This is a genomic window from Allosphingosinicella sp., from assembly GCF_036402135.1.
GTDB lineage: Bacteria > Pseudomonadota > Alphaproteobacteria > Sphingomonadales > Sphingomonadaceae > Allosphingosinicella.
This window is the reverse complement of record NZ_DASWTN010000029.1, coordinates 1-51,468: the sequence shown is the minus strand read 5'-3', so window position 1 is coordinate 51,468 and position 51,468 is coordinate 1. Positions and strand designations below refer to the sequence as shown.

At 64.8% G+C, this 51,468-nt stretch carries 71 protein-coding genes, 1 tRNA gene and 1 pseudogene (1 of these 73 only partly in view); 14 read left to right on the top strand and 59 right to left on the bottom strand.

All coding sequences use genetic code 11. The features are described 5' to 3' along the window. Window positions 1-126 carry the 3' portion of a ubiquinol-cytochrome C chaperone family protein gene (locus VGD10_RS08415; protein ID WP_331040368.1) on the top strand. The gene continues 399 nt to the left of window position 1, outside the view, so only the last 126 of its 525 coding nucleotides appear in the window; its start codon lies beyond the left edge, outside the window; the stop codon is at window positions 124-126. Further along, window positions 123-659 carry a DUF177 domain-containing protein gene (locus VGD10_RS08410; RefSeq protein WP_331040367.1) on the top strand — a complete coding sequence of 179 codons (537 nt, stop codon included), beginning with the start codon at window positions 123-125 and terminating at the stop codon, window positions 657-659. The genes VGD10_RS08415 and VGD10_RS08410 overlap by 4 nt, the downstream gene beginning before the upstream one ends. On the opposite strand, the gene ssb is transcribed toward VGD10_RS08410, so the two are convergent. The 3 genes from ssb to VGD10_RS08395 are packed head-to-tail and all read right to left on the bottom strand — an operon-like array spanning window position 656 to window position 3,255. Beyond that, window positions 656-1,144 carry a single-stranded DNA-binding protein gene (gene ssb / locus VGD10_RS08405; RefSeq protein ID WP_331040366.1) on the bottom strand — a complete coding sequence of 163 codons (489 nt, stop codon included), beginning with the start codon at window positions 1,142-1,144 and terminating at the stop codon, window positions 656-658. The genes VGD10_RS08410 and ssb overlap by 4 nt on opposite strands. A gap of 9 nt (window positions 1,145-1,153) precedes the next feature. Beyond that, the gene (gene feoB, locus VGD10_RS08400; RefSeq protein WP_331040365.1) at window positions 1,154-2,995 is read right to left on the bottom strand and encodes a ferrous iron transporter B; all 1,842 of its coding nucleotides are present in this window, start codon (window positions 2,993-2,995) and stop codon (window positions 1,154-1,156) included. Next, entirely contained in the window at window positions 2,992-3,255 is a 264-nt protein-coding gene (locus VGD10_RS08395) for a FeoA family protein (RefSeq protein ID WP_331040364.1), read from the bottom strand. The genes feoB and VGD10_RS08395 overlap by 4 nt, the downstream gene beginning before the upstream one ends. 184 nt (window positions 3,256-3,439) lie before the next feature. Here VGD10_RS08395 and VGD10_RS08390 point away from each other — a divergent pair, with 184 nt between their 5' ends. After that, window positions 3,440-4,576: a hypothetical protein gene (locus tag VGD10_RS08390; protein WP_331040363.1), complete on the top strand. Its 1,137-nt coding sequence runs from the start codon at window positions 3,440-3,442 to the stop codon at window positions 4,574-4,576. On the opposite strand, the gene VGD10_RS08385 is transcribed toward VGD10_RS08390, so the two are convergent. The 3 genes from VGD10_RS08385 to VGD10_RS08375 are packed head-to-tail and all read right to left on the bottom strand — an operon-like array spanning window position 4,573 to window position 6,874. Then, a complete protein-coding gene (locus VGD10_RS08385; protein ID WP_331040362.1) occupies window positions 4,573-5,244 on the bottom strand; it encodes a COQ9 family protein in 672 nt (223 codons plus the stop codon). The genes VGD10_RS08390 and VGD10_RS08385 overlap by 4 nt on opposite strands. Window positions 5,245-5,281: 37 nt before the next feature. Next, window positions 5,282-6,172 (bottom strand): DMT family transporter, encoded by an 891-nt coding sequence (locus VGD10_RS08380; protein ID WP_331040361.1) that lies wholly within the window; start codon window positions 6,170-6,172, stop codon window positions 5,282-5,284. A gap of 33 nt (window positions 6,173-6,205) precedes the next feature. Further along, a complete protein-coding gene (locus tag VGD10_RS08375; protein ID WP_331040360.1) occupies window positions 6,206-6,874 on the bottom strand; it encodes a glutathione S-transferase family protein in 669 nt (222 codons plus the stop codon). Window positions 6,875-7,194: 320 nt separating this feature from the next. Between VGD10_RS08375 and VGD10_RS08370 the strand changes: the two genes are divergently transcribed. The 7 genes and pseudogenes from VGD10_RS08370 to VGD10_RS08340 all read left to right on the top strand — a co-directional run bounded on the left by VGD10_RS08370 (window position 7,195) and on the right by VGD10_RS08340 (window position 13,694). Next, window positions 7,195-9,096 carry a ribonucleoside-diphosphate reductase subunit alpha gene (locus tag VGD10_RS08370; protein WP_331040359.1) on the top strand — a complete coding sequence of 634 codons (1,902 nt, stop codon included), beginning with the start codon at window positions 7,195-7,197 and terminating at the stop codon, window positions 9,094-9,096. Between the two features lie 173 nt (window positions 9,097-9,269). Next, window positions 9,270-9,689 (top strand): hypothetical protein, encoded by a 420-nt coding sequence (locus VGD10_RS08365; RefSeq protein WP_331040358.1) that lies wholly within the window; start codon window positions 9,270-9,272, stop codon window positions 9,687-9,689. Between the two features lie 47 nt (window positions 9,690-9,736). Continuing rightward, the gene (locus VGD10_RS08360) at window positions 9,737-10,789 is read left to right on the top strand and encodes a ribonucleotide-diphosphate reductase subunit beta (RefSeq protein ID WP_331040357.1); all 1,053 of its coding nucleotides are present in this window, start codon (window positions 9,737-9,739) and stop codon (window positions 10,787-10,789) included. Window positions 10,790-10,793: 4 nt separating this feature from the next. Further along, window positions 10,794-11,252: a hypothetical protein gene (locus VGD10_RS08355; RefSeq protein WP_331040356.1), complete on the top strand. Its 459-nt coding sequence runs from the start codon at window positions 10,794-10,796 to the stop codon at window positions 11,250-11,252. A gap of 86 nt (window positions 11,253-11,338) precedes the next feature. Next, complete coding sequence (locus VGD10_RS08350) at window positions 11,339-12,559, top strand: ATP-binding protein (protein WP_331040355.1); 1,221 nt, start codon at window positions 11,339-11,341, stop codon at window positions 12,557-12,559. A 210-nt stretch (window positions 12,560-12,769) separates the two neighbouring features. Further along, window positions 12,770-13,110, top strand: a pseudogene (locus tag VGD10_RS13390) (YjhX family toxin). Window positions 13,111-13,253: 143 nt separating this feature from the next. After that, entirely contained in the window at window positions 13,254-13,694 is a 441-nt protein-coding gene (locus VGD10_RS08340; protein WP_331040353.1) for a hypothetical protein, read from the top strand. Window positions 13,695-13,768: 74 nt separating this feature from the next. Here the strand turns inward: VGD10_RS08340 and VGD10_RS08335 are convergent, their stop codons facing one another. After that, window positions 13,769-14,815 (bottom strand): PHB depolymerase family esterase, encoded by a 1,047-nt coding sequence (locus VGD10_RS08335; protein ID WP_331040352.1) that lies wholly within the window; start codon window positions 14,813-14,815, stop codon window positions 13,769-13,771. A 182-nt stretch (window positions 14,816-14,997) separates the two neighbouring features. On the opposite strand from VGD10_RS08335, the gene VGD10_RS08330 reads away from it, so the two are divergent. Together VGD10_RS08330 and VGD10_RS08325 are read left to right on the top strand one after the other, a co-directional pair. Further along, window positions 14,998-15,210, top strand: coding sequence for a hypothetical protein (locus tag VGD10_RS08330; protein WP_331040351.1), 213 nt, complete (start codon window positions 14,998-15,000; stop codon window positions 15,208-15,210). Window positions 15,211-15,626: 416 nt separating this feature from the next. After that, the gene (locus VGD10_RS08325) at window positions 15,627-15,980 is read left to right on the top strand and encodes a cupin domain-containing protein (RefSeq protein WP_331040350.1); all 354 of its coding nucleotides are present in this window, start codon (window positions 15,627-15,629) and stop codon (window positions 15,978-15,980) included. 16 nt (window positions 15,981-15,996) lie between these two features. On the opposite strand, the gene VGD10_RS08320 is transcribed toward VGD10_RS08325, so the two are convergent. The 25 genes from VGD10_RS08320 to VGD10_RS13315 all read right to left on the bottom strand — a co-directional run bounded on the left by VGD10_RS08320 (window position 15,997) and on the right by VGD10_RS13315 (window position 28,983). Beyond that, window positions 15,997-16,251 (bottom strand): TfoX/Sxy family DNA transformation protein, encoded by a 255-nt coding sequence (locus tag VGD10_RS08320; RefSeq protein WP_331040349.1) that lies wholly within the window; start codon window positions 16,249-16,251, stop codon window positions 15,997-15,999. A gap of 84 nt (window positions 16,252-16,335) precedes the next feature. After that, complete coding sequence (locus VGD10_RS08315) at window positions 16,336-16,770, bottom strand: hypothetical protein (protein ID WP_331040348.1); 435 nt, start codon at window positions 16,768-16,770, stop codon at window positions 16,336-16,338. Further along, complete coding sequence (locus tag VGD10_RS08310; protein ID WP_331040347.1) at window positions 16,763-17,095, bottom strand: hypothetical protein; 333 nt, start codon at window positions 17,093-17,095, stop codon at window positions 16,763-16,765. Before VGD10_RS08310 ends, VGD10_RS08315 begins: the two co-directional genes overlap by 8 nt. After that, a complete protein-coding gene (locus VGD10_RS08305) occupies window positions 17,092-17,793 on the bottom strand; it encodes a hypothetical protein (protein ID WP_331040346.1) in 702 nt (233 codons plus the stop codon). Before VGD10_RS08305 ends, VGD10_RS08310 begins: the two co-directional genes overlap by 4 nt. A 320-nt stretch (window positions 17,794-18,113) precedes the next feature. Next, window positions 18,114-18,752: a thermonuclease family protein gene (locus tag VGD10_RS08300; RefSeq protein ID WP_331040345.1), complete on the bottom strand. Its 639-nt coding sequence runs from the start codon at window positions 18,750-18,752 to the stop codon at window positions 18,114-18,116. A 103-nt stretch (window positions 18,753-18,855) separates the two neighbouring features. Further along, entirely contained in the window at window positions 18,856-19,290 is a 435-nt protein-coding gene (locus tag VGD10_RS08295) for a biopolymer transporter ExbD (RefSeq protein WP_331040344.1), read from the bottom strand. A 93-nt stretch (window positions 19,291-19,383) separates the two neighbouring features. After that, window positions 19,384-19,457: transfer RNA gene (locus tag VGD10_RS08290), tRNA-Gly, on the bottom strand. Window positions 19,458-19,525: 68 nt separating this feature from the next. Further along, window positions 19,526-19,969: a CBS domain-containing protein gene (locus tag VGD10_RS08285; RefSeq protein ID WP_331040343.1), complete on the bottom strand. Its 444-nt coding sequence runs from the start codon at window positions 19,967-19,969 to the stop codon at window positions 19,526-19,528. Window positions 19,970-20,167: 198 nt separating this feature from the next. Further along, window positions 20,168-20,425 carry a helix-turn-helix transcriptional regulator gene (locus VGD10_RS08280; RefSeq protein WP_331040342.1) on the bottom strand — a complete coding sequence of 86 codons (258 nt, stop codon included), beginning with the start codon at window positions 20,423-20,425 and terminating at the stop codon, window positions 20,168-20,170. After that, complete coding sequence (locus tag VGD10_RS08275; RefSeq protein ID WP_331040341.1) at window positions 20,422-20,790, bottom strand: hypothetical protein; 369 nt, start codon at window positions 20,788-20,790, stop codon at window positions 20,422-20,424. The genes VGD10_RS08280 and VGD10_RS08275 overlap by 4 nt, the downstream gene beginning before the upstream one ends. Further along, window positions 20,787-20,996 carry a hypothetical protein gene (locus tag VGD10_RS08270; protein ID WP_331040340.1) on the bottom strand — a complete coding sequence of 70 codons (210 nt, stop codon included), beginning with the start codon at window positions 20,994-20,996 and terminating at the stop codon, window positions 20,787-20,789. The genes VGD10_RS08275 and VGD10_RS08270 overlap by 4 nt, the downstream gene beginning before the upstream one ends. Window positions 20,997-21,025: 29 nt before the next feature. Continuing rightward, on the bottom strand, window positions 21,026-22,732 hold the full coding sequence (locus VGD10_RS08265; RefSeq protein WP_331040339.1) for a hypothetical protein: 1,707 nt from the start codon (window positions 22,730-22,732) through the stop codon (window positions 21,026-21,028). Then, entirely contained in the window at window positions 22,729-23,268 is a 540-nt protein-coding gene (locus VGD10_RS08260; protein WP_331040338.1) for a hypothetical protein, read from the bottom strand. The genes VGD10_RS08265 and VGD10_RS08260 overlap by 4 nt, the downstream gene beginning before the upstream one ends. Before the next feature lie 282 nt (window positions 23,269-23,550). Next, on the bottom strand, window positions 23,551-23,811 hold the full coding sequence (locus tag VGD10_RS08255) for a hypothetical protein (protein ID WP_331040337.1): 261 nt from the start codon (window positions 23,809-23,811) through the stop codon (window positions 23,551-23,553). Window positions 23,812-23,998: 187 nt separating this feature from the next. Next, window positions 23,999-25,459, bottom strand: a complete 1,461-nt coding sequence (locus VGD10_RS08250) for a ParB/RepB/Spo0J family partition protein (protein ID WP_331040336.1) — start codon at window positions 25,457-25,459, stop codon at window positions 23,999-24,001. After that, window positions 25,438-26,064 (bottom strand): hypothetical protein, encoded by a 627-nt coding sequence (locus VGD10_RS08245; protein WP_331040335.1) that lies wholly within the window; start codon window positions 26,062-26,064, stop codon window positions 25,438-25,440. The genes VGD10_RS08250 and VGD10_RS08245 overlap by 22 nt, the downstream gene beginning before the upstream one ends. Next, on the bottom strand, window positions 26,064-26,306 hold the full coding sequence (locus VGD10_RS08240; protein ID WP_331040334.1) for a DUF2312 domain-containing protein: 243 nt from the start codon (window positions 26,304-26,306) through the stop codon (window positions 26,064-26,066). Before VGD10_RS08240 ends, VGD10_RS08245 begins: the two co-directional genes overlap by 1 nt. Continuing rightward, on the bottom strand, window positions 26,299-26,595 hold the full coding sequence (locus tag VGD10_RS08235; RefSeq protein WP_331040333.1) for a hypothetical protein: 297 nt from the start codon (window positions 26,593-26,595) through the stop codon (window positions 26,299-26,301). The genes VGD10_RS08240 and VGD10_RS08235 overlap by 8 nt, the downstream gene beginning before the upstream one ends. After that, complete coding sequence (locus VGD10_RS08230) at window positions 26,588-26,710, bottom strand: hypothetical protein (protein WP_331040332.1); 123 nt, start codon at window positions 26,708-26,710, stop codon at window positions 26,588-26,590. Before VGD10_RS08230 ends, VGD10_RS08235 begins: the two co-directional genes overlap by 8 nt. Continuing rightward, window positions 26,710-26,907 (bottom strand): hypothetical protein, encoded by a 198-nt coding sequence (locus VGD10_RS08225; protein ID WP_331040331.1) that lies wholly within the window; start codon window positions 26,905-26,907, stop codon window positions 26,710-26,712. The genes VGD10_RS08230 and VGD10_RS08225 overlap by 1 nt, the downstream gene beginning before the upstream one ends. Then, the gene (locus VGD10_RS08220; protein ID WP_331040330.1) at window positions 26,900-27,289 is read right to left on the bottom strand and encodes a hypothetical protein; all 390 of its coding nucleotides are present in this window, start codon (window positions 27,287-27,289) and stop codon (window positions 26,900-26,902) included. The genes VGD10_RS08225 and VGD10_RS08220 overlap by 8 nt, the downstream gene beginning before the upstream one ends. 160 nt (window positions 27,290-27,449) lie before the next feature. Next, window positions 27,450-27,821: an ogr/Delta-like zinc finger family protein gene (locus tag VGD10_RS08215; RefSeq protein ID WP_331040329.1), complete on the bottom strand. Its 372-nt coding sequence runs from the start codon at window positions 27,819-27,821 to the stop codon at window positions 27,450-27,452. Further along, on the bottom strand, window positions 27,822-28,307 hold the full coding sequence (locus VGD10_RS08210) for a hypothetical protein (protein WP_331040328.1): 486 nt from the start codon (window positions 28,305-28,307) through the stop codon (window positions 27,822-27,824). After that, complete coding sequence (locus VGD10_RS08205; RefSeq protein WP_331040327.1) at window positions 28,304-28,645, bottom strand: hypothetical protein; 342 nt, start codon at window positions 28,643-28,645, stop codon at window positions 28,304-28,306. Before VGD10_RS08205 ends, VGD10_RS08210 begins: the two co-directional genes overlap by 4 nt. Beyond that, window positions 28,642-28,983 (bottom strand): YdaS family helix-turn-helix protein, encoded by a 342-nt coding sequence (locus VGD10_RS13315; protein ID WP_349256594.1) that lies wholly within the window; start codon window positions 28,981-28,983, stop codon window positions 28,642-28,644. The genes VGD10_RS08205 and VGD10_RS13315 overlap by 4 nt, the downstream gene beginning before the upstream one ends. 82 nt (window positions 28,984-29,065) lie before the next feature. On the opposite strand from VGD10_RS13315, the gene VGD10_RS08200 reads away from it, so the two are divergent. Then, window positions 29,066-29,530: a hypothetical protein gene (locus VGD10_RS08200; protein WP_331040326.1), complete on the top strand. Its 465-nt coding sequence runs from the start codon at window positions 29,066-29,068 to the stop codon at window positions 29,528-29,530. A gap of 15 nt (window positions 29,531-29,545) precedes the next feature. After that, window positions 29,546-30,010 carry a hypothetical protein gene (locus VGD10_RS08195; protein ID WP_331040325.1) on the top strand — a complete coding sequence of 155 codons (465 nt, stop codon included), beginning with the start codon at window positions 29,546-29,548 and terminating at the stop codon, window positions 30,008-30,010. Here VGD10_RS08195 and VGD10_RS08190 read toward each other — a convergent pair. From VGD10_RS08190 to VGD10_RS08060, 27 genes are all read right to left on the bottom strand, one after another. Continuing rightward, window positions 30,003-31,064, bottom strand: coding sequence for a contractile injection system protein, VgrG/Pvc8 family (locus VGD10_RS08190; protein WP_331040324.1), 1,062 nt, complete (start codon window positions 31,062-31,064; stop codon window positions 30,003-30,005). The two genes, VGD10_RS08195 and VGD10_RS08190, sit on opposite strands and share 8 nt — an antisense overlap. Before the next feature lie 2 nt (window positions 31,065-31,066). Beyond that, window positions 31,067-31,465: a phage tail protein gene (locus VGD10_RS08185; protein ID WP_331040323.1), complete on the bottom strand. Its 399-nt coding sequence runs from the start codon at window positions 31,463-31,465 to the stop codon at window positions 31,067-31,069. Further along, a complete protein-coding gene (locus tag VGD10_RS08180) occupies window positions 31,465-34,017 on the bottom strand; it encodes a phage tail tape measure protein (RefSeq protein WP_331040322.1) in 2,553 nt (850 codons plus the stop codon). The genes VGD10_RS08185 and VGD10_RS08180 overlap by 1 nt, the downstream gene beginning before the upstream one ends. Window positions 34,018-34,021: 4 nt before the next feature. Then, complete coding sequence (locus VGD10_RS08175; RefSeq protein ID WP_331040321.1) at window positions 34,022-34,138, bottom strand: GpE family phage tail protein; 117 nt, start codon at window positions 34,136-34,138, stop codon at window positions 34,022-34,024. Between the two features lie 8 nt (window positions 34,139-34,146). Beyond that, window positions 34,147-34,482 (bottom strand): phage tail assembly protein, encoded by a 336-nt coding sequence (locus VGD10_RS08170; protein WP_331040320.1) that lies wholly within the window; start codon window positions 34,480-34,482, stop codon window positions 34,147-34,149. Between the two features lie 73 nt (window positions 34,483-34,555). After that, window positions 34,556-35,068: a phage major tail tube protein gene (locus tag VGD10_RS08165; RefSeq protein ID WP_331040319.1), complete on the bottom strand. Its 513-nt coding sequence runs from the start codon at window positions 35,066-35,068 to the stop codon at window positions 34,556-34,558. Window positions 35,069-35,111: 43 nt separating this feature from the next. Then, window positions 35,112-36,254, bottom strand: coding sequence for a phage tail sheath subtilisin-like domain-containing protein (locus VGD10_RS08160; RefSeq protein ID WP_331040318.1), 1,143 nt, complete (start codon window positions 36,252-36,254; stop codon window positions 35,112-35,114). Between the two features lie 14 nt (window positions 36,255-36,268). Continuing rightward, window positions 36,269-36,646 carry a GPW/gp25 family protein gene (locus VGD10_RS08155; protein WP_331040317.1) on the bottom strand — a complete coding sequence of 126 codons (378 nt, stop codon included), beginning with the start codon at window positions 36,644-36,646 and terminating at the stop codon, window positions 36,269-36,271. Next, window positions 36,646-37,209 (bottom strand): phage baseplate assembly protein V, encoded by a 564-nt coding sequence (locus VGD10_RS08150; protein WP_331040316.1) that lies wholly within the window; start codon window positions 37,207-37,209, stop codon window positions 36,646-36,648. Before VGD10_RS08150 ends, VGD10_RS08155 begins: the two co-directional genes overlap by 1 nt. Before the next feature lie 93 nt (window positions 37,210-37,302). Next, window positions 37,303-38,148, bottom strand: a complete 846-nt coding sequence (locus VGD10_RS08145; RefSeq protein WP_331040315.1) for a DNA adenine methylase — start codon at window positions 38,146-38,148, stop codon at window positions 37,303-37,305. 151 nt (window positions 38,149-38,299) lie between these two features. Then, the gene (locus VGD10_RS08140) at window positions 38,300-38,500 is read right to left on the bottom strand and encodes a hypothetical protein (RefSeq protein ID WP_331040314.1); all 201 of its coding nucleotides are present in this window, start codon (window positions 38,498-38,500) and stop codon (window positions 38,300-38,302) included. Continuing rightward, the gene (locus tag VGD10_RS08135) at window positions 38,497-38,994 is read right to left on the bottom strand and encodes a hypothetical protein (RefSeq protein WP_331040313.1); all 498 of its coding nucleotides are present in this window, start codon (window positions 38,992-38,994) and stop codon (window positions 38,497-38,499) included. The genes VGD10_RS08140 and VGD10_RS08135 overlap by 4 nt, the downstream gene beginning before the upstream one ends. Before the next feature lie 11 nt (window positions 38,995-39,005). Continuing rightward, window positions 39,006-41,444 (bottom strand): gp53-like domain-containing protein, encoded by a 2,439-nt coding sequence (locus VGD10_RS08130; protein WP_331040312.1) that lies wholly within the window; start codon window positions 41,442-41,444, stop codon window positions 39,006-39,008. Next, a complete protein-coding gene (locus VGD10_RS08125) occupies window positions 41,441-41,740 on the bottom strand; it encodes a hypothetical protein (protein ID WP_331040311.1) in 300 nt (99 codons plus the stop codon). Before VGD10_RS08125 ends, VGD10_RS08130 begins: the two co-directional genes overlap by 4 nt. Next, window positions 41,740-43,506: a phage tail protein I gene (locus VGD10_RS08120; protein ID WP_331040310.1), complete on the bottom strand. Its 1,767-nt coding sequence runs from the start codon at window positions 43,504-43,506 to the stop codon at window positions 41,740-41,742. Before VGD10_RS08120 ends, VGD10_RS08125 begins: the two co-directional genes overlap by 1 nt. After that, window positions 43,503-44,396 carry a baseplate assembly protein gene (locus VGD10_RS08115; RefSeq protein ID WP_331040309.1) on the bottom strand — a complete coding sequence of 298 codons (894 nt, stop codon included), beginning with the start codon at window positions 44,394-44,396 and terminating at the stop codon, window positions 43,503-43,505. The genes VGD10_RS08120 and VGD10_RS08115 overlap by 4 nt, the downstream gene beginning before the upstream one ends. Window positions 44,397-44,471: 75 nt before the next feature. Then, window positions 44,472-45,128, bottom strand: coding sequence for a phage virion morphogenesis protein (locus VGD10_RS08110; protein ID WP_331040308.1), 657 nt, complete (start codon window positions 45,126-45,128; stop codon window positions 44,472-44,474). A 3-nt stretch (window positions 45,129-45,131) separates the two neighbouring features. Beyond that, window positions 45,132-45,644, bottom strand: a complete 513-nt coding sequence (locus tag VGD10_RS08105) for a phage tail protein (RefSeq protein ID WP_331040307.1) — start codon at window positions 45,642-45,644, stop codon at window positions 45,132-45,134. Between the two features lie 37 nt (window positions 45,645-45,681). Next, window positions 45,682-45,960 carry a hypothetical protein gene (locus VGD10_RS08100; RefSeq protein WP_331040306.1) on the bottom strand — a complete coding sequence of 93 codons (279 nt, stop codon included), beginning with the start codon at window positions 45,958-45,960 and terminating at the stop codon, window positions 45,682-45,684. Then, window positions 45,923-46,432, bottom strand: coding sequence for a hypothetical protein (locus tag VGD10_RS08095; protein ID WP_331040305.1), 510 nt, complete (start codon window positions 46,430-46,432; stop codon window positions 45,923-45,925). Before VGD10_RS08095 ends, VGD10_RS08100 begins: the two co-directional genes overlap by 38 nt. Then, the gene (locus tag VGD10_RS08090; RefSeq protein ID WP_331040304.1) at window positions 46,429-47,082 is read right to left on the bottom strand and encodes a glycoside hydrolase family 19 protein; all 654 of its coding nucleotides are present in this window, start codon (window positions 47,080-47,082) and stop codon (window positions 46,429-46,431) included. The genes VGD10_RS08095 and VGD10_RS08090 overlap by 4 nt, the downstream gene beginning before the upstream one ends. Further along, entirely contained in the window at window positions 47,079-47,426 is a 348-nt protein-coding gene (locus tag VGD10_RS08085) for a hypothetical protein (RefSeq protein ID WP_331040303.1), read from the bottom strand. Before VGD10_RS08085 ends, VGD10_RS08090 begins: the two co-directional genes overlap by 4 nt. A gap of 2 nt (window positions 47,427-47,428) precedes the next feature. Continuing rightward, entirely contained in the window at window positions 47,429-47,638 is a 210-nt protein-coding gene (locus tag VGD10_RS08080) for a tail protein X (RefSeq protein WP_331040302.1), read from the bottom strand. Next, window positions 47,638-48,120: a head completion/stabilization protein gene (locus VGD10_RS08075; RefSeq protein WP_331040301.1), complete on the bottom strand. Its 483-nt coding sequence runs from the start codon at window positions 48,118-48,120 to the stop codon at window positions 47,638-47,640. The genes VGD10_RS08080 and VGD10_RS08075 overlap by 1 nt, the downstream gene beginning before the upstream one ends. A 216-nt stretch (window positions 48,121-48,336) precedes the next feature. Beyond that, window positions 48,337-49,077: a phage terminase small subunit gene (gene gpM, locus VGD10_RS08070; RefSeq protein WP_331040300.1), complete on the bottom strand. Its 741-nt coding sequence runs from the start codon at window positions 49,075-49,077 to the stop codon at window positions 48,337-48,339. 194 nt (window positions 49,078-49,271) lie between these two features. After that, window positions 49,272-50,312 carry a phage major capsid protein, P2 family gene (locus VGD10_RS08065; RefSeq protein ID WP_331040299.1) on the bottom strand — a complete coding sequence of 347 codons (1,041 nt, stop codon included), beginning with the start codon at window positions 50,310-50,312 and terminating at the stop codon, window positions 49,272-49,274. 51 nt (window positions 50,313-50,363) lie between these two features. Beyond that, window positions 50,364-51,197 (bottom strand): GPO family capsid scaffolding protein, encoded by an 834-nt coding sequence (locus VGD10_RS08060; protein ID WP_331040298.1) that lies wholly within the window; start codon window positions 51,195-51,197, stop codon window positions 50,364-50,366. Window positions 51,198-51,468: the final 271 nt, after the last annotated feature.

Genomic DNA, 51,468 nt, shown 5'->3' with positions numbered 1-51,468 from the left:
TTCCACGACGCGCCGCCTTCCGAGCACGCGCTCGGCTTCGTCAGCCGCCGGCTGGAACGCTTCCACCAGGGGCTCGTTGCCAGGCCTGCCGAGGAGATCCTTCGAGGGGAGGTGCCGCAGCCATGAGCGCACCCGAATTCAGCCGCACCGTCCGCATCGACACCTTGGGGAACGAGGCCCGGCACATTTCGATCGGTGCCGACGAAGCGGAGCGAACCGCGCTCGCCCATCGCTTCGGGCTCGAGGCGATCGATCACCTCTCCGCCGAAATTGACATCCGCCGTTCGGGCGACGAGGTGCGCGCCTCTGGAACCCTGAAAGCCGAGGTGACCCAGAGCTGCGTCGCCAGCGGGGCCCCGGTGCCGGAAGAGGTGGAAGAGCGGTTCGATATCGTCTTCCGCCCGCAGCCCGCCCGCGCCTCCGAAGAGGATGAGATCGAACTCAGCGGCGAGGAACTGGACGTGGTCTTCTACGATGGCGCGGCCATCGACATTGGTGAAGCTGTGGCTGAAACCATGTCGCTCAGCCTCGAACCCTATCCCCGTGCGCCGGACGCCGACGCGATCCTCAAGGAAGCGGGCGTGAAAAGCGAAGAAGAAGCGAAAGCCGATTCCAGCCCCTTCGCCATGCTCAGGGACAAGCTGAAGCCCGGCTCTTAGAACGGCACGTCGTCATCAAGGTCGCTGTCGAACGCGGGCGCCGGGCGTGACTGCGGACGCGAGCCGCCGCCGCCGAAGCTGCCGGGGCCGCTGTCATAGCCGCCGCCGAAATCGTCGGACGCGCCGCCGCCGCCACCGCGCGAATCGAGCAGCACGAGCTCGCCGCGGAAACGCTGCAGCACCACTTCTGTCGAGTACTTATCTTGGCCCGAATTGTCCTGCCACTTGCGGGTCTGAAGCTGCCCTTCAAGGTACACTTTCGAACCCTTGCGCAGATAGGATTTGGCGACGCGGCCGAGATTCTCGTTGAAGATAACGACGCGGTGCCATTCGGTCCGCTCCTGCCGGTTGCCGTCCTTGTCCTTCCAAGTTTCGGAGGTGGCGACGGAAAGGTTCACGACCTCGCCGCCATTGCCGAGCGAGCGCGACTCCGGATCGTTACCGAGATTGCCGACGAGAATCACTTTGTTGACCGATCCCGCCATGGGGTTCTCCTAAAGACCGAGCGCGGTTGCCGCCCAATATGTTGCGCCTGCGGCGAGGTACGCCAGCGTGAACAGATAGGCTAGCATGAAGGCTGGCCATTTCCAGCCGTTAGTCTCTCTTCGCGTCACCGCAATTGTGGATAAACATTGCGGCGCGAAGACGAACCAGGCGAGGAAGGCGAGGGCGGTCGGCAGCGTCCAGCGGCCGCGAAGCTGCTCGATCAGCGGCTGTTCGGCCGCTGCTTCATCCTCGGCCTCAATCGAATAAGCGGTCGCAAGCGCCGACACCGCCACCTCGCGCGCGGCCATCGCCGGGATCAGCGCAAGCGCGATCTCGTGATTGAAGCCGATCGGCCGCACGACGACTTCGAGACCGGAGGCGATTTTGCCCGCGATCGAACTGTCGAGCGCCGTCTCTCCCTCGTTGGGCTGCGGGAAGGAGAGCAAAGCCCAGAGGATGATTGTCGAAACGAGGATGATCGTGCCGGCGCGCTTCAGGAAGATGATCGCCCGCTGCCAGAGCCCTAGCGCGATGTCGCGCACGTGCGGCAGCTGATATTTCGGCATCTCCAGCATGAAGCCGCGCTGCACGCCGCGCGCCACCGTCTTCCTGAGGATCAACGCCGCGACCAGCGCCCCCGCCACGCCCGCCACATAGAGGCCGAACAGCACGAGGCCTTGAAGGCCGATGCCCCAGCCCACGCTCGCTTCCGGGATGAACGCGCCGATGATGATCGCATAGACCGGAAGCCGCGCCGAACAGGTCATCAGCGGCGCGATCAGGATCGTCGTCAGCCGGTGCTTCGGATCCTCAATCGTCCGCGTCGCCATGATGCCTGGCACGGCGCAGGCGAAGGAGGAGAGCAAGGGAATAAAGGCATGCCCCGAAAGCCCAACCCGCGCCATCAGCCGGTCCATCAGGAACGCCGCGCGCACCATATAGCCGGTTGTCTCGAGCAGCAGGATGAAGAGGAACAGGATCAAAATCTGCGGCAGGAACACGACCACCGCGCCGACGCCCGCAAGCACGCCGTCCACGATCAGCGACCGGAGCAGATTGTCCGGCAATACCGCGGCGACGCCTTCCTGCGCGCTCCCAAGCAGCCCCTCAATCCAGCCGATTGGCGCTTCCGACCAAGCGAAGACCGCCTGGAACATGAAGAACATGATGAGGGCGAAGATGATCGGCCCCGCCACCGGATGAAGCGCGATCCGGTCGATGGCGCTGGTCGAGCGCCGCGTCGCCGTCTCGCTGATGATGGCGGCGCGGGCGATGGTGCGCGCGCGGCGCTGGACGGCGGTGAAATCCTCCGTCTCCCCGCGCGGCCGGCGCTCGGCGGTGACGGCGAGACTCAAAGCCTCCCTCAGGTCGTCGATGCCGCGGCGCCGAACGGCGACCGTCTCGATCACCGGCACACCAAGCTCTTTCGACAGCCGCTCCGGATCGATGGTGAGGCCATCGCGCTTGGCAAGGTCGACCATGTTGAGCGCGACCACCGTCGGCAGCCCGAGCGCGATCAGCTGCAGCGCGAAGCGAAGATGATTGTCGAGATTGGTCGCATCGACGACCAGCAGCAGCGCGTCCGGCAGCCGCTCGCCCTCCTGCCGTCCCATCACCACGTCGCGTGTGACTTCCTCGTCCGGGCTGGTGGCATCGAGACTGTAGGCGCCGGGCAGGTCGACGATCTCGACCGGTCGCCCGTCGGCAAGCGACAGCCGCCCCGACTTCCGCTCCACCGTCACGCCGGGATAATTGCCGACCTTCTGCCGCGCGCCGGTCAGCATGTTGAAGAGGGCGCTCTTGCCGGCATTGGGATTGCCGACGACCGCGACCAGCGGGATGCTCGTCATTCCGCCGCCTGCTCGAATTCCTGCATGGAGACCGACACAGCCCGCGCCTGCGCGCGGCGCATCGCGACCATCATCCGCCCAACGCGGATGGCGAGCGGGTCCTTGCCGAACGGCGCGCCGTGCAGCGCCTCCACCTCTACGCCCTCGTCGAAGCCGAGGTTGCGGAGCCGCCGCGCGTCCGCCTCGCCAAGCGACGACCAGTCGATGCCGGTCACCGTGGCAGGGGTTCGGAACGGAAGCTGGTCGAGGCTGATCTGCATGGCTTGCTGCGAACGATTATCAATAACGGAAGGGAAAAGCCAGAGCCAAGACTTCCCCGAACGCGCCGAGCCTGTTAAGCTGAGGCTCATTCGCAAAGCCGCATCTTCGGGAGACGCGGTGGCGGTGGATTGCCCGCATGCGGATGAGACCCATGATCATGAAATCGGAAGACGCTTCCAGTTGATGCTGAGACTTTATCCGCTTCTTCTCCTTGCTGCTCTCGCCGCGGCTCCGGCTGCCGCGCAGAACACCACTGCGCCCGCGCCCGACGCGACGGTCGGCTCACCCTTGCTGCGCGATTTCCAGCTGAAGGGCACCCGCACCACTCCGCCGGTCGAGGCGCAGCAGCCTGCGGCCCAGCCCGAAACGCCGCCGCCCGCCCGCGAGGCTGCGGCTACAGCCGAGGCCCCGCCGCGCCCGCGCGCCGAAGCGCCCGTTACTCGCGAGGCACAGCAGCGTCCTCAGGAGCAAGCCGCGCCCGCGCCGGCACAGGCCGCGCCCTCGACTGACCTTGCCACGTTCGAGCAGCTCTATCCCGAGCAGACCGCGCCCGCACCGGCAGCGCCCGCAGCCATTGCCCCCTCACCGGTTCAGCAGCCGCTGAGCAATGTCGCCCCGCCGCCCGCTTACAGCATGTGGATCGCGCTTGGCGCCGGGCTCCTGCTTCTCCTTGGGCTCCTCGCCTGGTTCCGAAGCCGCAGGGCCGTGGCGGAGCCTGCGCTTGCCCGCGCCAGGCTCGCCGAGCCTGAAGCCGCGCCAGCGCCGCAGCCCATGCCGCGCCCCGCGCCCGTACCTGTCGCGCCTGTCGTCGACCAAGCGCTCCGCCCCTGGCTCGACATCGAATTCAAGCCGGAAAAGCTGGTCGCCACCGACCAGGATACGAGCGTCCACTTCCAGCTTCTGGTCAAGAACAACGGCCAGAGCGCGGCCCGGAACGTCCGCATCACTGCCAAGATGTTCAATCCCAGTCCCGATCAGAAGGAGGCGATCAAGGCCTTCTTCGCAACGCCGCTTGAGGCGAAGGGCGAGCCCGTCACTATTCCGCCGCAGCTCGCCGCCCGCTTCAAGCCGTCGGTCGTGATGCCGCGCGAAAGCATCCGCGTGCTGGAGGTGCAGGGCCGCCCGATCTTCGTCCCCACCGTAGCGATCAACATCCAGTATGAATGGGGCGAAGGGCAGAAGGGCCAGACCTGCAAGTCGTTCCTGATCGGCACCGAAAAGGAAGGCGCGGACAAAATGGGCGCCTTCCGCCTAGACCTCGGCCCCCGCATCTATCGCCAGGTGGGCGGCAGGCCGCTGGAGCTGGCGCGGGCGGTTTAGACCGCCGGATAACGCAGCCTTCCCAAAAACCGGCTCAGCGACGGAAGCCGTTCGCGGCTGCCTTTCCAGCTGGCCTTGAACTTCTCGAAACGCATCACGTCGTCGATGCGGCGGTCGAGGAAGCCGCGGGTTTCGGTGAGGCCTTCGGTCTGGTCGTCCAGGAAGACCAGCATCGTCGAGGTGTAGAGCGCCGACAGGATGCCGCGCTTCGAATAATGGTTGAAATCGGTCGCGGTGTCGCCGGCGATCCGCCACATGCGGTCGGCCGCGCGCCAGGCGAGCTTCGCGCCGGTCATCGCGTTCTGTGGCTGCGCCATGATGGCGACCGCGCGGCGAAGCGCTTCCTTGTGCGGGTTGATGACCTCGATCCGGTAGAGGACGAGATCGCGGATGCGCTCGCGGATCTTGAGCTTGGATATGCGCTCGAGCGGATAGGCCTTGGCCATGGCAATATCGATCGCATCGAACCAGGCGTCGATCATCTCGATGGCGCCGCCCGGGAAGCAGAGTTTCGCACGCTCCGCCGGCACTCCAAGCTCGGAAGCGGCCATGGCAAGCGCCTTGTCGCTCCAGCCGTCGAAGGCCGCATGGGCGGGAAGCAGCGGCGCCAGCGCGGCCCGAAGCTCGTCGAGCGTCATTTCCAGCGGCGGGACCGGGTGGCTCTCCATGCTGCCTAGATGAGGATGGCGAGGCGGTGTTGCAAGCTCATGCTTCTCTTCTCTCCGGCAGCCGGATCAGCACCAGAGCCGCGCAGATGAGGATGGCGCCGACGCCGTCCAGCGCGCTCAGCCTTTCGTCATAGACGAGCCAGCCGACCAAAGCCGTGACCGCCGGTTGGGTGAGGAGACCCAGGCCGGTGACGAGCGGGCTCAGATGCCCCATCGCATAGACGAGAAGGCCTTGGCCGATCACCTGAGACCCAAGCGACAGCAGGATGAGCGGCGTCCAGTCGACGGGCATCACCTGCTCGCCAAGCGCCAGCGAGAAGAGGAGCAGGGGGCCGGCCCCCGCGATGGTCGCAAGCGCAAGCACCGGCATAGGCTTCAGCGTCTGCCGCGCCCGATCTATGGTGATCAGGTAGAAAGTGTAGAAGAGGCCGGCCAGGATCGCGAGCAGGTCGCCTTTCAGGTGCCGCGCCGACAATTCGTAGCTGCTGCCGAGCAGCAGGGCGGCGCCCGCCATCGCCAGCAGCAGGGCGAGCAATTGATGCTTCTTCGGCAGCATGCGGGCGACGATGAAGCCGTAGATCGGGAAGAGCAGGCTCGACGTGTTGCCGAACAGGGTCGCGTTAGCGAGCTTCGTCAGCTTGATCCCGAAATGCCATGCCGCAAGGTCCGCGGCAAAGAAGAAGCCGCCGAGCGCGATCAGCGCGCCGATGGCGGAGAAGGGGCGGAAGCTTCCGATGCCGCCTCGCCACGCGAATAACAGCAGTAGCGGTATCGCCAGCGCCATGCGCCAGAAGCCCGACGCCACCGGCCCCACATCGGCGAGCCGCACCATCCATGGCCCCATGGCGAGGAAGATGTTGGAAAGGATCAGCGCCGCAAAGGCGTAGCGGCCCGCGCGGGGCGCTGCTCGTGGGGCGGCCTCATCCATGCGGTCGGCGCTAAGCGGCGGGCGTCTGCAACGTCAAGCGTAGCTCGCCGGCCATTCCAGCGGAAAGACGTGCCGGTAGGGCCGCGCCTCGTCCACCGCCCGCGCGAAGGAGGGGCGGGAGGCAAGCCGCGCATAATAAGCGGCGAGGTTTCTGTGCTCCCCAAACGGCACCGCGATATTCGAGTAGAAGAGCGCCGGCGCCGCCGCGCAGTCGGCGAGCGTTAACGCGTCACCCACAGCCCACTCGCCGCCATGCGTCAGCTCGTCGTCGAGCATCTTATAGCTGGTCGCGATCAGTGCTCTGGCCTGCTCCACGCCTTCCGGGTCGCGGCGCCCTTCCGCGCGGAAATGATCGGTGACGATCTTGGTGAGCGGCGTCGCCACATAATTGTCGAACACACGGTCGAGCACATGCGCCCGCATCGCGACTTCCGGGTCCTCCGGTATCAGCCGCACCGGCCCCGGATAATGCCGCTGAAGATAGTCAATGACCACGCTCGATTCCGGCACCGTCACGCTCCGCGCCTCGTCCCGAAGGACCGGGAATTTGGCGAACGGCCACACCTTCTGGAACGCCGCCCGGCTGTCCGGATCGCCGAGATCCACCAGCTCCTTCTCGAACTTTGTGCCGTTCTCATAGAGCGCGATCAGCGCCTTCTGACAGAAGGAAGCGAAGGGATGGTAATAGAGCCTGAGCGTCATGCCTTGAGCCTCTATCCTGGAGCGGTTGGACCACGCCTACAGGAACCCGCGGAAATCCGCCAATGCGACGAATTGAGGTGTGGAAAACGCATTTACCCTCTTGTGTCTGAATCCGGTTCGGGCACTATGGGTTGTGGCGCAGCCAAGGGGGCGACGCTAGACGTTGTAGGCGCCTGCCGCTCTTCCTATATTGGGAGCGGACGGGATGATTGTGCCCTGTGGATATCGGGGACAAGCCGAAATTAGCGCCCCGCTCCCCTGGTTATTGGCGTAGGCTGGGTCTAAACCCACTAGAACGAATGTAGAACAGGGGATAGGATATGGACCTCTCAGGCGGCAACTCGGTGGGGACTGAAGACGTGACCGTGAACGTGACGGAGGCTCCAAAGAAGGAGAAGGCGAAGGCCGACTCCAAATCGGTCGCGCCGCGCAGCTTCGAGGTTCAGACCGATTCGTCCCGCGACTCGCTCCTCACCGAATTCGGCAAGGAGACTTTGCGCGATCGCTACCTGCTTCCGGGCGAAACCTATCAGGACCTGTTCGCCCGCGTCGCCTCGGCCTATGCCGACGATCAGCCGCATGCGCAGCGCGTCTACGACTATATTTCGAAGCTCTGGTTCATGCCGGCGACACCCGTCCTTTCCAACGGCGGCACCGGGCGTGGCCTTCCCATCTCCTGCTATCTGAACAGCGTCTCCGACAGCCTTGAAGGCATTGTCGGCACCTGGAACGAGAATGTGTGGCTGGCCAGCCGCGGCGGCGGCATCGGCACCTATTGGGGCAGCGTCCGCGGCATCGGCGAGCCGGTCGGCCTTAACGGCAAGACCAGCGGCATCATCCCCTTCGTCCGCGTCATGGATAGCCTGACGCTGGCGATCAGCCAGGGTTCGCTCCGCCGCGGTTCGGCCGCCTGCTATCTCGACATCTCGCATCCCGAGATCGAGGAGTTCCTCGAAATCCGGAAGCCGTCGGGCGACTTCAACCGCAAGGCGCTCAACCTCCACCACGGCGTGCTCGTCACCGACGAATTCATGGAGGCGGTCCGCGACGGCGCCGAATTCATCCTGCGGAGCCCTAAGGACGGGTCGGAGCGCGGCAAGGTCGACGCCCGCTCGCTCTTCCAGAAGCTGGTCGAGACCCGCCTCGCGACCGGCGAGCCCTATATCATCTTCATCGATCAGGTGAACCGGTCGATGCCGAAGCATCACCGCGATCTCGGCCTCAAGGTCTCCACCTCGAACCTGTGCTCGGAAATCACGCTTCCGACCGGCAAGGACCATCTGGGTCAGGACCGCACCGCCGTCTGCTGCCTCTCATCCCTGAACCTCGAGACGTGGGACGAATGGAACGGCGACAAGATGTTCATCGAGGACGTGATGCGCTTCCTCGACAATGTCCTCACCGACTATATCGACCGCGCGCCGGACGAGATGGCGCGCGCCAAATACAGCGCCGAGCGCGAGCGTTCGGTCGGCCTCGGCGTCATGGGCTTCCACTCCTTCCTTCAGGCCCGCGGCCTCGCCTTCGAAGGCGCCATGGCGAAGTCGTGGAACCTCAAGATCTTCAAGCACATCTCGGCCCAGGTTTCCGAAGCCTCGATGATGCTCGCCAAGGAGCGCGGGCCGTGTCCCGACGCCGCCGACATGGGCGTGATGGAGCGCTTCAGCTGCAAGATGGCGATCGCGCCGACCGCGTCGATCTCCATCATCTGCGGAGGCACCTCGGCCTGCATCGAGCCGATCCCCGGCAACGTCTACACGCACAAGACTTTGTCCGGCAGCTTCTCGGTCCGCAACCCGCACCTTGAAAAGCTGCTGATCGAAAAGGCCAAGAATTCGGACGCGGTCTGGAATTCGATCCTCGAACAGGGCGGCTCCGTCCAGCATCTCGACTTCCTGACCCAGGAAGAAAAGGACACGTTCAAGACGTCGTTCGAGATCGACCAGCGCTGGCTGCTCGAACTCGCCGCCGACCGCACGCCCTATATCGACCAGGCCCAGTCGCTGAACCTGTTCATCCCGGCCGACGTCGACAAATGGGACCTGCTGATGCTCCACTTCCGCGCCTGGGAGCTCGGCATCAAGTCGCTCTACTATCTCCGCTCAAAGAGCGTGCAGCGCGCAGGCTTCGCCGGCGGCGTCGAGGCCGACAATACGCCGGACCTCAAGCAGATCGAACTCGCGGCGACGACGGACTACGACGAATGTCTCGCCTGCCAATAAGGGCATCCTCTGTGGTTCCCCGAGCGGGGGGACCAAGCCGCGGCTTACTCCCTTGCCGCGGCTCCGGGCGGGGAAATGGGTTGACGGACGCCGGCCGCATCGGCGCCACGCCCAGTACCATTTCCCCGCTTCCCGCCGATTGTCGTTATCGGTTTGCCCTGTGAGGCGCGCGCATGACCAATCCATTCGTGGTCGTCGGGGTGATCCTCCTGCTCACGGCAGGCCTGCTGGCGGTGCGTTACGACCTCGCCGGCGGCACGGATCCCAGCGGTCCCTATGTCGGCTGGAGGGTTCGGCTCTGGTATTGGCTTTTGCTCGGTGTGTGGGGCGGCTTCGGCGTTCCTATGTTCGTCTTTCTCGGCGCATGGGGCGATCCGACTTACCTGCTTTTTCCCGACATCGAGTGGGGCGGGGATTTCCTCTTCACGCTCGCCTCTTCATTGCTGATGTGGTCGCCGCTTCTCCTGGCGCCCTGGGGCGTCAAATTTGTCTCGGAGGAGGAGCAGCAGGCAGTAGAGCCACGCCGTTTCTTGCCAGTCTACTTCGCTCTGATCCTGATGCTCGTTTTAGGCCCGATTTTATTGCTGTTCTGACGGTCAGCACGACCGCCATTAATTGATTTACGTCCGGAGATACGACCATGTCCCTTCTCGAAGCCCGCAAGCAGTACAAGCCGTTCGAATATCCCTGGGCGTTCGAATTCTGGAAGCGTCAGCAGCAGATCCACTGGATGCCGGAGGAAGTGCCGCTCGGCGAGGATTGCCGCGACTGGGCGCAGAAGCTCACCGATCACGAACGGAACCTGCTGACCCAGATCTTCCGCTTCTTCACCCAGGCCGATGTCGAGGTGCAGGATTGCTACCACGACAAATATGGCCGCGTGTTCAAGCCGACCGAGATCAAGATGATGCTCGCCGCCTTCTCCAATATGGAGACGGTGCACATCGCCGCTTACTCGCACCTCCTCGACACGATCGGCATGCCGGAAAGCGAATATGGCATGTTCCTTCAGTATAAGGAGATGAAGGACAAGCACGACTATCTCGCCACGTTCGGAGTCGACACGGACGAGGATATCGCCCGTACGCTCGCCATGTTCGGCGGCTTTACCGAGGGGCTTCAGCTCTTCGCCTCCTTCGCGATGCTGATGAACTTCCCGCGCTTCAACAAGATGAAGGGCATGGGCCAGATCGTCTCCTGGTCCGTCCGCGACGAAAGCCTCCACTGCGAAGGCATCACCCGCCTGTTCCACGCCTTCACCAAGGAACGGAACTGCCTCACCAAGGCGGTGAAGGACGACATCATGGATGTCTGCCAGAAGACGGTGCGGCTCGAAGACGCCTTCATCGACCTCGCGTTCGAGCAGGGCCCGGTCCCGGGCATGAGCCCGAAGGAGATCAAGAAGTATATCCGCTACATCGCCGACTGGCGGCTTGGGCAATTGGGTTTCCAGCCGATCTACATGATCGACGACCACCCGCTCCCCTGGCTCGCGCCGCTTCTGAACGGCGTCGAGCACGCCAACTTCTTCGAAACCCGCGCCACCGAATATTCAAAGGCCGCGACCCGCGGCAATTGGAACGAGGTCTGGGACAATTTCGACCGCCGCAAGCAGGCCAAAGCGGCGAACGATGTGCCGGAGGCCGATGCGGGCGCGGATATGTTCACGCAGGCTGGGGTGGCCGCGGAGTGATATAATGGCTGAGAGCGATCCGCAGCATCCGATAGCCCATATCGATAAACTGAAATGCTATGAATGGATGCTCGCGGAGTGTGCCTCCCTCAATTCTCACAGACAAGCACGCGAGGATAGCCTTATAGCTACGATCACTCAAATTTCGTCTGCAGCTGTCCTCGCAATTCCGGGTTTGTTCTTTGCCGCGGATGTTCGCCTGCCGCAATTTACTGATTCCCCTTTTTTATACATAGGAGTGGTTGGCTTCCTGCTGGCCTTGGCAGCCTCAATGGCTGAGCAGCATTATTCCGCTGTGGCTCATGCGAAGCAGATCGAAATCGTGCAGGCTTATTACACTAGGCAAAGCGCCGAGATCGAGGATCAGCCATCTCGCCAGCGAGTGAGGTACGCGCGGCGCGCAGCGTACGCTCTTTTCACTTTATCTCTTTTGACGTCGTCCTTGGGTTTGCTCACCATCTGATGGAGAAGAGTTCAAATGGCTAGACCACCCGCTCCACCTTCGCCGCCGTCACCGCCATCACCTCCTACACCAAGACCAGACGGTGATTGGACGCGGCGATCCGATCCCTCAAAGATCCCGCCGCCGCCGCCCAAGAAGTAGGTTTCTGCGAGTTCGCGATGTGGACAGAGGAGAGACTTGCAACCCTCATCGCGGCAGCCAGCCCCGAAACTCGAACGCTCGAGTTCAAAGCACGCCTGCCAGAGCGAAGCGACCGTGACCGTGCCGAGTTCTTAAAAGACGTGTCCGCCATGGCTAACGCAAGTGGCGGCTCCATCTTGTTTGGTGTGGCAGAAGCAGCAGGCGTAGCGTCGAAGCTAGCCAACCTCCGTCTTGGAGATCCAGATGCTGAGATTCGGCGACTCTCTCAGATTTTAGAGGCGGGTGTAGAGCCCCGTTTGAGTGGTGTTCGATTCACTCCCATAAAATCCCCTGAGGGGGACGTTTTGATCCTCGACGTTCCACAGTCGTTCGACAGTCCTCATCGATACTTATTCAACGGACACTCTAAATTCGTAGCAAGGATGGGGAGTCACATTTCTGAACTCAGCTATGAGCAGTTGAAAGCTGCCTTTGATCAATCATCGACTAGAGTTGAGCGTCTACGCGAGCATTGGAAACAAGACTTTTCGCTCGCCCGTATGTGGAAGCCGATTATCCCCGGCCCCGTTTGCGTAATTCGTTTGTCTCCCCTCCTGTCGGCGGACGGGCGTCAAGTGGTAGACCCGAAGGCTGCTCACGGTCACTGGTCTAATTTGATAATGTCAGACTGGGGCGGAGGCTCTTCCTCCTTCAACTACGAAGGTCTGGCGATCTATCACGGGCGCGGGCAGGACGCTTTAGGTGGCTATGTGCAGGTCCACCGGACCGGTGCCATCACCGCTTATCGCACGGCCCGCATAACGATCGATGATCGGAAGATTATACCGTCCACTACCGTCGGCGACTTCATGATCGAAGCCACTATCAAGATGATCGAATTCGCCCGTCTCTGTGGGATTGCAGGTTCTGCGGTTGTAAATATCGGGCTCCGTCGCTTGTTGGGGTACGAGTTTGGAGCCCGCGATCGATACGGCTTTGATGAGTCCAAACTATCAGAAATTGACGAGATCTTGATGCCCGAATTCTGGATCGGAGACCTTGAGGATCAGGACTTGTCGGCGGACGCGCTGCTCCAGCCGGGCTTCGATCTGCTCTGGCAGTCGTTCGGCTGGGCCGAGTGCCCAAAGTTCGGTGCGGATGGGCGGTGGAACCCAAACCTACGGTAATCATCCCTTCTCCGTCTTGACCTCTGCCCCACCCGCCCCGTAATTCGCCGCCTCCAATTCTGGAGTGGAATATGCCGGAGATTGCCGCCCGCTGATACGGACCTGACGCTTGCCGTCAGTGCTGTCCGTTCGCGCGTGGAATGCGAGGTGGCCCAAGCCGGCCAACCTTCATCTCCCACGCCGTCTTCATGTCTGAAGATAGGCTTCCAAGTGAACATATCGAAATACGAACAGCGCGTGCTGCACGCGCTGGCGCAGGGCGGCCGCATCGTGCACCGCCGCGACCCGGAAACGGGCAAGATCGTTGAGGTGGACTGCTTCAACCGCCCTTCGACTGCCTTGCACGCGCTCAGGACAGGCTGCCTGGCGTCTGGACGACTGCCGCATGGATCCTGATCGTCCGGTGAAGCCGGCCGTGAATCAGGTCCACACTAGATGCCGTCTTCAAGCGCCTGAAGCGCCGCCGCCTGATCGCCAGCACCAACGGCGCCCCCTACCGCATCAGCCGCGAAGGCCTGGCCGCGGTAAGGGCGCAGCTCGACAACAGGTGACCAAAGGGCAGGGGCGGCGTCCGCGCTGCCCCTGCGACTGCCTAAACGTTGCCTGAACGAAACGTAGTTTTCAGTTCATGCAACAGGCGCCGCATCCCGCCCGTTGATCGCTTGCCTTAGGGGCAAAAGTATCAGGAGGTATTATGCGTAAATCATTGAAGCTTGCGGCGTTGGCCGCCGTTGTTGCGACTTCTCCCGCTCTCGCGCAGGTGAATGTCGGTCTCGGCACCAATGTAGGCGTGGGCGTCAATGCCGGCGGCGCCGTGAACGGCGTCGGCAATGCGGTCGGCCGCACCGTCGATGGCGTGGACCGGCAGGTCAACCGCGCGCTTTCCAGCGATGCGGTGCTCGTCACCCGCGCGGACCTGCGCACCGGAGCCGAGGTCCGCGACAATCGCGGGCGCCGCATCGGCACCGTACATCATGTGGAGGCGAACAGCGCCCTCGTGGTGCAGGGCAACCGCCAGTTCCGCGTACCGCTGAGCGCCCTCTACCGCACCGGCCGTGGCCTGGTGACGAGCCTCAGCCGCGCCGAGGTGCAGGCTGCCGCCAACGCAAGCGCCGGCGCGAATATACGCCGCTAAACGTGAAAGACCGGCGGCTGTAACGGCCGCCGGTCTCTTTTGACATTCCAGGCGCCTGAAGCGCTGGCGCCTGCTCAGCGCATCAGACCAGCGGCCCGAAGCGCCTTCTCGATCGTCGCCTGAACCCCTTCAGCCGCCGGAGCTGCGGCTCGGCGCGGACGCGGCCCTGCGGCGGCCGGGGCGGTCTTGCGCGACTTCGCCGCTGCCGTCGCAGGCGCAATTCCGAAGAACGCCGCGATCTCGTCGGTGGAACTCACCCCCACGTCCAGCATGTGCGGGCCCGCCTCGCCCGATTGCCCTTCGCCGCTGCCGGGATCGAGCGGGGTGCCGTGGCCCATGCCGGCGATCGCATGATGCTCGACCAGCGGCTTGCCCTCAGGCCCGGTCCAGATGCTGCGGCGATGGCCGCCGCTCTCCTCCGTGCGGGCAGGGGCGGCGCGGAGGCCGTGCAGCTCGGTCCATTGCCGCACCAGCGCATCGGCATTGCTCGGCGCGACCGTATGGTCGGCGCTGCCCTGCCAGATCTGGACGCGCGGCCACGGCCCCTTGTGGCCGGATGCACCGTGGACGTTTGCCGCCAGCGAGCGCGCATCGCCGCTGCCGCCGCCCGCCATGCACTCGAACGCCTCGGCGACTCCGCTTGCGCACCCGTAGGGAACGCCGGCGATGATCGCGCCTGCGGAGAACAGCTCCGGGTAGGCGGCTAGCATCGCCGCCGCCATCGCCCCCCCTGCCGAAAGGCCGGTGACGAAGATCCGCGCCGGATCGGCGCCATGCGCCTCTATCATTCTGTCGATCATGGCCTTGATCGATGCCGCCTCGCCCCGGCCACGGGTGACGTCGTCGGGGTTGAACCAGTTGAAGCAGAGATTGGGATTGTTGCTCCGCGCCTGCTCCGGAAACAGCAAGGCAAAGCCGTGCCGGTCCGCAAGCCGCGACCAGCCGGATCCATGATCGTACACGGCCGCATTCTGCGTGCATCCGTGCAGCACCACGACCAGCGGCGCGCCAGGCTTCAAGCCTTCGGGGACATAATAGCGCGCGCGAAGCTTGCCGGGATTGGAGCCAATGCCGCCGAGGTCGGCCAGCCGGTCCTCGCCTCCCGCCGGAAGGCGGCTCATGATGCCGATCCCCTTGGCCACCCGCGGCAGCCTCAGGCCTCTATTCATTCTCGACATCTCGCTGCTCCCGCTGGTTCGCACGAAGCCTATAACGTGCCTTCACCATGTATGTTGCGGTGCAGCAATTTGCCACCGATGGCTGAAAATTAGGTTTTCGGCCGCGCAACCCCATATTGGGGAATATGCAGAACCCCACGACGCTCGAACGCGCCTTCTCCCTCGCCCGCTCCGGCACCTGCCTCGGCGTCTCCGAAATCCGCCAGGCCCTGAAAAGGGAACGCTTCGACAATGTGCAGGCGCATCTGTCCGGTCCTTCGATCGGCAAGCAGCTTCGCAACCTCTGCCAGGCATCGCGCCTCCAGGCCCCTTCCGAATCCCCGCATCAACTGGGCTGACATCGCCTCGCCATGCATCTCTCCGACGTAACCGCGCGGAGGAGGGGCGCGGCGGATGTAAATACGCCCTTGAGCCACGCGCACTAAGTCCCCCAAAAGAGGGGAGAAATTCCAAAGCCTGCCGCTGCTGGCCCCGCCCGCTTTTTGTTGGATACAAATAGGATTCCGCCTGCCACCGTCGCTGCTCGGAGGCTTCCAGCGGCCGCGCTCTTTCTCTTGTCAGGCTGTCCGGGCGGGCGTCGCAGGGTCGTTTTGGTGTGACCTTAGTGTGACCTTAGCGAGGGCCGGGCTGCTCGTCCGCACTGCGAGCCAGGGCTACAGCGACACCAGGAGCCGCCGGATGGTCACCGCACGCGTCTTCTCCTTCGATTTGCCACCGGCTATGGTGTGAACACGGTCGCAGGGGAGCGGGGGGCATGACGATACCCATCAATCTCGAGGAAAAGCTCGCCGCCTTTTCCGATCTATGGTCGCCGAAGATCGTCGGCGCCTTCAACGGTCACGATCTCATGGTCGTGAAGGTGAAGGGGGAGTTCAACTGGCATAGCCACGCCGACACGGACGACTTCTTCCTGGTCCTGAAGGGCCGCCTCACCATCGATCTGCGCGACGGGCCGGTCACGCTCGGCCCTGGCGAGTTCTACGTCGTGCCGAGGGGCGTCGAGCACCGCCCAGTCGCCGAGGAGGAAACCCACATCCTCCTCATCGAACCCGCCGGCACGCCGAATACCGGCGATGCCGCAACGGCCGCGGTAAAGCAGGCGATCTGACGGGCGCGAAGGCTGCTCAGCCGTGCATCGCTGCCGTCAGGCGGGATTTCAGCTCGGGTTCCAGATCCCGGTGGTGAACGCCCCGCACGGCGCCGGCGAGGGCAAGGCGGGTATGGGTGCAGGCATCTTCGGGCAGCGCATGTTTCAGCAGGGCGAAGGCTTTGTCGTCGCCCGCCGCCAGCAGCTCGCCGCGCGTCGTGATGCCGACGTCCCGCAGCCTTTGCCCGAGAACCTTGCCGATGCTCGGAACGGATTCGATCGGACTGTCCATCGCCAACCTCCGCTTGTGAAGCCGCACCTTTAGCAGCCGCCCGGAAATCTGTCACTTATCGCTGACGCGCCTTCGCACGCGCGATTAGGCGGCAACCTTCTCTTCGTTCTCGTCTGGCGGCGGAGCCGCTCGCCTGGCTCCCCACTGCCGGAGCAGCCATCCCAAACTTGCGAGCAACGCGAGATAGGCGAAGGCGAATAGGGGCGTAACAAGCGGTTGCGCGCTGCCGGGGAAGAGCAGCTGAACGTCCCGGTCGAGATGCAACGCCATGTTGCCGAGCCCGAGCAGCAGACCGAGAAAAGCTGCGACCATCATCGTCGTGCCGACCTCCGACCGTTCGCTTCCAGGCGTCAGGGTGCTGCCGAAGCAGAGGAAGGGGGCGGCGAAGATGATCATGCCAACAAGCATGTCGAGCTGCGTGACCCAGATGCCCGCGTAAACAACCGTCGCCGGGACGGCTGCCAAAGTGAGGATGAAGCCTCCGATGGCGAAGCAGGCGAGGCTTAGAAACCTACGCATTCGTCGTCTGAATGGTGGCTGGCGGATCAGCCCAGGGGCTGCTTTCCGGAACCATGACGCAGGCCAGAATAAACGTTCCTAAAACGAGGTTGCCTGCCCAGCCATGGCCCCGCAGCAACGCAATCCCGCCGCCGACCAGTGACAGTGCATCGATCCATGCCACTAGTGGGTTGGCCTTGGCGAGGATTGCGCCGCGCATGAGGAACAGTGATACGTCGCCCCCCTCGGGAGCGAGATACAGCGCCGCAAAACCGCACAGCCCAAGTCCGATGCCCAGTACACCGGCTATCACCCCGACCATCGTCGGTCCCGTCCGCTCCATCATTGGATATCCCCCTTCGCGCCGTGCTTACTCAGCGTTGGCTCCGAGCCGATCTCGGCATCCGCTTTGAAGCTCTTCAGAGCGGTCGGATCCCCGAAAGTCCACCGATAGCTTTTGCCGTCCTTCAGCAGGAAACGGAGCAGCTTCCATCGCCAGTCGTCCGTCGACAACTCGATATTCTGCTCCCAGACAAACGGCTCGCCAGGTTTATGCGCCTTAATCCGTCGCTCGAATTCACTTTCGGTCGCGGTTGCTTCGCCCACGATCCGTTCCGTGGGGCGGCGTCCGAACAGGAGAAGTCCTGCCGTCAGCAGCGCCACGATGTTCGCAGCGCCCATCGAATGGTTTCCGAACGCCTGCGCCGATTGATCGTCCGCAAATATCCTGCCCGCGGACTCAAAAACCGCGTATCCGAGAGCCCCAAGCGCGATGAGGCCAAGGCTCGTCGAAATGAGCAAAGTGAGGCCGATCTCCCTGGGCCCTCGTCCGGGCGAAAGAGCCGCTCCGATGAGCAGGAGGAGAAGGATCGGACCCAGCGTCATCCAGAGAAAGATCTCGCGCCCGAGATAATCGAAGTCGGCAAATGCAAAGGCTATCTCCACCGGCATCAGCAGGCCTGCCAGCAGGTAGCAGATCAGGCTCGCCGCCCGCCGGCCGACCTTGACGACGGCTGCTCCCGCGTGGGGCTCGCTGACCACCATTGCGGCCGTGTCTTTTCCAATCCGAGACTTATCGAGAAACAAGGTTCAGCCCCATTCGGTGCAGGAACCGCCCCGTAACGAACTGGCGTCTAAGAAACGGTAAATCGGCGCGTACTTCCACTTCCGCGCCGCCGCTTACTTCGTGCAGGCCTTTCCTCAGTTTGGCGGCAGAAGGAGGCGGCATGATGGGTGCGAGCGGCGGTCGCCGTCGCCGGCAATATCAGTCCGATCAGCAGAAAGCGCATTGCGGTTCCCTCCGGGCCGCGTGGCTGCCTTAGCCGCTGAACCCCGCTTGAAAGCCGCCGGCGGCGGCCCCAATGTCAGCACCAGGGCTCCCGTCGCCCCGCCCATGTCCGCGCCAGCCCCTCCGCGACCAGCTGATCGCCGAGCGACTGCCCGTCGCGCGTCACCACTCGGAGCTTGCGGCCATATTGGTCCTCATCGCGGTCGACGCCGTGCATTTCGAACGGCCCGGCTGTGAGCAACTCCTCCATCCGCGCCGTCGCACGCGCCGCAAGCTGGGCCTCGTAAGCGCAGCGCCCTTCCATTTCCGGCGTGTCGATGTCGGCGATCCGGATCTTGTCTCCACGGTAGCGAAAGGTGTCGCCATCGATGATCGTCACTGCCGAAGGATCGACAGCGCCAAGTCCGCCACCCGTCGGTTCCTCCGCCTGTGTGGACACAATTTCCTGAATGCGCGGCGGCTCGAACGCGGCTTTCGGCGCCGCCCGGCCCGCCGCGGGGAAGGTGCCGACATCGGGTTCGCCGCCTTCTCCGGCGGGCGTTACCGCATAGGCAAGGCCGAGGAAGACGCCCGCTGCCAGCATCAGCCCGATCTCGCCCGGCGACAAGCGCCAGCGGGGCTGCGCCTTGTACCGGTTCCAGTCGACCGGGGGGGCGCCGCGTCGGCGACTGCGTCTGCCCCCTTGGACGACGCGCGGCTTCCATTGCTTCGGCATGGCGCGACCCTATCGCGCCGCTTCTATTCCCTTGCGCGAAAGCTGATCCATTCCGGAAGAATACCTAGGCCGTCCCCGGAGGCGCCAGACCGCCGAAGCGGCCCTATTTCAGGGCCGCGATATGACGCTGATTGTCGATCATACCGAGCCGCGTAATGCCTGCCCGCTTCACCGTCGCCATCACTTCGTCGAAGCGCACGTAAAGTGCCTCGCCGTCGGCGCGGAGCAGGAGGTCGGCGCGGGGTTCGGCCGCGATTGCAGCGAGCTTCGCGCGGAGCTCGCCGGGCGCTACCGGCACGGCGTCGAGGCTGATCCGCCCCGCCGCATCCAGCTCCAACCGGTGCACCACCGGCTCCTTGTTCACGACCGGCGGCGGTCCCTGCGGCAGGTCTTGAGTCACCTTATGGGTCGCGACTGGAATGGTGATGATGAACATGATGAGCAGCACCAGCATCACATCGATCAAAGGCGTCGTGTTGAGGTCGCTGATTGGGGCATCGGGCGTGCTCCCATAAGCAGGTACGAAGCTCTTCCTCATGGCACTCTCCTCATAGTTATGTAACAACATAACATTATCTGAGTGAGAGGCAAAGCGTCTTCTGTGGGCGGAGCGGGAGAGAAGAGAGAAGCGTGGAGCGGGTGAAGGGAATCGAACCCTCGTCGTAAGCTTGGAAGGCTTCTGCTCTACCATTGAGCTACACCCGCCCGCTGCGCCTCAAGGCACTGCCACCGTTCGACTGTGGGGGTCAAGCCTCGAGGCGTTCTAGAGAGGATCAGCTCTCGGCCGACTGATTATGCTCGCCACCTGGATCAGTGATGCCGCCAAGCGCGACCGAGGCCGCCTCGCCCTGCTCCGAACGGCTGATGTCGGCAAGCGAGACGATGCCGACTAGCCGCTCATCCTCGCGGCTCTTCACCGGCAGGCGGCGGACCTGATGGTCTGACATGAGAAGTGCGGCGTCCTCCACATTCTGATCGTCGAAGCAGAAGAGGACTTCGTCCGTCATCAGCTCACGCACCGGCGTGTCGGGACCACGGCCTTCGGCCACGCCGCGGACCGCAATGTCGCGGTCAGTAATCATGCCGACCAGGCGGTCGCCTTCGCCCACTGGAATGGCGCCGGCATCCTCGCGCAGCATCAGCTGGGCCGCCTCGCCGACCGGCTGCTCAGGCGAAATGGTCTCGACATCGGGGCTCATGCATTCGGCGACTTTCATCGGGCCTCTCCTTGAACTGGGAAGTGCCGGAAACGGATGCCGGATGCGGCTGTTCCGCTGGATTCGCCTATGTGAGGGAGATGGTGGACAGGGCTGCTGTCGATTGCATCATTTAACCCCTTGATTTCCCTGACGTGTGACTATGGTGTTGTTGGAGGATGCCCCCTGAAGTGCCCCTTTTGGGGTCGCTTCAGGCGCTTAGTGGGAGGTGGAAGGCTGCTCGGCTTTCCAGGCGGCGATGGCGCTTTCCGGCCAGCGCACCGCGCGGCGGCCGACCTTCTTCGGCGCGGGGAAGGTGCCGGCGGCAATCCCCCGGTAGATTGATGAGCGGGTGAGACCGCATTCCGCTTCGACTTCGTGCCTGGTCATGAGTCTGTCGCCCGAGATCGAGGCGGCTGCCCTGGCGGCAAGCTTCGTCGGATCCTGGCCGCGTTTCGGCGCCTGCTGCTGCATCATGACTTCTTCCCTTTTACGCTGGTCGATTTCGTGGAGAGGCTTTTCGGGACGGCTCGGCCGACGCCGTGGATCGAGTAGATTTTGGATTGGCGGCCAGCGGAGCGGCGGACCTGGAAGCCGCCGCAGCTGGTGACTGTGCGGCCCTGGGCGCGATCGAGCTCGGCTATGTCGGCCGCGGTCAAATAGATCCTGTGCGGCTCCAGGCCGGCTTCCTTCATACGGCGGAGACCCTCAAGGATCCGGAGCTCGATCGGCTGAAGCTTAGGTCGCCGCGACCTTCCGATCGGCGGCGCCTGGCGCGACTGCATGCGAAGCTGGTCGACGCGGCGCGTAGTGGAGGAATTGCAGAGGTTGCTTGTCTTCATAGCGCCCGCTCCGCGCCGCTCGCCGTGCGTGGCGGCCGCGGGCCGTCGACGTCGACGACGAGAAGCCGTGGCGTCTTTCCGGCGAGCTGGGTTGGGAGGCCACGGGCCTCGAGCTCGCGCGCCTGCAGCTGGTGACGGGCGAGACGGCGCCAGGCGATGCCCCAGCGCGCGATCGGAATGACGCCGAGCGCCACGGTGACTGCCACGCCGGCCAGGAAGTGGAAGGTGCCGCCCATCAAAGCACCTCGCCCATGAGCTCGGCGCTGAGGCGCAGCTTCTTCCCGTCCTGCTCGATCATGCCGGCAGACTTGAGGCGGCTGATATACGCCCCGAACGTGCCACCGTCGGCGGCCATATTGAGGCGATCGGCAAGGCTGGCGCGAAGGGTCCAGTCGGGCCAGCGATCGATCAGCACGTCGACCATTCGGCGGACGCCCGAGATCCTCCCGCCCCAGGCGCGGGCGAGCTCGGGGCCGAGCTGTGGGAACGGGCCGAAGCCGTCGAGATCGAACTGATAGGCCGCGCCCGTTGGGTACCATTTCCCGCCGCGTTCCTCGACGTGGCCGGCGGCGCGTAGCGCGCTCTTATAGGTGCCCCAGGTGCCCCCCTTGATCGAGAAGCCGGAGATCCACGCCCATTGCCGCTCGGTGAGGCCGCTGGCGCGCTCGACGAGGGCAGCCAAAGCTTTGCGGCCGCGCATCGCGTTGGTGTCGGAGGAGGAGGCCTTGGCCTTGCTCAAGGGCCGGGGGGAGGCCTCCCCCTCCTGACCGCCGGCGGCGGAGGAGGCAGGAGGAAGAGAAACCTCCTCGCTTCGACCGGCGGGTTGCAAACTTGCATCGATCGGCGCGGCGGCTTGGCCGGCGACTATGCTCCGGAGCTCTTCCGCGAGATCCGCCATTGAGGCGGCGACGATCGCCACGCGGCTCACCTTGTGGCGAGCGACCATCAGCTCGGCACGAACCTCCTTCAGTTCCGCCTCTGCTGCGGCGGCGCGGTCTGTTAGCTCGAGGATCTCGCGCGTCTTTTCCGCCAGCAGGGGCAGGGATCGTTCAGGGATGCCTGTTGCAGCTTCCGCCGCCGAACTGTCGGCCGGCTTCTTCAGCGCGGCCGCAATGGCGGAGACGTCGATCTGGCTAAGCAGCTTCGGCTCGCGTTTCGCTTCGCCTGGGCCGGGGGTGCGGCTGCTGTCGAAGGTTATCGGCCGCGGCGTCTTGCCGAGCTCCAGGACATGGAGCCGCGGGCGATACATGTAGCGCTCGCCAACCTGCAAAGTCGGCAGGCGGGCCATGATCTCGTCATGCTCCTGCTTCGTGCCGTGCGCCTTCACATAGCGGCCGAAGGCGTCCCGATCGGTGGGCGCCGTCAGCTGGTGCGCGAAGATCGTCTGCGCCTGGGAGAGAGCTTCCTTCGCGATGCTGGCGGGGCGTTGGGTGATGAGGCTTAGGACGAAGCCGTCGGAACGGCCGCGCTTCGCGATCCAGATCATGTCCTCGGCAAGTTCAAAGCCGGCCTGGTCGCGCGCCTTCTCCGGCACATCCTCGTCGGCCTCGTCCGCCACAAGCTGGAAATGGCCGGCGGGCTTGCGGCGAAGGGCGGCGACAAAGTCGCGCATGAATTCGCGCTGCTCCGGCCCGCTCCGGAGCGCCGACAGGTCGACGATCGCGGAAACGCCCTCGCCGACGATGCGGCCGATCGCGTCCCCGTCGCCGGCGCCAATCGCGACGTCGCCGCGGCGGCCGCCGAATATTGGAATGTCGAAACCGGGCCCGGTACCGGCGCGATCGGAGCGAAGTCCGTACCAAACGCCGGTGTGGTCGGTGATGCAAACGTGCCGCTTGTCCTCGAGCAGCTGCTCGACGTCGTGCCTGGCCGTCGTGCTTTTGCCGCTGCCGCTGGCGCCGAGATAGGCGCGGTGCTCGTCCAGATAGGAGCGATCGCTCATAGCGCCACCTCGGCGCACATGCTGGCCGATGATCCGATGTAAATGGCCGGCGCCGGCGCCCTGGGGTTGAACTTCCTGACGATGCGGGCGCCGTTCCTGACAGCCTCGAGCTGCAGCACGAAGGACATCGGCCAATCGTTGACGTAGGCTTCGGTGGCTAGACGTGCGGCCAGGGCGAACCCGGCTATTATCGGGGAGGCTTCCCGCTCGACGGCGAAGCGCTGCTCCATCAGCTGCCGGGCTGCTTGTGCCCCGTGTCGAGCGCGGAGGTTGCGATACTCTTTACGTCGCGCAGTGGGGCACCAGGCGGCGAGGCCATGTCTGGCGCTGAAGGTTGCCGCCGCTTTTGCGCGGATCGGATGACCTGGTGGGAGGCCGATCGGTTTTCGGCCGCCGCGTTCTTTTCCGATTTTTCGGCAGATTTCCCGGCGCAGTTCTCGCTGATCAGGCTTTAGCTCGAGCGATCTACGAAAACCGGCGGTGGCAGCTCCTATGATTTTGGCTTTGGCGGCGGGATCCTCAAGGCGAGCGCGCATTGAGGCGCTCCGGCGCGCTAGCGCCTCGGGGGACCGGGCGAGCGCACGGCAGCAATCGGCGCAGCGGCACTCAGCCTTCCGCTTGTGCTTTACGGGCGGCAGCTCCGCGCCGCAGTCGCAGCAATGGGTAGCGGGCGCCGTCATGCCGCATCCTTTTCGGCGAGAGGGCAATCCGCTTCGGTGCAGCACCGCACCGCGGGATCCACGGCGCAGCGCTGGCAGCGGCCGCAAAGCCCGACGCGATCGGCGCCGTCATTGCCAGCGGGAAAAGGGCGAGCGGGTTCAGACATTGACCGGCCTCCCGCGCTGCAGCTCGAGCCAGCGGGCGACGCCGCCGCATTCGGCCATGATGCCGCCGTCGACCTGGACGAGGAGCTGCTCGCCCTCCTCGTGATGCGTGGCGGCCGTGACGTGCGGCCGCTTCGTGACTCCGTCGATCCTGGCGAGATCGAGCTCGAGGTGCGCGCGATCGCCATCGAGGCGAACCGGCGAGCCGTGCGGGTACCGAGCGGCCGCAACGGCGGAGCGGGTGCCGACCGTCATCGCCCACCGCTCCGGAGCGCGGGCAAGATCGTCACCAGCGCGTAAGCGAATACGATGAGGCCACCGCCGATCAATGCGAGGACGCTTATGATCGGTCGCCACCGCGACGGCCGCGGCCCGGTCTTCGCGCTCTGGCAACGGTGGCAAGTGCACCAGGACGTATGCAGTCCATCGGGCAGGCGCGACTTCATGCCACCGCCTCCGGCTCGGCCATTTCCTCGGCCTCTTCCTCGGCGTCGTGCTCTTCTTCTACGCCTTCGCGCGCTTGCCGGTCTTCGTCCTGGCCGGCTTGGCGCTGCTCGGCCGCGCGGGCGGCATCTGCCACCGCTTCCTCCTGATCGATCGCCCGCTCGGCGGCCGCCATCACGGCTTCGACTTCCGCCTTGGGAACGACGACGATCATCGCTACGCGCACGGTGCCGTCGTCCAGCTCCTCGATCGGCTCGATCCAATGCTGCTCGGGCGACGGCCAGAAGGCGCGGCCCTCAAGCGGGGTGCCGGCAACGCTCGGGACCGCAAGATGCGCCGCCTTCAGCTCGATCTTCTCGCGCCGGATCCGTGCAAGGCGCTCAATCTCGCTTTCCGGGCCACGCGCTGCAGGCGCGCCGCCCGTCGGCGTTTCTATTATCTTCTTGAATACGTCCTCTGTTGGCTCGAGGCCGGTGCCGTCATCCTTGATCCGGCAGACGAGGATGGCGTCCGTTTTCTCCTCGGCCGAGAGCGATCGCGCGCCATAATGGGAGGGGCAGTAGCCGGCAGGCGTTTTCGGCCAGGTCCAGCTTGCACCAGCCCAGGGCTTTACGGCGCCGGCGGCGTAGCCGAGCTCCTGGGCGATCTTATCGGCGTCGGCCTCCGCCTGCTCCCTGCAGAGCCGGTCGACCAAGGCCGTGTCGAGAAGCACCTCCTCGTCTTCGCTGCCCATGAAGAGCTCGAGCTCGATGCGGCCGCCCGCCGCCTGATAGGCGGCGAGGCCGACATAGCGCACCTGGCGATCACCCTTACGGTAGACCTTGCCCGCCATCGCCGAGCGGATGGAGTGAACGCTATGCGCGTTGTAGTTTGACTTGCACTGCGCGGCGTAGACCTGCAGCTGCAGCTTCTGGTCCGGGTAGGCGGCGTATGCCTTCGCCGAATCGAGTCCGATCTCTCCGGAGCGCAACGCTTCCAGGATCTCCGGCGCCAGGGCGGCAAGGCGGAGCCGTTCCTCGACGTAGCGGACTTCCTTGCCGAAGCGCCTGGCGCAGTTGGCGACTTGCTCCCGCCGATCGGTGATCCCTGCATCCTGGTACCGCCCGATGATCGTGGCGAAGGCTTCGAACTCGTCCGCCGGATTCATCGCAACGCGGTGGAGGTTTTCGGAGAGGCTCGTTTCGAGCGCGTTCTCGCGCGGCTCGACCAGGCAGGAGACCGGATAGTTCTTCGGAATCCGCTTCTGCTCGGCCAGCAGCTGCAGCGCGAGGAATCGGCGGCCGCCGGCGTCGACGTCGTACATGCCGCGGCCGCATTCAGAGTGGGTAACGACCAGGTTCTGCTTCAGGCCGGAGGCCGCGATATCATCGGCAAGCGAGGCTATGTCCTCGTCGCGGTTTGTCTTTCGCGCATTGTTCTCTGAAAGTTGGAGCTTGTTCAGGGAGATTGTTGTAAGCATGATGCTTCTCCTGTTCCGGTGGAGGGGGCGGGAGTTTCGAGCTCCGGATCAGGGCGGGTCGCACCGTCCTCGCCCGCGGGGGCAACCGCAGGCGTTTCCGAACTCGGGGAGGGGGCCGGCTTGCCGGTCCCTTTTTCGTTGATGAGCATGGCGGATACGGGGCCGGAGGCGAGGAAGCGCCGAATCGTCTGCCACTGGCGAGCGATCTCCGGGTGCTCATCCTGCATGACGCCGTCGAGATAAGCCGCCGCGAAGCTCACATTCAGCGGCAGCTCAACAACCTGATAATCAGCAGCATCGCAACGCGGTGTTTCGGAGCGCCAACGGCCGTCATTCTCAAGCCGCCAAGTGCGCATTTCGTTAGCGCAGGCGAAGGCCTCCTCCGCCTTCTCTGCCTCCGGTGCCCCGGCGTATAGCCGGCGCGCCGTGCCGATCGCCATGCCGCTGGCAGCCCTAGCGGCTGCTTCGTCGGCAGCTCGGCATGATGCCCATAGGTCGACCAGGAACGCGGCAAGTGGGTCCCGCGCGAGCAGGATAAACATCGGCTCGTCGGGCAGAGCAGCGGAGAGGCAGTCGAAGCGGCCTGGCTTGAGCTTCGTGCCCATCAGTCGATGCCCAGCGCCGCTTTGTAGGTATCGAGGAGCGCCTCCGCCTCCTGGCGGACGTGGTTCTCCATCTTCCGCAGGCGCACGATCGCGCGCATGGTTTTCGTGTCGTAGCCGCGCGCCTTGGCCTCCGCGTAAACGTCACGCACGTCGTCGGCGATTGCCCTCTTTTCTTCCTCGAGGCGCTCGATGCGCTCGATGAGCAGGCGCAGTTCGTCGGCCGCGATAGATCCTTCAGCCAATACGGCTCTCCTCAGTTGTGCCGCGCAGCTGCAGATCGAGGTTCTCGATCGCGACCTTGCGGACGGTGTCGATTGGGATGTTCAGATCGTGGGCGGCGAGGATGATCCCGCCTGACAAAGCGGCCACGCCGCCCCGAACGAGAAGGGCGAGCATTTCCTCGGGCGCGACGTCGCCAGCCTGCACGATCGCGTCGTACTTCTGCCGCTCCGCGGCCTCGAATGCTGGCGCAAAGCGTACGGCGAGCACCGTCATTCGGGGCCCGCCAAGCTGAAACGTCTCGTCAGCCATGCCGCATTTCCTTCTGCTGCTTGGGAGGAGTGACGCGCGCCAGATAGGCGAGCGCCTTTTCGGTCAGTTCGAAGTGCGGCTCTTCCTGCCGCGGCTGCTCCTGGCGCCGCGCCATCACAGCGCCGCCCAGGCGGCAATCGCCGGCCAGTTCTGAAGCGCCAGGATGGCCAGCACCGTGGCGAGGCCTGCGGCCGCCCCAGTGAGAATGGCGGCGCAGTCGCGTTGATGCTCCGCGACATTGAAGCGGGCGATCGGCGGCAGCTGCTCGACGACTTCCTCGGGCGGCAGGATCCGGGCGAGATTGCTACGCATGGGCAGCCTCCCGGCGTTCGCAGGTGGTGCAGAGCGTCGGATCGCCATCGGCCCAGGCGCAGGTTCCGGTCCGCCGATCCGCACAGGGGTCCATCCAGCTGCAGCCGCAGCCGCGGCAGACCTGGGGGAGGGGCAGCTCCTGGTCCGCTGCGTAGAGGACTAGCTTCTCATAGACTTCGAGATCGAAGGCCATGACGCCGCGCAGCTTCAGCAGCAGGCCGTGGTGATCGGTCAGATCGCCTTCACCGTTCTCAATCCGGCGCATCTGATTTTGCGCTTCGGCGCGAGCCTTCGGATCTCCGCCGCCGCAGAGCAGGGCGATGCTGTCGATCGTGAGGCCGGCGGCTTCGCGGCGGAGGCGCATATAGTCGCCGGGCTTCATTGCCGGCGGCGCCTTTTGGGGAGGGGGCGCGCAAATTGTGTCAGTCATGGTCAACCTTTCTCGGGCAATAGAAAGGCCGTCCCGGAAGCAGAGCCGCCGGGCTGGCGAATGGCAGATCGGAATGTGGAAGACTGTCGGCGGGCTTCAGCCCAGCGCCGGATCAGCCTTCAGCAACGAGAGGCGTCACCGGCGGAGCAGTGTCGTTTGCGGCGGGCAGCGGCACCTCCGGGCCGCAGGATCCGATATCGTTGGCGGGATAGGGCATGTCGTCGTTCGCGGGCGCTCGGGGCGGCAGGGCGTTGGCCGCTGTCGTCAGGGGCAGCTGGATCGACGGGTTAGGCTTCTGGCTAGGGGTGACGGTGCGGATCACCGACAGCGAGGCGACGAACGCATGGCCGCATTCGTCATCTTCGCAGCGCAAGCGCAGCTCGCGGTAGAGCGGCGTAAAGGTTTCGCTTGAACGAACGATGGCGCGGCCCTGGCAGTGCGGACAGGCGATCGCTGGAATTCTAGGTTTAGACAGCTTTTGCATCTAGGTTGACGCCCCTCCCCGGGCAGGCGCCGCTCCAGTCCGCCCCGCGCGGATGGTGGCAAGCGCATGGGTGTCGGCCGCGATCGATTCCTCGAGCTCGCGCTCCGCCACGATGAAGTCCGCTTCCGTCGCACCGGGGAGGGTGGCCGAAAGGGCAGCGGAGACAGCTTCTCCGTTTTCCTTTACGGCTGACGCTAGAGAGCGGACGATCGCTTCCTTCGAAGCGAACAGGTTTGCAGCATCCACCTCAAGGCGGGTGCTGAAGCATTGAAACAGGGGATAACCTTCGCCGCCTTGGGCGGCATAAGCGAGATCGAGCTCGAGCGCCTTATCAAGCGTGATGCCCGCGCTCGTATCCGGATCCGACCAGTTCCGGATCGTGCGATCGGCGCGGCCGATGATCTTCGCCGCTCCGTCCCATCCGATCTTGCTGGCCACCTGGGCCAGCGCGTTTTCGAACGTCAGGGGAGAGCGGCGCTTCGTCACCGCGTCGCTCCGCCGGTCGCGAAGAAGTGGCGTTCGTCGCCGGGTGTGAGATCGGCCGCGGGGTGGGCAGCACGTCCGCGGCCGTCGACGCGCGCAAGGGCAGCATCGAGATTGTAGAGAGCGCAGCGATGCTCCTGGGGCAGGCCGTCGAACCCGCGGAAGCGATCAACGACGGCGCGCGCGCAATCGATCACGGCCTGGTCGATCGGAGCATAGACGGCGATCATTGCGCCCGCAGGTCGAGGCACCGTGTGATCGACGCCGAGAAATCGGGCGGCGGTGCCGACGCCGAGTGTGGCGCCAAAGGAAGGGGAGGAGCGGGAATGATCGTCCCTCACCGTACCGGCTCCAGGCCTTGCGAAATGGGGCTCCGATCGCACGAGGCAGCCGGAGCCCCGCCCGCTATGGTGCGCCCAGCGGGGGAAAGATGCCCGTCGTTCGACGCTGGGGCCGCGGGAAGGGGGTAGAGATCGGGACGAAGATCGTGGCGGCTGACGCCGTAAGCAGACTCTGCCGCAAGAACATATTCGCCCGGCAGCAACATCTTCTTTCTGAGCCAATACGACACTTTTTGCTGCTTTGCGCCGGTAGCTCTTTCGAAGGCCGATTGACTGCGCGCCGCCGCAACGCAGCGAGCGAACGCCCTGTGTGCAGCGAGTCGTTGAGCGTCGTCCATTCGACTCGCTTACAAACATCTACAAATATCTACAAGCAGTTTGTAGCGATGTCCGGCGCCGGTGTCGGTTAGCGTCGAGGCGATGAGTACCCGTAAGCTTGATGAAGCCGTCGTTTGGCTGAAGGAAACTCGTCGCCGCCTTGGCTGGTCGACGACGGAGACAGCTCGCCGCGCGCGGGAAGTTGCGCGCTTTTTCCTCGATCAGAACAAGCTCACTCAGCAGTCGATCTCGTATTTCGAAAACAACAAAGCCAAAAGCATTCCTCGCTGGCTGAGATATGTGGAGATCGCGACGCGCGTTGTGCACCTTCAAGGCGAAGAGCGCGAAGATAAGATCGCCGAATATGCAATGGCCGCACTGAATCCCCACGGCGCGCGCGAAGAGCTTATTGAGCCGGAAGAGCAAGCGGTTCTGAACGCATACAGGTCGCTATCCGACGCCGATCGCCACGTGATCCTGCAAAAGCTCGCTTCCCTTTTGCCCACGCCGACAATCCACAATCCCAAGTCCACCTACAAACCGCCCCCGCCCCTTAAATGGGAATGAGCTTGTGAGGGAATTATGACGCGCTTCGCCATCCTCGTCTTGAGCATCAACCTTTTGAGCTGCAGTGAGAGCGCTCCTCCCTCACCGGCAAAATCTGAAGTCGTGGCCCAGGTCTATGGCTCTCATCTTAATATTGAGGTGGCCGTAGCTGACACACCCGAGACGGGAGATCTGTTGCCGGCGATGGCGGCCTCCATCCAGCAGATCGGGAACCAGCTCAAAGCGGGCAGTCTTGCCCAGGCAGAGACGCTCGAAACGGCCAGTTTCCATTTTCGGCTCACTACGAAGGAGCCTATCGCTACGGTCGATTTTGACCTTCAGCCGCTAAGGGCACTCGCGCTAGGCGAAGGCGCCGCGACAACTTTCGATGCAGCACGAGACATCCAAGTGACTGGGGATCCAAAAGGTGACCGGCTGATGCGCGACGAGTGCGACGTAGCAGCAGAAGATGTGAAAACTTCGATGCTTTGCCTTAGCTAGCGGCTTCCATTTCAAGCTTCGTACTGAAGCCCGTATTCGTCAGACTATGCGTCACCTCAACGATCAGCCAGGACTTGGCATCGATCTCGGCCTTGAAGCCGACTGCCTTCACGCGGCGTTCGGGGTAGAGCTCGGCACGGCCCAGCGCCAAGTCGAAGCTCAACTTTTCGGGGCGGCGGCCTAGGCGGCTGCGTTCGGCGCGAGCAGCGCGCTTGGCCGAATCTTCAGTGGCGTAAACGTGCGACAGCTTCCGGGCACCGTCCTTCTTCCCGATCGTGACATCCTTCTTCTTCGCAGCCTTGCGATCGTGCCAGGTTGCGGTGACGCCTTCGCCCTCCTCCCGCTTCTCAAGGCGGTAGCTGTGGCGATCGCCGTCGCGCCGGCGGATCTCGATCGAAGGAATCGCGCGGCCGCCAGGCGTGGCGCCGGCGCCGACAGGCGAAAAGATCAGCGCGCCCTTCTTGATGGTCGCGACGGCGTCGTAGCGGCGCCCCAGGCGCCGCAGGAAGGCGATATCGCTTTCGCGGCCCTGGACGAGCGACTTGATCGAGATCGATGCCAGGGACGAGGCGCAGCGCGGCTGAAGTTTGTTGCGGGAGGCTATGTCGTTCACCACAGCGCCGAGCGTCGTGTCCTTCCAGCTCTTCTCCCGCCTGGTGCGGATCTCGCTTGTGAAGTCGGCCGAGCGTGCGCGGATCGTCACCTGGTCGGGCGGCCCGCCGTGCTCAACCTCGTCGACGGTGAAGCTTCCCTTTTCGACCAGGCCGGGCGTGACGTCGCTCCCGCGCTTCCAGCCCAGCTGCAGGCTGATTTTCGCGCCGGCCTTAGGCAAGGCAAGGCGGCCGTCGCTGTCATCGAGAACGATGTCCAGCTGGTCGGCCTCGCCGGCGCGCTTGTCGGAAAGGGTGAGCGAAACGAGGCGCGGCCGCATCTTCGGTGTCAGATCCTGCCCGTCCAGCGTCACCTTGAAATCGGGAACGTTGGTGACGTAGCCGGCCTGGCCAGCTGCAGCGCCACTCAAGCCGGTCGCAGGTGGCGGGGGCGCGCTCGCCATCCTCAGGCCTGCGACTGCGGCGCCGGATCGTCCACGCCGAAGAGCTCGATCGAGAAATCGATCTGCCGGGCAGAACCGTCGGGCGCGTGGTGCTTCTGCTTCTCATCGATGGTCGTGATGACGAACGAACCGTAGACCGTGCCGGCGGCGTCAACGAGCGGCCATGCCTCGCCATCCTTCGCCATTTCACGCAGATCATCGAGCGAGGCGGCCGCGTCGGACAGTTCGGCGAAGGCTGTACCGGAAAGGCCGATCGTTTCCTCGCCCGGGCCGACGAACTGGACGGCATCGCGAGCGCCGATACGAGCGGCCTTCGCATGGCGCCATTCATTCTTCCGCTGCAGATCCTGGTAAGCGATCGTTGGTACCGAAAAAACGAACATGCCGAGCGACATCAGCATCAGCTGTCCTCCCAATCCGAGCGATCCGCGAAGCTGCTATTGCCCCTGGCGCGTTCGCCATTCCTCGCCCTCTCGAGCTCGGCCCGCACCTGTCGGCCGATGTCCTCTGCGCTTTGGCCAGGCGCGGAATAGATGTTGATTGTGATCGGCGCGGCGAATGCGGAGGCCGTGGCCGCGCCGGATGCTGTGCCCGGCGCGGACCCGGCGCCGGCGGCGATTGCAGGCGCGGCCGAGCCGATCGCAAGCGCCGCGGCCATATTGCGAGACAGGCGATCGAGGCGGCGGAGAGGCGCATTCTCCTCCGATGCAATGCCGCGTTCGAGCCCCTGCATGACGAAGCTGCCCAGCCCCATGAAGACGCGCGAGGGCGAGCGGATGCCGAGCTTCGACTTGAACCAGTTGGCGGCCGCGTTGGCGGCGCCGACGATCGTGTTCTTCAGCGCGGACAGCCTTCCGGTGATGCCGCTGATAAGGCCCTGGATCAGGTTCGCGCCGAACTGTTGGAATCGCAGCCCGAGCCCGGCGAAGAAGGCAAAGATGCCGTTGAACGCGGAAACAATCCAAGCTCGGGCTGCCTGCAGGGCTGCGCCGATGCGTCCGACGGCCGAAGTGAAGGCGGCGCTGATCGTGGCCCAGTGTTTCCAGATCATATAGCCGGCAAAGCCGACGGCCGCGACGAGGATCAGGATGCCAGCGATCATCGGATTGGCGAGCAGAAAGAGGCCGGCTTTGGCAATGCCGCCGGCAAGCGCCCAAACGCCGTTAATGAGCAACGGCACGACGCGCAGCGGGAGAAGCATAAACCTCGCCAATGCCAGGAAGCCTCCGCCAGCAAAGGCCGACATGAAGCCGATCGCAGCGAAGGGCGCCATCAACGCGGCCGCGCCAAGGGCTAGCGCACCGAAGACGAGCAGCAAAGCGGCTATGCCGCCGACGATGATGCCCAGCCATTTCGCCGCGGTTGGATAACGCTGCGCCATGGCACTCGCCCAATCCGAAAAGGTCGCGCCCTTCTCGGCGAGCCAGTTCGCCGCGGGAAGGAGGCCGCGGCCGATCGTGTGCGCCAGCGCCTGGGCCGAGGCCTTCGTCCGCTGCCATTTAGCGGCCGTGTCCTGCATGCGCTCGTTGAAGTCGGCTTCCACCGTTCCCGTCGCGTCAAGGGCATCGGCGCGGATCTTGCGATAGAGATCCATGTTCTGGAGCAGCGGCCGCAAAGCGGCCTGCACCTGGGCGTCACCGAAGAGAAAGGCGAGCTTCGACAAGTCGCCCTTCGTCGCCTTACTTGTGAGCTCGGCGATTGCCTCGATTGGCGACTTTCCATCCTTGGCAGCCTTCTTCATCGCCTTAGGCAGATCGATGCCGAATTGCTTGAAGTTCTTGATCGTGTCTTCGGTGTTGATCTTGTTCAGCAGGTTCTGAAGATTGTTGGCGGCGGTGGAGCTGTCGCCGGCGCCCTTCCGGGTGATCTGAAGCGCGGCCGCCAGGTCCGCCACGGCGGGGACGCCTTTCTGCCCGAGCGCGTTCGCCGACGCCGTCAGCGCCGGGAAATATTGCGCCATGTCCTTCATCTCGAACGCGCCGGCCTTGCCGGCGGCCGCCATGACATCGAGGGCCTTGGCCGTCTGCCCGATCGGAACCTTCAAGTTGTCGACCGTAGAGAAAGTGGCGTCGGCGAGATCGTTCACTTTCGCCTTGTAGGCAGTGGCCGCGCGGCCGATCGGCTCGATCATCTTAACGCCGCGGCGTGGATCGAGGCCGCGCCCTGCCAAGACGTCGACGCCGGCGGCGAGATCAGCTGGGAGCTGCGCCACCTTCGGGCCGAGCACATCGAAAGCCCTGCCCATCTTTTCAGCCTGGTCGCGCGCCATGTCGGCCTTTTGCGCGATGTCGGTCATGGTGCTTTGGAAGTCAGAGCTTTCCTTGACGGTAGCGACAACCGGGGCGGCGATCGCCGTGCCGGTGCCGAGCGCAGCGGCGCCGCCGGCGGCAAGGCCAGTGGCGGCTCCCTGGACTTTGGAGAAGCGCTCCTTGCCCGCCGCAAAGCGGGCGGCGCGATCGTCGGCCGCCTGCAGCTTGCGTGCCTGCTCGCTCAATTCCCGGTTAAGCCTGGACGCCTCGAGGCGGAGCTCGCGCTGGTGATCGCCCAGCTTGGACGTGCTGATGCCGGCGGCCGAAAGACGGCCGCGCAGCTGCTGCAGCTCCATCCCTTGCGACGACAGATCCTGCTTCAACGCCGCGGCCTCGCGTTTCGCCCTGGCGAAGTCCGCCGCCATCTTCTTCGTCGGGCTTTCGGTTTCGCGCATCGCCCTGGCGAGCTGCGCCACCCTGTTCTCGGCCGAGCGGAGCTGATCCTCCGTTCCCTTGATGCCGGCCTTCAGCTGGCGGAAGGATCCTATGTCGGCCTGGGCGCGATCGAGCTCCTTCAGGCGATCGCGCATGGCCTTGATCTTGGCGCCCGTGGATCCGGCGCCGCCGGCGATCGCGCGCAGCGGGCCCGTCACCTTCTCCATCGCTTCGAAGAGGAGGCGGATCCTGAGGTTGCGGTCGCTCACTTCGTCAGCTCTCCGGATTGTGGCGTTTGGCGGCGCGTTCGCGCCAGGTCATCAATTCGGCCAGGCTCATCCGGTCCATCGCGTCAGGCGGCCAGTGGAAGACGAGCGCGACGTCCGCCATCGCCTCCTCTACCCGGGCAGGGATTCCGGCCTCGCGGCCTTCGGCAACAAAAAATCCATGATCTCGCCGCCGAGCTGCATCAGATCCGCGGGATCCATGCCGGCCACGTCCTGCTTATGAAGGACAGGGGAGGTGATGCGCGGCGCCAGCGTCTCAACTGCAGTATAGTCGAGTTGGCTAAGCGACATCATGGTGAGGCCGCGGAGCTCGCCCGCGGCAGGCTTGCGGACGGTGATCTCGGTGCCGGCCCTGTGCGTCACCTGGCCGGCCACGACGACGTCGTTGTCGAGCGTGAAGCTACGGAGGCTGGCGGTGCCGGCGCTGTCGGATTGCTTGTTTTCCAATTCCCCTACTCCTGTCGTCATTCAAGGGCGGGGCGGCCGTGGCATCTATGCGCCCCTAGCCGCCCCGTTCGGTTTAGATGCCCAGCGCGGCGCGCTGCGCCGCGAGGCGATCGACGCCGCCGACGCGGAACACCATGTTGAGGACGTCGATCTCGACTTCCTCGACGCCGTTCACCTCGAGCTTGTAGTAAGCGAGCACCGTCTTCACCTTGAATTCGGTGTCCTCGCCAGGCTTGGCTTCGCCCGGATCGATCTCCTGGTGGCGGCCGCGGGCGACGATCTCGACGCGGTCAACCTCTCCGCTGTCGTCGCGCTGGTAAGCGCCGACGAAGCGGAGCATCTCGCCGTCGGCTTCGGTGACGCCGAAGCCGCGGATGATCTCCCGCATGAAGCCGCCATAGGCATGCTCGAGCTCGAGAAGCCCGTCCTGCCCCATATCGATCCCTACAGGCCCGTCCATTCCGCCGGCGCGGTACTCCTCGAGCTTGCGGGCAAGCTTCGGAAGGGTGACGGAGGTGGCCTCGCCGACGTAGGCAACGCCGTTGTGGAAGACCATCATGTTCTTCAGTTTGCGGGGCAGGCCCATTTTTGAATTCCTAACCTAGATAAGTGGACGGAAAGGCGGCGGATCAGCCCGCGTTCACGCCGGCGGCGAAGTCGGCGAAAAAGCGATCGGTGATGCGCTGGGTGAGGGCGAGGTGCTCGAGCGGCGGGACCGGCGTGAACTCATAGTCGATCGTGAGCTTGCCGTTGCCGAGATCGGCCGCCGGATTGCGATCGGCGTCGAACCAGGCGCGGGCGCCGATCAGCTGCCCGTCGCGCACCATGACGCGGAACTTCGCGTTGATCGTCTCGACAATGTCGCGCGCGAGCGACGGGCGCAGCGGCTTGTCGATCGCCCAGAGGAGCCCGTCCGCGATCGTGTCCATGAGCACCTGGGCGGTGCGGGTGGCGCTTTCGAAAGCGAAGAGCGGATCGTCGGAGCAGGTGCGGCTGCCCCAGAAGCGATAGCCGCCGCCCCAGTTGATGAGCGACGTGATCTCCGCATCATTGAGTTGATTAACCTCGCACGTGGGATCCTGGATATCGAAACCGTAGTCCTTGGTGAGACCGATGACGCCGTCGACGGGAACATTGGACAGCGTCTTGTGAAATCCCTGCTCCCGATCGATGCGGGCGCGAAGGCCGAGCGCGCGGGCGACGGAGAAGCTTTCGGCGCTGCCGGCGGCGAGGAAGTTGGGCGTGATGAGCATCAGCTCGCGCGCGGCGAAATTGCTGCGATAGAGGATCGCATCGGCGACGTCGTCGCCAACCGCATAGGCATAAGCCATTGCGCGGAGCTTCTTGGCGACGATGACGAGGCCAGCGGTGACGGCCTGCGTGTCCAGGCCTGGCGCGCCGATGATGCGCGGCTTCACGCCGAGTTGCGCTTCGGCGGCGAGCAGGGCCTGCATGCCCGTCTTGTTCCCGTCGACCGATGCCCCGAGCACATTGGCATCGGTGCCGGCGGCATCGGCGCCGGGCGCCACGCGAACGACGACGACGACGGTGTTGACCTGGTCGGCGATCGCCTGGAGCGCACCTTTCAGGGTGCCGGTGGCGCCGGCGTCCTCAATGGCGGCCGCCATGTCCACGATCGCGACGGGCGTATCAAGCGGGAAGGTCGCCGCGTCGGCCGCCGGGCCGGTCGCCACCAGGCCGATGACGGAGGTGGCTGCAGTGACGAGGGCGCGGATCCCTGCGTTAACTTCGGTTACGGTGATGCCGTGCATTTAGAGGCTCCTTCTCAGGCGAAAGCAGTCAGCGAGCCTTGCGGCCGCAGGGGAATGGTGAGGCGGGCGCGGCTGTTGGGCCCAGGCGCTTCCAGATCCTCGCCCTCGAGAGCGAGATCGTAGCTGCCTTGCACGGTTGTCGAGCGGATGAGCTCGGTGCGCCGGAGGCGGAAACGCGGTTCCCAACGGGTGAGCGCGATCGCCGCGGCCGCGAAGAGGCGGAGCCTGCCGGCGGGATTCATCGGCTGATCAATCAGCTCCGGAATGAGCGAGCCGTAGTCGCGTCGGCCGACGCGGGTACCGATCGGCGTCGTCAGAATGTCGCGCATGGATTGCACCAGGTGCGCGCGGCCGCCGAGCGGCTTGCCGGTCGAAGCATCCATGCCCAGCATTATTGCGGCGCTCCGGACACGGCGCTGCCGGCTGTGACGCCCAGGTGCTTATGCGACTTGAGGCTCTTGCCGGCACCGACAACATCGGTCGTTCCGGTGATGGTGCCCGAGGCGGTGAGATCGCCGGTTATCTCGACATTGCCGACGATCTTGACGCCACCTGGCGCGTTGATCTCGGCGGCGCCGCCGGCGGCCATGTCCACGACCAGCTTGTGAGCGGCCGCGTCATAGGAAAGGGTAGTGCCGTCTTCGAACTCGATGAGCTCAACCTCTTCGACCGACGGCGCAGTGAAGCTGTTGGACGGGAGACCGCAGAGGACGAGACCGGCTTCGGCATCCGATTCCGGGCAGAGGAAAAGAACCTGCTCGCCAACGCTCGGCGGGGACCAGGTGCGCGTCTTGCCGGCCCGGCGTTCAAGCCAGGGCACGTCGCCCGTGACGATATCGCCGATCTCCACGCGGCACGTGCCCTCCTCGAGGTTCACGCTTTCGACGGTGCCGAGGCGGCAGAGATCGCCGATCATGCGCTGGAAGTCGGCCTGGTTGTCCATAGCAGCCGACAATGGCGCGGCTTCCGCCGCCTTGCGCGGGGCGGCTGTTGTAGAGTGTCTCTCTACAAGCAAGCCCGCCGGAGCGATTCCGGCGGGCTGCAGGGCTCAATCGTTGGCGGCGAGCTGGACGAGCTCCGCCGGAAGGTTCGTTATGACGAGCTCGCCGACACGCTTGCCGGCGCCCGCTGCCGCAGTGGCAATGCTGTAGGTGGTTTCCACTCCGATCTGCCGGAAGGCGGCGAAGATCTCGCGAACCTCTGGACGATCGTTGATCGACAGGATGAAACCGCCGGCGAGGCCGGCAAGCTGCTCCGCCAGGCGCGCAAAATCCTCTCGGCCGAAGACGTCGGGTCCGTAGTCGCCCTCGCAATCATAGTAAGGCGGATCGAGGTAGAAGAGCGCGCCGCGGTGGTCGTATCGCCGGATGAATTCGGCGAAGTGCAGCCGCTCGATCGAGACGCCCGACAGTCGTTCGTGCACGTCGGCCAGCATCGGCTCCAGCTTCGTCAGGTCGAACCGCGCGGGCCGCTTGGCGTCGACGCCGAAGTTGCGTCCCTCGACCTTGCCGCCGAAGGCGAGCTTCTGAAGGTAGAGGAACCGAGCCGCGCGCTCGAGATCCGTAAGCGTTTCCGGATCGACCTTCTGCAGGCGATCGAATTCGGCGCGGCTCGTGATCTGCCAGCGCAGCACATCCATGAATTGCTGATAGTGGCGCTGCAGGATGCGAAAGAGCGTCACGACGTCGCCGGAAATGTCGTTGATGGCTTCGGCCGTGGGCCGGCGCCGACGCTTCAGGAAGATGCCGCCCATGCCGACGAAAGGCTCGGCATAGGTTCCATGCGGTATTCGATCGATGATCGGGACGAGGCGGGAGGAGAGATTGCGCTTGCCGCCGATATAGGCGGCGACAGGCTTTGCGGGTTTTACGGTAGCGAGGGAAGTGGACTCCATCTGGTTTACTCGACAATAGGACCGCGCCGGTGCGCCCGGCGAGGGGACTGACCGCGGCCCGGGCCGCGGAAGGTGCGGGGCTCAATCCCGCGGCTCGAGCTGTTAGCGCAGCCCGGCCCCCCTCCAATTCTGAAGGGGTGCAATCCTTCTGCTAAGCGATGACGCCGAGCTCGATCTTCTTCTCGACGCCGGCGGCGACTTCCGCGACCCGCGACTTGGTGGCGGCCGCGTCATATTCTCCATCAGCATCGAGACAGGCATTCACGCCGCGGCGATGCTTCACGCCCTGATGCGTGAAGGTGACGTCGACGGTGCGCGCTTCGGCGTCGTAGCGATTGATCCTGGTCTTCATTCTTCATCCTCCTGCCAGTGCTCGTCTGCGCTCCAGTCGATCGCCACCAGCTCCTCCGCCGGCATGGTTGCGATCCATGCCTCGATCTCGTCGGACGTCCGCCGCACCGCATCGATCGCGGAGCGCCTGGCCAGCGCCGGGGCGAAGTCGACGGTGACGGCCGCGGCGCCGATCGCCGTCTCAAGAGCGGCCTGCGCGATCGCCGCATTGTCATTGTCCTGGCGCCAGGGCGGGGCGATCGCCGTAATGCGCCGCGCTGCCTCCCGCTTCACCGCAGCGGCCGCATCGGCGCGTAGCGCCTGAAGGTCCGGAGCGGGCGGCCAGCTGAGCTCCGGCCTGCCATCGGCGCCAGCGATGATCGTGGCGCCTGCCGCCTGCCCGTCAAAGAGGGCGCTAAATTCGTCGGCCGAGATCTCGACCGCGTCCTGCGGAATGTCGCCGCCGTGAAGTTCGCTCGAGAAAAACCCGAATGCCGAAGCACTGAAAAAGATCATTGAGGCCGCTCCTAGTAACCGATCGCGAAGACCATCGGGCTGGTGGTGGTTTCGTCATCCGAGCCGGAGCTGTAGCGCTGGCGTTGCACGTAGCAGCCGTTCGTTTGGGGCTCCCCGGCAATCTGATAATCGGCGTCGGCCCTGTTGCTCGCCGTGATCAAGCGGATCGAAGCCTGGGCGAAGAGGCAGGCGTTCGGAAACGTCATCGGGAACGATACGAAATGGTTGCCTTCGGTCCCTGGGCTGTGAGTGCCGCCTCTGCACCACTGGAAGATGAGGCCGTTGGGGAGGACGATGTAGCCGTTCGTCGAATTCGAACTGCTGAAGGCGCCGGCAATATCCGCGGCGCCGTGGGTGTGGGCGGACGGCGTGTAGCTTGCCGGCTTGCCCGTCAGGTTGTTGAAGTTGAGGTAGTAGGCGCCGTGCTGACCGTCGAGCAGATCGGAATCGAGGCCCGAGCCGGGGCCGTCCACCGAGTTGATCTTCGCCAGGACGTCGGCCGCAGTGTAGCTGGCGGCGGGAAGGTAGTAGGAGCCGTGCTGGCCGTCGAGTAGATCGGCGTCCAATCCGGAGCCAGAACCGTCGTTGCCGCTGTCCCAGACGCTGAAGCCCGCCCTGGTGATGTCGCCAGCGACAGCAAGGTTTCTCGTGCCGGTGGGCACTGAAAAGACCGTGCTCCCGTTCCTGTTGGCAAAAAGGAAATCGAGCGTGCCGCCCTGGGCAGCGAAGACCATCCCGTTCGTGCTGTCGCAATATTGGATGCCCGTCCCGAGGGGGGTCGCGGTGTATGTGCCGGCAGAGAAGGTAGCGCGCCCCGCAACGGCAAGACCGCTGGACGCGCTAATGCTGCCAGTTACAGCCAACCCGGCGGCGGTGAATGTACCGACCGCCACGCCGCTTGGGCGGATGTCAATGCCCAAGGCATCGATGTTGAGGTGCCGGTAAGCTGCTGCGTCCCGACTATAGGCACCGATATTACCAACGCTCGAACCTGCATTATACGAAAGCTCGATACCCGCACCGTTCGGTGGGGCCGATGACCCTGTCACTTGAAGAGTTGAGCCTGACGTTATGCGCCCGCTTGAACTAATGGTGCCGGTAACGGAGACGCCTGTCGCGGCGAAGCTCGCAACCAGCGACCCGTTGGGCCGCACGTTGACGAGACTGGCGTCTAGACTGAGGCTAATATAGGCGGAGGAGGAACGGTTGTACGCGGAGATGTTGCCCGACGCCCCGCCCTGGATCTCGACGCCGCTACCGGATGAAGGGGCAGACGCCCCCGTAAATTGGCCGTGGGCAGCGATAAGGGTACCGCTGAAGCTGCCGCTTCCGGTGAACGCCCACCCGGTCGCACCGTTTTCGACGACCATCGGGATAGCACCGCCCGCGGCAGCGAAGCCCATATAGGCAAGCCGTACATCATCCGCGCGACGGAATTCGACATAGCCGGTGTTCGACGCGCTTCCCGGCACGAGCGTCAGATAGGCGCTTCCGCCGCTCCGCATCGTAAGGCCCTGCAGGGTCGCCGCGCCTCCGGTGATCGCGACGGCATTGGCGTTCTGAACGCCCATCGTTCCGATGCCGAGCGTAACCCGTCCTGCGGCGGCCGTCGCATCGGCCAACAGCGTGAGGCCCATCGCTCCAGGCGAGGCGCCCCTGAGCAGGTCGGCATCAAGGCCGGATCCTGCGCCGTCGTTTGTCGGGCCCCATGGCGTATAGCCCAGGCGGGCAGGAATATTCGAATAATAGGCGCCGTGCTGTCCATCGAGCAGATCGGCATCGAGGCCGTTGCCGGCTCCTTCATCCTTGAGCGCCGCCGACTTGATCGCGAGTGAAGTTCGGAACGCAGCGGCCGTGGCGGCCGTCAGCAAAGTTTTGACCAATGCGGACGGCGCGCCGGCGCCGAAGCGCGTATCGAGCCAAGCCGTGACAGCGGCCTTGATACCCTTGGGCGTTGCGGCCCGCTCGGCATCGGTCCCAGTTTCGACTTCGGCGTCGGTAGCGAGCTCGACAACGCCCAGGGTTTCCGTCGTAGCCGGCGGGTTGATGAAGTCGGCATTGCCGAAGCTGATGGCAGCTGCGTCGACGTCAGCAAACTTGACGTCGATCGACAGCAGGAGGAGCGCCTGGGCAGACTTGTCCACGATCGGCGCCGCCTGGCCGTAGGAAGCGAAGAGCGTGCCGTCTGCAAGGTAGAGCGCAAAAGACCGCAGCGGGTAAGCATCCGCGCTTTCGTCGCGAACGGTGACATGGATCGTCTCAGGATCGACAACATCGCCGGAAATCGTAGCGATCCGCTTGATCTCGCCGGGCAAGGCCGCCGTCGCCGCGGTCGATACGATCGCCGTCGAAGTGACGCCGACCTTGTCAATGACAATCGGCAAGGTGCCGTTGTTCTGCGCGTTGACGAGCGCAGCCCGGCCCGCCGCCGTGATAGTCAGGCTTATCATTCTTCAACCTCCGCAGGGGGCTCATCAGCGGCGCGATCGCCGCGCCAGAAAAGGGGCAGGCAGACCCTTGCCTCCGCCTCGTCGGCGAAGCGGAGGAAGACGGTCTGATAGGCGGGAGCATCCCCCGCGAAGACTTGAGCAGGCTCCGCCGGAAAGACGCGATATGCCTCCAGCTCCGGCGAGAAGAGCGTCGGATCGACGTTCAAGTGATAGCCAGGAGCGAAAGCGGCAGGGGCGCCGTCGACTGCCGGCGCGAGGATGGCGATCGGCCCGTCAATCTGTGACGCGGCCCACATCAAAGCGCCCCCATGATCGAGAGGCATGCAGCATCCTCGAAGGATCCGCGCTGAAGCTCGAAGAGCTCGATCGCCCCGAATGTCTGTTGGATGCCTTCAAGATGGCCGACGGAAAGCTTGCCGTTCGCGGGCAGCGCCAGGGCGGCACTTTCGGCGGAAGCCACGACCGCACCCGCCGAATTCTTGCTGAATGCCCGGTATTTGCCGCCCCTGCGGCGAACCATCACAGCCACGCGCCCTGCCGCCGCCTGCGTCTGGCCGAGGGTGAAGTCGTAGAAGGTGCCGGCGAGCGACATATTGGCCCGCAAGAGCCCTGCAGCGTTTCGGTCGAGCGTCAGCCGATTGGCGGCAGACCCGTCGCCTAAGCTGACAATCCGCTCCAAGGTGCCGGCTGCCCGGTTCAGGCGAGCGACGGCCCAGAAGGCGAAATCTTCGTCCGCCAGCGCGCAGCCTATATCCAGGACGTCGGCGCCGATGGTTGCCGCGGCACCGCCGGTTGCTATTGCCGGACCGACTTGAGTGCCGGTTAGATGCTGCCCCTGCCACACATGGACGGTTTTTCCCGCGCCGAGATACGCCGGTGCTCTCCCGGCGTTGGACGCATTGGTGAGCGCCACCACCATCGGGACGGTGCCCGCCGAACCGGGCGCCGTGTAGGTGATGGCGCATAGGAACCAACCGTCGCCGATCGGTGTGATAAGCGACGTCGCGTTGGAGGCGGTGCCGACGACGCCGTTTGCGAGATCGAAGTTGGCCCAGATCGCGGTCGATAGCGCACCGCTCGTCGTCAGCTGAATGAAGCTTCCGGTGCCGGCTTTCGCAATCAGCCACGTCGTCGTGACGTCGCCCGCAGTGAACGTCTTTGTGGCGCTATGGAAAACGACCTTGGAGCCGTTGGCATTATCCTCGACGAGCGTGTCGGCGGTCGCGGTGCCGTCGGGCGCCAGAAGCCCGTTGGAAACAACGGTAAGGCCCGTTTTGGTGGCCCAGCTGGCGAAGTCTTGCGAAAAGTGCTGAGCGTTGGTCAGACTGCCGCGGGCGAGATAGCCGCGTCCTGGAACGATGCCGGGGACGTTAGGCGCGAACGGGACCAGGCCGCTCGTCGCGCCGAGCTCGGCCTTTGCGCCGGATCTCGAATAAAGGTAGCCCGGAAGCTGGGCGAGCGGAGCTGCCACATCCTGGAGAAGATACTCGCCGTTCCTGAAGTCGAGCTTTAGGGCAGCCTGCTCTGCCGGAGCGGCTGCCTGCAGCCGCAGAAAAGCCATAGCGCGCGCGGCGCCGATCAAGCCGATCCTTCCGGATGCCTGAAGGCCTTGAGTGAAGGTGAAGTGAGCGCGCGCCGGCTTCGTCCGTGCGACCTCCTGAATGACCTGGTCGACATATTCGGCGGGGACGGCTTCGCCGTTGCCGAAGTTGAGTACCAGGGAGAAGGTGTGCGGATCTCCGGGTGGATCCTGTTGCCACCATTCGCGCAGCGCCACGGAGCCGCCGAACGATTCAATCACTTCCCGCACCGATGAGGCGGTGCCCTTGCGGCGCTGAATCGCAATTGCGGCCGCGACGCGGGCGCGGCGGATCCCGATCGGCCAGCTGCTGCTCCATGTGTCGATCGAAAGTGCCCAGGCCAGATAGGGCAACAGCTCCTCCGGGCAGGTGACAGGATCCCAAAGCCGACGGAGCGGTACCGGCAGGTCCGCAAGCCGAGCCGTCGAATCCTCGATCGCGCGCTCGAGCGAAGTCGCGTTAGGCGGGAGGAGCCGCGTCACTCACCGAGCCCCGCATGCGTCACTGAAAGCGCGGTGCACCAGGGCGCCTGCAGCCGCGTCACCACGATGTCGGCAGCGGGCGAGGCAAGGGTGACGTTCTGGACGCCTTCGCAATGCAAAGCGGCTAGAACGGCCGATCGAGTGATGTCGCGGCCCAGGCGGTGGCTGAGCTCGATATATTCCTCGATCCGGCGCTGCGCTTCCGCGAGCACGATCGAGCCATCCGGACCAGCGAAGGTCTTGATCGTCGCTTCGATCTGATAATTGACGATCTGCGCCGCCTGGACGATCACTTCGTCAGTGAGCGGACGCCGGTTTTCGTCCGACACGTGCGCCTCAACCAGGTCTAGCAGCGCCGCGTCGGGCACTCCGGATCCGTCGCGGGCAAGGACGGTGACGATCACCTGGCCAGGAACGGGACTTGTCGCGCTGGCGTCGAGCACATCGCCCGACGCGGAGAGCGCGTGGAATATGTAAGCGCCCGCGGGTCCGGCGACAGAGAACCCCTCGGGCGCGAGCACCAGGCGCCGCCGAAGATCCGCATCGCTTTCCATCACCGCGGGAGCGTTGGTGTCGGGATCGGCGGGCGAAAGCTCCAATCGCGTCACGCCCATGAGGGCGGCCAAGTTGTCGAGATCCGCGCCGACGGCATAAGCCGGCATGACGGCGCGGGCCGCATCGTTGATGCGCTGGCGCAGCAGCAATTCCCGATAGGCCGCGACCTGAAGCACCTTGACCGCTGGGTCCGATTCTACCGTGGCGTCGAAGCCGGGCAGGAGCTCCTGAAGGCGCGCAAGCATAGCCGCGTAGATCGCCTCGAAGCTAAGCTCCTCGATCACTGCCGGCGCCGGCAGGCGCGACAGGTCCACCGCTGTAAATGTCGGATCCATGCGGCCATGTCGGCCGCGGCCTTTGCCGAAGGCTATGCCGCCCGCTTGTAGAGAGTTACTCTACAACAGGCCGGCTCAAGCTATGTGGTCTAGCAGGCTGTCCAGTACGAAGGCGCGCTCCGCCGAGGTTATGCCGAGCAGCTCGCGCTTCGGATAGCGGATCTCGCGCGATCGAAGCGACGGGCGATCGCGGCGGCCCTCCTGGTGGATCCGCGCCACGCGCGCCGCGGCGCCGGAAAAGCCGATCCAGGCTTCCCGATCGGTGGCACCTGCGCGGAGGAATCGGTTGCGGCCGAGCTTGCGGAACATGGCTTGGCGCCGGATCTTCCCCTTGCGGCGGAACTTGCCGGCGCCCTTGTTTTGATCGTCCCGCTCGACGGGCAGCCATTTGTCGACCTTATCCCAGAAAAAGCTCCGGATCCCGCCGGCCTCGATGTCGTAGCCGGTAAGGAGCGGGCCTTCCCGCACCCAGCTTTTCATGAAGACGAGCCGCGGCTCGGCCGCGCCCTTCGGATAGAGGAACTTCACCGCATAGCCACCGGGCACCGGCGCCTGGCCTTCCTTCCTGGGCGGGAAGCGCGATCCGTCGGGCTGTTCCTGTCGGCCGACGCGGCCGACTTGCGACCGCTGCAGATCTCGCGCGATTTTTCGGAGCAGCTGGCGGCGATCGCCGGCCTCCAGCTTCCGGAGCATGGCGCCGGCGATGCGCTCGAGCTCCTCGAGATCGGCCACGCGCTAGGGCGCCTGGTTGCCTGGGAAGTCAGGATCCGTCGTTTGAGCCAAGAGATCCTGCCCCATGAAGAGCTGCCACAAAAAGGCGCCGCAAACGCCGGGAAATTCGTCCAGCGCGGCCGGCGGCTTCTCCTCGATATAGGTGACGTCGAAGCCGGGCTCGCCACTAGCGCGCGGCTTCACCAGCACCGCTTCGGTGAGCTCGAGCTTGATCTCGATATCGGAAAGATCCGTGTCGAGCAGCTCGCGTTCGAAGGTGAAGGGCTCCTTCTTCTCGAGCAGCTCCGATTGCTGCTCGGCGATCCAGGCGAGGAGCGGAACGCAGATGTGGCTGACGTCGCCGGCGAAATCCTGGACGACGATCGACAGCTCGTAACGATATTCGAAAGCGAAGCTTCCCGTGCCGCGTGTGGCTATCCGGCCCTTGTCTACGAAGAGCGACAAGTTTCCTGGATTGTCGGCAAGGCCCGGCACCCATTGCACCAGGACGCGCTTCAGGCCTTCAGGCTTTTTCACGCCGCCCGCCGCTTAGAATGCTTCTCGCCCCAGTAGCTCATCGCGCGGGCTCCCCCGGCGGGCAGGTCTCGCCGGTTTCCCATTGGATCAGCCGCTCGAGCTGCGCGCGCGCTTCGGCGTAAGCGGCGGCAAGGCCGATCGCCGCGGCGCGGACTGCCGGCGGCACAACAGCCCAGGCGTTCTGATCCTCGGGGAACCCTGCAGGCGGCACCGGGCAGCGGGTGAGCTCCGCCGGCGCGCGATCCTCTACCTTGACCGCGTGAACCTCGGGAGGGCCGCTATCGGCCAGGTGGCGGGCGCAGCCCGGCAACGTCATTAAGAGCGTTGAACCAGTCAGCGCCAACGCGATCATCATCGCCGATCGCCGCATTCGCATTCTCCATCTTCGCGGCCGCGGCGCGCGCCGCTTCCGCCGATCGACGCGCACTGGCCGCGTCCGCCTCCGTCTTTCGATTGTGTGCCTGCAGCGCGCCGGCGAGGATCTCGGCCGACTGGCTTTTCGTCTCGAGCTCGTAAGTAGCGAGCGCGCGGATCCGCTGCGCGCATAGCTGCCCGCGGGCGGCCTTGGCCGTCCGAACCTTACCGTCGGGGCCCTTCACCTTGAAGGTACCAGCCTCGAGCTCGGCGCCGGCGGCGGAGCAGACGAGCTCGCCGAACCGTCTATAGTCGTCACGCTCGGCCGCCATCTTGCTCCACTGAACGTAGAGGAACGCGGCCGCGGCCGCGACGACGAGAAGGGTAAGATAGCCGCGGTCCAGGCCAGTGACCCAGCCAAAGAGCTTCTTCATGCTGCAAGCCCCCATGCCTTCTTGCCGCGCTTCACCTTGGCCTCTCGATCGGCGAGACCGTTGCGGCCGCCGTTGATGCGTTTGGTGACGAGCGGCGTGTTGTCGTTGTCGGCGGCGAGGTTGAGCTTCTTATCCGTCCAGTAGATGCAGGCGATCAGGACGGAGAGCTCCGGCTCGGCCGCGCGCTCCGGATGCGCTGCCAGGTCGACGCCGATCCGCTTGCCCATCTTGATATAATTGGCCCATCCGGTGAGCTGGAAGATGCCGCGGCCGCGCGTCTTCTCTCCGTCGCCGGGCTTCGAGTTGCCGAGATCGGCGCGGAAGTCGTAGCGCTCGAGATAATCATCCCAGGGATCCGCGTCCGGCCCATCGCCGGAGCCGAGCTCAACGAAGTGGCGGAAGCCGCCCGTTTCGTGCGCCGCCTGGGCGACGAAGTGGACGATGCGAAGCGGCGTCGTGATGTCGTAGACGCGGAAATAAGCGATCATCGCCCGCGCGAGCAGGATGCCGATCGAGCCGAGTTGGCGGCCGACCACATAGCAAAGATAGGCTGCCAACGTGGCGGGCCCGAAGACGCCGTCGACGCCGCCGGTGTTGTGGCCGGCGGCGTTGAGGAAGAGCTGCAGCTGGCGGACCAGGGCGGGCGTCATTCGCCTTCTCCCTTCTTCAGGTATTTGTCGCGTATTGCGCCGGGCAGCCCGCCGACCACCTCGACCGCGCCCCGGATGAACTTCGGCGTAGCCTCGAAGGCGAAGAGGGCAATGACGAAGCCCAAGCCCTGGGCCGCGAATTCGCTCCAGCCCAGCATCGCCACCACCATTCCGGTGACAAAGTAGGAGACGCAGATCCCGACGACGAACTGGATCAGCCGGTCGCGCATCGCCAAGCCCTTCTGATAGGCCTGGTAGACGGCGGAGCCGAGCGCCGCCGGCGTCAGCGCCTCGGCCAAGCTGCGGAGGGTTTCCAGGAACTCGGGCGGAAAGTGGTGCTGCATGACTAATCCCAAAGCTGGATGATTTCGCGATCGGCGGACGCGGGCGCGATCGCCGGGACGGTGACGACGGCGCCCATCGGCAGCACCGCGCCCTGATCGGCCAGGCCCGGATTGACATCGAGAACCTGGCCGATCGCTTCGGCGCCGAGCCCCCGCTCCCGCCAAATCAGAAGGTCGACCGTGTCGCCCTGGCGCGCCTTGAGCGTGTCCATCAGAGCAGCTCCACGGTGGTTCGGCCGCGGCCGAGAATGTCGCGGATCGCATGGGTGGCATCGCGGCGGAGCGCGCCGATCGACTGGTCGAGCTCGCCCGTGTCGCGCTGGCCGGCGCCGGTCTGATCGAAGTCGCGATACTTCTCGATCAGCTCCGCCTTCACCAGGGATGCGATCGCGCGGCGGTAAAGAATCTGGAGGCGGCTTTCGCCATTGAGCTCGAGCGACGGCACCGCCGCGAGCGTGGCATGGCCGGCGGCCTGCTTCTCGGCCTTATAGGCGGCGAGATCGTTATTCACGGTGATGATCGCCGCCAGCACCGCCTCCTCAAGCCGCGGCGCGGTGACGCTGTCGTGGATCCGCGCCTGCTGCTTCAGCAGCGCGGGATTGACGTCGGGAAACCAGCCATCGTTGACGATCGGCGTTGCATCCTCCGCGGGCGAAGGCGGCACGATCGAGGGCTGGCAGACGAGATCGCTCATAGGCGCGCCTCGATGCCCATCGCCAGCGCGCCGACCGCCAGCACGAGGAGCGCGGCGAGTGTGATGCGGATCTGGACGGGCAAGGCGTTGAACATGGCGATCCTCGGTGAAGCCTCGCCCGCCGGTTTACGGGGGTGGGGATCGGATCGAAGACGGCCCTCAGCCTTGCGGCCCTCCCGCTTCGTGCGATCCGCCCCCGAGCGCCGGGGGCGAAGCTTATGAGCCGGTGTTATCCGGCGATTCCGTTTCGCCAGGCCGTCCGTCAGCGGACGCATTGTCGTCGCCCGTTTCATCGGCCGGCGGAGTGTTGTCGTTGGCAGCGCCGGCTTCGGCCGCGGGGGGCGGTGACGCCGGCGGCGTAGCCGCCGCGGCCTTCAGCAGCTTCTCGAGCCGCTTGATAGCCGTCTTCGCGCCGCATCGATCGTGCAGCTGCTGCGCGCGCCGGAGCGGCGCCAGGGCGGCGGCGCGAAGGAAGTTCAGGCGATCCTCGCCTTCGCCGCCACTGTCGGCCGCGTCGGCCTGGCGGAGATATTCGAAGCCGATCGCCTTCATCAGCTTCGCCTTCACCTCGTCGGGCATGTCTTCGTCGGCGGTGAGCTCGTCCAGCTGCTCGAGGACGTCGATCGAGAAGGCCTGGCCTTCGTTCAGCAGCTTCAGCGCCGCTTCGGAGATCTCTTCGGCGATGAGGCAGGGCGCCTGGCGATCGTACCGCGCCGGCAGAGGCACTTCGTTCCGAAGCACGTAGCGAGCGAGCTCGAGCGCGCGCTCGAAGTCGCCGGTGTCGATGCACCAGATCATGATCGTCGGGAGGATCTCGCCTTTGTCGACGTCGCCCTTCTCGCGCTCGGCCTCGAGCAGACCTGCAATCCAGGCCTCATAGCCGGGGAGCATTTCGTGCTTTGCCGCGATCTTGCGCTCGATCGACTGGATTTCCTTCAGCCGGCGGAGATCGTGCATCAGGCGCACCTTCATGGTGCCCGCCGCTGGGGTAGGGGATGCACCCCCAGCGGCGGGCGTCTGGCCGACAGCCTCGGAAGAGGAAGCCGCCGCTGACAACTTGGCCAGGACTTTCTCCCGGTGCTTTCGAGCTAGACTCATTGCGGTTCCTTCGAGGATGGTCGGATCAGGGCGGCGGGGTCAGAAGCCGGCGATCAGGCCGGCTTCTTTCCCATGACGATGTTCTCGACGACAGCGATGATGCCGTAATCCTCGACAACGTAGGCCTCGTTGACGCTTTCGAAGTTCTCGACCTGGTTGCGCTTCGGATTGTCGATGATCGCTCGGCGGCGGGTGCCGCTCTGGTTGTAGACCGACAGGTTATCGAGGCGGGTGATGCAGAGCTTGCCCGCGGGGAAGCCGGGGACGCGCACCGCCGGAAGGCCGCCGATCTTCTTGGTGGACAGGAGCACGTCGCGAGCGAGCTGCTCGGTTGCCTTGTCGCCGGCGGCGTTGACGATATTGAAATATTTGTCGTGAACCAGGTCGCGGCCGACGATGACGACGAGCTCGGTGTCATCGCGATACGGCTCTTCCAGGAGCTCGATCGCGTCGAACACAAGCGCGTCTAGATTCACATAGTCGACCTCGACGCCGACGGCGCCCGCGGCGACGTAGATCGCCTTGCCGGCGCCGGAGAGGGCGCCGTCGTCGAGGACACGCGCCGGGGCGTCTTCGCGGACGTGCTGGATCCAGCCCTTGTTGACGTCCTGGAGGAGCGGATTGGCGGCGCGATCGGTCTGCGCGGCGACGCTGGTGCCGTTCCAGCCAATGAGCATGCGATCGAGGCCCTGGCGCTTCAGGATCGCATCGCGGATGATCGTCTGGAATTCCGGCTTGTGCCGCCAGGCGTCGAGCTTGGCGTACTTCAGCGCCGTATCGAAGTTCGTCTGTTCGCAGCGGTAGCTGTTGGCGGTGAGGCCCGTGGGATCGATCGGCTGCCGATCGGCATTGGCGGTGTTGGTACGCCCGGCGATCGTGCCGGTGATGCCGATGCCGACCTTCTCCCCTTCCTGCTGGTCGACTTCGTAGAAGTTGATCCGCGTCAGAAATTCGCTGGTGGCCTGGGTCTTTTCCTCGAGCTTCTGCGCCACCGAGGGTTCGACGGTGAACATCACCGCGGACGAGGCCACGCCGCTCAGCAGGGCGATGCGGGCGGTGTACTTGTTGAAGAGGGCGCGGGTGTCGTTACGCATCGGTGTCTCCGGGCTTGAGATTCAGAAATGGTCGGTTCGGGGCGGCCTCGATCAGCAGTCGGTTTCGACGCCGGCGCCGCCACCGCCGGTCGCGGGGCTGCGATTGAAGTTCGTGGACGCTTCCGTCGCCTCGAGCTTGGCGGTGAGCGCGGTGAAATCCTGCTGCAGCTTCGCCACTGCCTCGTTCGACGGCTTCACCGCGGCGGCAACGGCCGTGGCGACCTGATCGCCGATCGCGGTCGCGAAAGCCGCAAAGTCGTTGTCGTTGGCAGCCTTTTGCTTCGGCCCTTCCTTCGGCTTCGGCTCTTCCTTCGGCTTGGCGCTGAAGGAGGCGGCGAGGGCGGCGAAGCCAGACTTGATCGCATCGGTGATCGACGTCGGATCGGCGGGCTGCTCCTCGAACTCGATCTCCGCCGCGGCATCGCCCGAGGCGAAGATGGTGCCCGGTGCGCTGCGCGAGAATTGCAGGCGCTGGGTGGCGATGCTTGCGGGGTTGTCGGTGAAGGCGAGGCCGACCAGGCCAACCTTGCCGGTGCCGGTATAGCTCGGCGTCAGCTCTACCGAAGGAAAGGGCTTCTGATCCGCCTTGGCGAGCTTGACCAGCTGGTCGTTGCCGTCGACCTGGCAGTACAGGGCGCGGCGCGTCTCCTTAGCGCCGGCGATCTCGATCTCGTCATCCTGCGCCTTGACGGCGATGACGGTGCCGTAGCCGTTGAACGGCGGCTCGGGGCTGTAGCCGGCGATATGCTCGACATTGATCCGTGGCGAATAGGTGTCCGGATTGAAGGTCTCGACAATCTCGTCGATCATTTCCGGCGTGATCTGGCGGCCGTCGCTGATCGTATTGCCGGCGACGAAAGCGCGGAAGAATTTTGATTTTGCCATGAGATCTCGAGGCTCCGGTCCAGGTGGCGTGAAAGTCGCGGTGCGAATGCGCGTAAAAGGGACCGGAAGGGGCGCTTCGCTCAAGCTGCGGCTGTTGTAGAGAGACACTCTACAAGCCGGGCCACTGATGGCCGCCGCGGCGCCGCGCTTAGGTTCGCGGCGAATGTCGATCCTCGCCCATCCTCCCCTGCCGAAGCCTATCGGCCCGGTCCATGCCGCGCAGTCGCGCGACGTGAAGCGCCAGGCGCGGAGCCTCTACTGGCGGGGCTGG

Excerpts from the sequence above, each read along its gene's own strand:
- VGD10_RS08410 (WP_331040367.1), top strand. The coding sequence starts at position 123 with ATGAGCGCACCCGAATTCAGCCGCACCGTCCGCATCGACACCTTGGGG.
- ssb (WP_331040366.1), bottom strand. The coding sequence starts at position 1,144 with ATGGCGGGATCGGTCAACAAAGTGATTCTCGTCGGCAATCTCGGTAAC.
- feoB (WP_331040365.1), bottom strand. The coding sequence starts at position 2,995 with ATGACGAGCATCCCGCTGGTCGCGGTCGTCGGCAATCCCAATGCCGGC.
- VGD10_RS08395 (WP_331040364.1), bottom strand. The coding sequence starts at position 3,255 with ATGCAGATCAGCCTCGACCAGCTTCCGTTCCGAACCCCTGCCACGGTG.
- VGD10_RS08390 (WP_331040363.1), top strand. The coding sequence starts at position 3,440 with ATGCTGAGACTTTATCCGCTTCTTCTCCTTGCTGCTCTCGCCGCGGCT.
- VGD10_RS08385 (WP_331040362.1), bottom strand. The coding sequence starts at position 5,244 with ATGGAGAGCCACCCGGTCCCGCCGCTGGAAATGACGCTCGACGAGCTT.
- VGD10_RS08380 (WP_331040361.1), bottom strand. The coding sequence starts at position 6,172 with ATGGATGAGGCCGCCCCACGAGCAGCGCCCCGCGCGGGCCGCTACGCC.
- VGD10_RS08375 (WP_331040360.1), bottom strand. The coding sequence starts at position 6,874 with ATGACGCTCAGGCTCTATTACCATCCCTTCGCTTCCTTCTGTCAGAAG.
- VGD10_RS08370 (WP_331040359.1), top strand. The coding sequence starts at position 7,195 with ATGGACCTCTCAGGCGGCAACTCGGTGGGGACTGAAGACGTGACCGTG.
- VGD10_RS08365 (WP_331040358.1), top strand. The coding sequence starts at position 9,270 with ATGACCAATCCATTCGTGGTCGTCGGGGTGATCCTCCTGCTCACGGCA.
- VGD10_RS08360 (WP_331040357.1), top strand. The coding sequence starts at position 9,737 with ATGTCCCTTCTCGAAGCCCGCAAGCAGTACAAGCCGTTCGAATATCCC.
- VGD10_RS08355 (WP_331040356.1), top strand. The coding sequence starts at position 10,794 with ATGGCTGAGAGCGATCCGCAGCATCCGATAGCCCATATCGATAAACTG.
- VGD10_RS08340 (WP_331040353.1), top strand. The coding sequence starts at position 13,254 with ATGCGTAAATCATTGAAGCTTGCGGCGTTGGCCGCCGTTGTTGCGACT.
- VGD10_RS08335 (WP_331040352.1), bottom strand. The coding sequence starts at position 14,815 with ATGAGCCGCCTTCCGGCGGGAGGCGAGGACCGGCTGGCCGACCTCGGC.
- VGD10_RS08330 (WP_331040351.1), top strand. The coding sequence starts at position 14,998 with ATGCAGAACCCCACGACGCTCGAACGCGCCTTCTCCCTCGCCCGCTCC.
- VGD10_RS08325 (WP_331040350.1), top strand. The coding sequence starts at position 15,627 with ATGACGATACCCATCAATCTCGAGGAAAAGCTCGCCGCCTTTTCCGAT.
- VGD10_RS08320 (WP_331040349.1), bottom strand. The coding sequence starts at position 16,251 with ATGGACAGTCCGATCGAATCCGTTCCGAGCATCGGCAAGGTTCTCGGG.
- VGD10_RS08315 (WP_331040348.1), bottom strand. The coding sequence starts at position 16,770 with ATGCGTAGGTTTCTAAGCCTCGCCTGCTTCGCCATCGGAGGCTTCATC.
- VGD10_RS08310 (WP_331040347.1), bottom strand. The coding sequence starts at position 17,095 with ATGATGGAGCGGACGGGACCGACGATGGTCGGGGTGATAGCCGGTGTA.
- VGD10_RS08305 (WP_331040346.1), bottom strand. The coding sequence starts at position 17,793 with ATGGTGGTCAGCGAGCCCCACGCGGGAGCAGCCGTCGTCAAGGTCGGC.
- VGD10_RS08300 (WP_331040345.1), bottom strand. The coding sequence starts at position 18,752 with ATGCCGAAGCAATGGAAGCCGCGCGTCGTCCAAGGGGGCAGACGCAGT.
- VGD10_RS08295 (WP_331040344.1), bottom strand. The coding sequence starts at position 19,290 with ATGAGGAAGAGCTTCGTACCTGCTTATGGGAGCACGCCCGATGCCCCA.
- VGD10_RS08285 (WP_331040343.1), bottom strand. The coding sequence starts at position 19,969 with ATGAAAGTCGCCGAATGCATGAGCCCCGATGTCGAGACCATTTCGCCT.
- VGD10_RS08280 (WP_331040342.1), bottom strand. The coding sequence starts at position 20,425 with ATGATGCAGCAGCAGGCGCCGAAACGCGGCCAGGATCCGACGAAGCTT.
- VGD10_RS08275 (WP_331040341.1), bottom strand. The coding sequence starts at position 20,790 with ATGAAGACAAGCAACCTCTGCAATTCCTCCACTACGCGCCGCGTCGAC.
- VGD10_RS08265 (WP_331040339.1), bottom strand. The coding sequence starts at position 22,732 with ATGAGCGATCGCTCCTATCTGGACGAGCACCGCGCCTATCTCGGCGCC.
- VGD10_RS08260 (WP_331040338.1), bottom strand. The coding sequence starts at position 23,268 with ATGCGCGCTCGCCTTGAGGATCCCGCCGCCAAAGCCAAAATCATAGGA.
- VGD10_RS08255 (WP_331040337.1), bottom strand. The coding sequence starts at position 23,811 with ATGACGGTCGGCACCCGCTCCGCCGTTGCGGCCGCTCGGTACCCGCAC.
- VGD10_RS08250 (WP_331040336.1), bottom strand. The coding sequence starts at position 25,459 with ATGCTTACAACAATCTCCCTGAACAAGCTCCAACTTTCAGAGAACAAT.
- VGD10_RS08245 (WP_331040335.1), bottom strand. The coding sequence starts at position 26,064 with ATGGGCACGAAGCTCAAGCCAGGCCGCTTCGACTGCCTCTCCGCTGCT.
- VGD10_RS08235 (WP_331040333.1), bottom strand. The coding sequence starts at position 26,595 with ATGGCTGACGAGACGTTTCAGCTTGGCGGGCCCCGAATGACGGTGCTC.
- VGD10_RS08230 (WP_331040332.1), bottom strand. The coding sequence starts at position 26,710 with ATGGCGCGGCGCCAGGAGCAGCCGCGGCAGGAAGAGCCGCACTTCGAA.
- VGD10_RS08225 (WP_331040331.1), bottom strand. The coding sequence starts at position 26,907 with ATGCGTAGCAATCTCGCCCGGATCCTGCCGCCCGAGGAAGTCGTCGAG.
- VGD10_RS08220 (WP_331040330.1), bottom strand. The coding sequence starts at position 27,289 with ATGAAGCCCGGCGACTATATGCGCCTCCGCCGCGAAGCCGCCGGCCTC.
- VGD10_RS08215 (WP_331040329.1), bottom strand. The coding sequence starts at position 27,821 with ATGCAAAAGCTGTCTAAACCTAGAATTCCAGCGATCGCCTGTCCGCAC.
- VGD10_RS13315 (WP_349256594.1), bottom strand. The coding sequence starts at position 28,983 with ATGGACGACGCTCAACGACTCGCTGCACACAGGGCGTTCGCTCGCTGC.
- VGD10_RS08200 (WP_331040326.1), top strand. The coding sequence starts at position 29,066 with ATGAGTACCCGTAAGCTTGATGAAGCCGTCGTTTGGCTGAAGGAAACT.
- VGD10_RS08195 (WP_331040325.1), top strand. The coding sequence starts at position 29,546 with ATGACGCGCTTCGCCATCCTCGTCTTGAGCATCAACCTTTTGAGCTGC.
- VGD10_RS08190 (WP_331040324.1), bottom strand. The coding sequence starts at position 31,064 with ATGGCGAGCGCGCCCCCGCCACCTGCGACCGGCTTGAGTGGCGCTGCA.
- VGD10_RS08185 (WP_331040323.1), bottom strand. The coding sequence starts at position 31,465 with ATGCTGATGTCGCTCGGCATGTTCGTTTTTTCGGTACCAACGATCGCT.
- VGD10_RS08175 (WP_331040321.1), bottom strand. The coding sequence starts at position 34,138 with ATGGCGGACGTCGCGCTCGTCTTCCACTGGCCGCCTGACGCGATGGAC.
- VGD10_RS08165 (WP_331040319.1), bottom strand. The coding sequence starts at position 35,068 with ATGGGCCTGCCCCGCAAACTGAAGAACATGATGGTCTTCCACAACGGC.
- VGD10_RS08160 (WP_331040318.1), bottom strand. The coding sequence starts at position 36,254 with ATGCACGGCATCACCGTAACCGAAGTTAACGCAGGGATCCGCGCCCTC.
- VGD10_RS08155 (WP_331040317.1), bottom strand. The coding sequence starts at position 36,646 with ATGCTGGGCATGGATGCTTCGACCGGCAAGCCGCTCGGCGGCCGCGCG.
- VGD10_RS08145 (WP_331040315.1), bottom strand. The coding sequence starts at position 38,148 with ATGGAGTCCACTTCCCTCGCTACCGTAAAACCCGCAAAGCCTGTCGCC.
- VGD10_RS08140 (WP_331040314.1), bottom strand. The coding sequence starts at position 38,500 with ATGAAGACCAGGATCAATCGCTACGACGCCGAAGCGCGCACCGTCGAC.
- VGD10_RS08135 (WP_331040313.1), bottom strand. The coding sequence starts at position 38,994 with ATGATCTTTTTCAGTGCTTCGGCATTCGGGTTTTTCTCGAGCGAACTT.
- VGD10_RS08130 (WP_331040312.1), bottom strand. The coding sequence starts at position 41,444 with ATGATAAGCCTGACTATCACGGCGGCGGGCCGGGCTGCGCTCGTCAAC.
- VGD10_RS08125 (WP_331040311.1), bottom strand. The coding sequence starts at position 41,740 with ATGTGGGCCGCGTCACAGATTGACGGGCCGATCGCCATCCTCGCGCCG.
- VGD10_RS08115 (WP_331040309.1), bottom strand. The coding sequence starts at position 44,396 with ATGGATCCGACATTTACAGCGGTGGACCTGTCGCGCCTGCCGGCGCCG.
- VGD10_RS08100 (WP_331040306.1), bottom strand. The coding sequence starts at position 45,960 with ATGACGTTGCCGGGCTGCGCCCGCCACCTGGCCGATAGCGGCCCTCCC.
- VGD10_RS08095 (WP_331040305.1), bottom strand. The coding sequence starts at position 46,432 with ATGAAGAAGCTCTTTGGCTGGGTCACTGGCCTGGACCGCGGCTATCTT.
- VGD10_RS08090 (WP_331040304.1), bottom strand. The coding sequence starts at position 47,082 with ATGACGCCCGCCCTGGTCCGCCAGCTGCAGCTCTTCCTCAACGCCGCC.
- VGD10_RS08085 (WP_331040303.1), bottom strand. The coding sequence starts at position 47,426 with ATGCAGCACCACTTTCCGCCCGAGTTCCTGGAAACCCTCCGCAGCTTG.
- VGD10_RS08080 (WP_331040302.1), bottom strand. The coding sequence starts at position 47,638 with ATGGACACGCTCAAGGCGCGCCAGGGCGACACGGTCGACCTTCTGATT.
- VGD10_RS08075 (WP_331040301.1), bottom strand. The coding sequence starts at position 48,120 with ATGAGCGATCTCGTCTGCCAGCCCTCGATCGTGCCGCCTTCGCCCGCG.
- gpM (WP_331040300.1), bottom strand. The coding sequence starts at position 49,077 with ATGCACGATCTCCGCCGGCTGAAGGAAATCCAGTCGATCGAGCGCAAG.
- VGD10_RS08065 (WP_331040299.1), bottom strand. The coding sequence starts at position 50,312 with ATGCGTAACGACACCCGCGCCCTCTTCAACAAGTACACCGCCCGCATC.
- VGD10_RS08060 (WP_331040298.1), bottom strand. The coding sequence starts at position 51,197 with ATGGCAAAATCAAAATTCTTCCGCGCTTTCGTCGCCGGCAATACGATC.